Annotated in this window: 48 protein-coding genes and 5 pseudogenes (1 of these 53 running past the window's edge); 20 read left to right on the plus strand and 33 right to left on the minus strand. The window is 52.3% G+C overall.

Translation table 11 applies throughout. From position 1 onward, the window contains the following. On the plus strand, positions 1–405 hold a 405-nt coding region (locus PMI26_RS02360), incomplete at its 5' end, for a DUF2069 domain-containing protein (protein ID WP_007979978.1). 88 nt (positions 406–493) lie between these two features. Here PMI26_RS02360 and PMI26_RS02355 read toward each other — a convergent pair. The 3 genes and pseudogenes from PMI26_RS02355 to ttcA (PMI26_RS02345) all read right to left on the minus strand — a co-directional run bounded on the left by PMI26_RS02355 (position 494) and on the right by ttcA (PMI26_RS02345) (position 3,058). Continuing rightward, the gene (locus PMI26_RS02355; RefSeq protein ID WP_007979980.1) at positions 494–1,168 is read right to left on the minus strand and encodes a DNA-3-methyladenine glycosylase I; all 675 of its coding nucleotides are present in this window, start codon (positions 1,166–1,168) and stop codon (positions 494–496) included. Positions 1,169–1,297: 129 nt separating this feature from the next. Next, positions 1,298–1,999 (minus strand): annotated as a pseudogene (gene ttcA, locus PMI26_RS02350) (tRNA 2-thiocytidine(32) synthetase TtcA); the annotation flags it as partial. Between the two features lie 165 nt (positions 2,000–2,164). After that, positions 2,165–3,058 (minus strand): tRNA 2-thiocytidine(32) synthetase TtcA, encoded by an 894-nt coding sequence (ttcA, locus tag PMI26_RS02345; protein ID WP_007979984.1) that lies wholly within the window; start codon positions 3,056–3,058, stop codon positions 2,165–2,167. Between the two features lie 647 nt (positions 3,059–3,705). On the opposite strand from ttcA (PMI26_RS02345), the gene PMI26_RS31035 reads away from it, so the two are divergent. After that, positions 3,706–4,521 (plus strand): inositol monophosphatase family protein, encoded by an 816-nt coding sequence (locus PMI26_RS31035; RefSeq protein WP_007979986.1) that lies wholly within the window; start codon positions 3,706–3,708, stop codon positions 4,519–4,521. Positions 4,522–4,775: 254 nt separating this feature from the next. Here the strand turns inward: PMI26_RS31035 and PMI26_RS32435 are convergent, their stop codons facing one another. The 11 genes and pseudogenes from PMI26_RS32435 to PMI26_RS02295 all read right to left on the minus strand — a co-directional run bounded on the left by PMI26_RS32435 (position 4,776) and on the right by PMI26_RS02295 (position 15,206). Then, the gene (locus PMI26_RS32435) at positions 4,776–5,639 is read right to left on the minus strand and encodes a methyl-accepting chemotaxis protein (RefSeq protein WP_443200858.1); all 864 of its coding nucleotides are present in this window, start codon (positions 5,637–5,639) and stop codon (positions 4,776–4,778) included. Continuing rightward, positions 5,634–6,761, minus strand: a pseudogene (locus tag PMI26_RS32440) (HAMP domain-containing protein); the annotation flags it as partial. The pseudogene PMI26_RS32440 and the gene PMI26_RS32435, both read right to left, overlap by 6 nt. A 232-nt stretch (positions 6,762–6,993) precedes the next feature. Next, the gene (gene glsB / locus PMI26_RS02335) at positions 6,994–7,902 is read right to left on the minus strand and encodes a glutaminase B (RefSeq protein WP_007979990.1); all 909 of its coding nucleotides are present in this window, start codon (positions 7,900–7,902) and stop codon (positions 6,994–6,996) included. Positions 7,903–8,180: 278 nt separating this feature from the next. Further along, positions 8,181–8,543, minus strand: a complete 363-nt coding sequence (locus tag PMI26_RS02330) for a RidA family protein (RefSeq protein ID WP_007979992.1) — start codon at positions 8,541–8,543, stop codon at positions 8,181–8,183. Positions 8,544–8,618: 75 nt separating this feature from the next. Next, a complete protein-coding gene (locus PMI26_RS02325; RefSeq protein WP_007979994.1) occupies positions 8,619–10,025 on the minus strand; it encodes an NAD(P)/FAD-dependent oxidoreductase in 1,407 nt (468 codons plus the stop codon). Then, positions 10,022–10,333, minus strand: coding sequence for a (2Fe-2S)-binding protein (locus PMI26_RS02320; RefSeq protein ID WP_007979996.1), 312 nt, complete (start codon positions 10,331–10,333; stop codon positions 10,022–10,024). The genes PMI26_RS02325 and PMI26_RS02320 overlap by 4 nt, the downstream gene beginning before the upstream one ends. Beyond that, entirely contained in the window at positions 10,326–11,432 is a 1,107-nt protein-coding gene (locus PMI26_RS02315; protein ID WP_007979997.1) for an NAD(P)/FAD-dependent oxidoreductase, read from the minus strand. Before PMI26_RS02315 ends, PMI26_RS02320 begins: the two co-directional genes overlap by 8 nt. Continuing rightward, positions 11,429–12,226 (minus strand): ABC transporter permease, encoded by a 798-nt coding sequence (locus PMI26_RS02310; RefSeq protein WP_007979999.1) that lies wholly within the window; start codon positions 12,224–12,226, stop codon positions 11,429–11,431. Before PMI26_RS02310 ends, PMI26_RS02315 begins: the two co-directional genes overlap by 4 nt. After that, a complete protein-coding gene (locus tag PMI26_RS02305) occupies positions 12,223–13,083 on the minus strand; it encodes an ABC transporter permease (protein ID WP_007980001.1) in 861 nt (286 codons plus the stop codon). Before PMI26_RS02305 ends, PMI26_RS02310 begins: the two co-directional genes overlap by 4 nt. Continuing rightward, complete coding sequence (locus tag PMI26_RS02300; protein WP_007980003.1) at positions 13,080–14,126, minus strand: ABC transporter ATP-binding protein; 1,047 nt, start codon at positions 14,124–14,126, stop codon at positions 13,080–13,082. Before PMI26_RS02300 ends, PMI26_RS02305 begins: the two co-directional genes overlap by 4 nt. Positions 14,127–14,174: 48 nt before the next feature. Further along, a complete protein-coding gene (locus PMI26_RS02295) occupies positions 14,175–15,206 on the minus strand; it encodes an ABC transporter substrate-binding protein (RefSeq protein ID WP_007980006.1) in 1,032 nt (343 codons plus the stop codon). Positions 15,207–15,462: 256 nt separating this feature from the next. Here PMI26_RS02295 and PMI26_RS02290 point away from each other — a divergent pair, with 256 nt between their 5' ends. The 6 genes from PMI26_RS02290 to PMI26_RS02270 all read left to right on the plus strand — a co-directional run bounded on the left by PMI26_RS02290 (position 15,463) and on the right by PMI26_RS02270 (position 23,783). Then, positions 15,463–16,359, plus strand: coding sequence for a LysR substrate-binding domain-containing protein (locus PMI26_RS02290; RefSeq protein WP_007980007.1), 897 nt, complete (start codon positions 15,463–15,465; stop codon positions 16,357–16,359). Positions 16,360–16,693: 334 nt separating this feature from the next. Beyond that, a complete protein-coding gene (locus PMI26_RS02285; protein WP_007980009.1) occupies positions 16,694–17,884 on the plus strand; it encodes an AAA family ATPase in 1,191 nt (396 codons plus the stop codon). Between the two features lie 16 nt (positions 17,885–17,900). Beyond that, positions 17,901–20,315: a S8 family peptidase gene (locus PMI26_RS30170; protein ID WP_007980011.1), complete on the plus strand. Its 2,415-nt coding sequence runs from the start codon at positions 17,901–17,903 to the stop codon at positions 20,313–20,315. A 95-nt stretch (positions 20,316–20,410) separates the two neighbouring features. Beyond that, complete coding sequence (locus PMI26_RS02280; RefSeq protein ID WP_238540847.1) at positions 20,411–21,439, plus strand: caspase family protein; 1,029 nt, start codon at positions 20,411–20,413, stop codon at positions 21,437–21,439. Then, entirely contained in the window at positions 21,436–22,704 is a 1,269-nt protein-coding gene (locus PMI26_RS02275; RefSeq protein ID WP_007980014.1) for a hypothetical protein, read from the plus strand. Before PMI26_RS02280 ends, PMI26_RS02275 begins: the two co-directional genes overlap by 4 nt. A 23-nt stretch (positions 22,705–22,727) precedes the next feature. Then, positions 22,728–23,783: a ComEC/Rec2 family competence protein gene (locus PMI26_RS02270; RefSeq protein WP_007980015.1), complete on the plus strand. Its 1,056-nt coding sequence runs from the start codon at positions 22,728–22,730 to the stop codon at positions 23,781–23,783. A 716-nt stretch (positions 23,784–24,499) separates the two neighbouring features. Here PMI26_RS02270 and PMI26_RS02265 read toward each other — a convergent pair. After that, positions 24,500–25,450, minus strand: a complete 951-nt coding sequence (locus tag PMI26_RS02265) for a LysR substrate-binding domain-containing protein (RefSeq protein ID WP_274517842.1) — start codon at positions 25,448–25,450, stop codon at positions 24,500–24,502. 194 nt (positions 25,451–25,644) lie between these two features. Here PMI26_RS02265 and PMI26_RS02260 point away from each other — a divergent pair, with 194 nt between their 5' ends. Continuing rightward, complete coding sequence (locus PMI26_RS02260; RefSeq protein ID WP_007980020.1) at positions 25,645–26,988, plus strand: OprD family outer membrane porin; 1,344 nt, start codon at positions 25,645–25,647, stop codon at positions 26,986–26,988. Between the two features lie 368 nt (positions 26,989–27,356). On the opposite strand, the gene PMI26_RS02255 is transcribed toward PMI26_RS02260, so the two are convergent. After that, entirely contained in the window at positions 27,357–27,590 is a 234-nt protein-coding gene (locus tag PMI26_RS02255) for a hypothetical protein (protein ID WP_007980021.1), read from the minus strand. Positions 27,591–27,981: 391 nt separating this feature from the next. Between PMI26_RS02255 and PMI26_RS31040 the strand changes: the two genes are divergently transcribed. The 9 genes and pseudogenes from PMI26_RS31040 to PMI26_RS31560 all read left to right on the plus strand — a co-directional run bounded on the left by PMI26_RS31040 (position 27,982) and on the right by PMI26_RS31560 (position 36,471). After that, positions 27,982–28,806: an inositol monophosphatase family protein gene (locus tag PMI26_RS31040; RefSeq protein ID WP_007980023.1), complete on the plus strand. Its 825-nt coding sequence runs from the start codon at positions 27,982–27,984 to the stop codon at positions 28,804–28,806. Positions 28,807–28,837: 31 nt separating this feature from the next. Next, a complete protein-coding gene (locus PMI26_RS02250) occupies positions 28,838–29,179 on the plus strand; it encodes a hypothetical protein (protein WP_007980024.1) in 342 nt (113 codons plus the stop codon). 509 nt (positions 29,180–29,688) lie between these two features. Beyond that, positions 29,689–30,498 carry a VOC family protein gene (locus PMI26_RS02245; protein WP_007980026.1) on the plus strand — a complete coding sequence of 270 codons (810 nt, stop codon included), beginning with the start codon at positions 29,689–29,691 and terminating at the stop codon, positions 30,496–30,498. Positions 30,499–30,519: 21 nt separating this feature from the next. Beyond that, complete coding sequence (locus PMI26_RS31045; protein ID WP_007980027.1) at positions 30,520–31,263, plus strand: IclR family transcriptional regulator; 744 nt, start codon at positions 30,520–30,522, stop codon at positions 31,261–31,263. A gap of 17 nt (positions 31,264–31,280) precedes the next feature. Beyond that, positions 31,281–32,834 carry a bifunctional 3-(3-hydroxy-phenyl)propionate/3-hydroxycinnamic acid hydroxylase gene (locus PMI26_RS31050; protein ID WP_007980030.1) on the plus strand — a complete coding sequence of 518 codons (1,554 nt, stop codon included), beginning with the start codon at positions 31,281–31,283 and terminating at the stop codon, positions 32,832–32,834. Positions 32,835–32,893: 59 nt separating this feature from the next. Beyond that, positions 32,894–33,745: a fumarylacetoacetate hydrolase family protein gene (locus tag PMI26_RS02235; protein WP_007980033.1), complete on the plus strand. Its 852-nt coding sequence runs from the start codon at positions 32,894–32,896 to the stop codon at positions 33,743–33,745. After that, positions 33,742–34,137, plus strand: a complete 396-nt coding sequence (locus PMI26_RS32445) for a nuclear transport factor 2 family protein (RefSeq protein WP_033048418.1) — start codon at positions 33,742–33,744, stop codon at positions 34,135–34,137. Before PMI26_RS02235 ends, PMI26_RS32445 begins: the two co-directional genes overlap by 4 nt. 1,176 nt (positions 34,138–35,313) lie before the next feature. After that, positions 35,314–35,589, plus strand: a pseudogene (locus tag PMI26_RS32195) (HAMP domain-containing protein); the annotation flags it as partial. 15 nt (positions 35,590–35,604) lie between these two features. Beyond that, positions 35,605–36,471 carry a methyl-accepting chemotaxis protein gene (locus PMI26_RS31560; RefSeq protein WP_443200859.1) on the plus strand — a complete coding sequence of 289 codons (867 nt, stop codon included), beginning with the start codon at positions 35,605–35,607 and terminating at the stop codon, positions 36,469–36,471. Between the two features lie 549 nt (positions 36,472–37,020). Here the strand turns inward: PMI26_RS31560 and tnpB are convergent. The 12 genes from tnpB to PMI26_RS02185 all read right to left on the minus strand — a co-directional run bounded on the left by tnpB (position 37,021) and on the right by PMI26_RS02185 (position 51,724). After that, entirely contained in the window at positions 37,021–37,365 is a 345-nt protein-coding gene (tnpB, locus tag PMI26_RS02225; protein WP_007980038.1) for an IS66 family insertion sequence element accessory protein TnpB, read from the minus strand. Between the two features lie 88 nt (positions 37,366–37,453). Then, complete coding sequence (locus PMI26_RS02220; RefSeq protein WP_007980041.1) at positions 37,454–37,771, minus strand: hypothetical protein; 318 nt, start codon at positions 37,769–37,771, stop codon at positions 37,454–37,456. Positions 37,772–37,854: 83 nt separating this feature from the next. Then, positions 37,855–38,958, minus strand: a complete 1,104-nt coding sequence (locus tag PMI26_RS02215) for a zinc-dependent alcohol dehydrogenase (protein ID WP_007980043.1) — start codon at positions 38,956–38,958, stop codon at positions 37,855–37,857. A 63-nt stretch (positions 38,959–39,021) separates the two neighbouring features. Next, positions 39,022–39,849, minus strand: coding sequence for an enoyl-CoA hydratase/isomerase family protein (locus PMI26_RS02210; RefSeq protein ID WP_007980046.1), 828 nt, complete (start codon positions 39,847–39,849; stop codon positions 39,022–39,024). A gap of 73 nt (positions 39,850–39,922) precedes the next feature. Continuing rightward, positions 39,923–41,899, minus strand: a complete 1,977-nt coding sequence (locus tag PMI26_RS02205) for an AMP-binding protein (RefSeq protein WP_007980047.1) — start codon at positions 41,897–41,899, stop codon at positions 39,923–39,925. Between the two features lie 99 nt (positions 41,900–41,998). After that, the gene (locus PMI26_RS31055) at positions 41,999–42,925 is read right to left on the minus strand and encodes an amidohydrolase family protein (protein WP_007980049.1); all 927 of its coding nucleotides are present in this window, start codon (positions 42,923–42,925) and stop codon (positions 41,999–42,001) included. 162 nt (positions 42,926–43,087) lie between these two features. Further along, on the minus strand, positions 43,088–45,529 hold the full coding sequence (locus PMI26_RS02200; protein WP_007980052.1) for an efflux RND transporter permease subunit: 2,442 nt from the start codon (positions 45,527–45,529) through the stop codon (positions 43,088–43,090). Continuing rightward, positions 45,526–46,593, minus strand: a complete 1,068-nt coding sequence (locus PMI26_RS0129935; protein WP_202949426.1) for a WD40/YVTN/BNR-like repeat-containing protein — start codon at positions 46,591–46,593, stop codon at positions 45,526–45,528. Before PMI26_RS0129935 ends, PMI26_RS02200 begins: the two co-directional genes overlap by 4 nt. A 69-nt stretch (positions 46,594–46,662) precedes the next feature. Further along, positions 46,663–48,021: a DUF1329 domain-containing protein gene (locus PMI26_RS02195; protein ID WP_007980057.1), complete on the minus strand. Its 1,359-nt coding sequence runs from the start codon at positions 48,019–48,021 to the stop codon at positions 46,663–46,665. Positions 48,022–48,035: 14 nt separating this feature from the next. Next, on the minus strand, positions 48,036–49,643 hold the full coding sequence (locus PMI26_RS02190) for a DUF1302 domain-containing protein (protein ID WP_238540848.1): 1,608 nt from the start codon (positions 49,641–49,643) through the stop codon (positions 48,036–48,038). A 169-nt stretch (positions 49,644–49,812) separates the two neighbouring features. Continuing rightward, a complete protein-coding gene (locus tag PMI26_RS31505; protein ID WP_007980062.1) occupies positions 49,813–50,814 on the minus strand; it encodes a hypothetical protein in 1,002 nt (333 codons plus the stop codon). 154 nt (positions 50,815–50,968) lie between these two features. After that, positions 50,969–51,724 carry a hypothetical protein gene (locus tag PMI26_RS02185; protein ID WP_007980064.1) on the minus strand — a complete coding sequence of 252 codons (756 nt, stop codon included), beginning with the start codon at positions 51,722–51,724 and terminating at the stop codon, positions 50,969–50,971. Between the two features lie 522 nt (positions 51,725–52,246). Between PMI26_RS02185 and PMI26_RS31060 the strand changes: the two genes are divergently transcribed. Beyond that, positions 52,247–53,032, plus strand: a complete 786-nt coding sequence (locus PMI26_RS31060) for a class II aldolase/adducin family protein (RefSeq protein ID WP_007980066.1) — start codon at positions 52,247–52,249, stop codon at positions 53,030–53,032. A gap of 334 nt (positions 53,033–53,366) precedes the next feature. After that, the gene (locus tag PMI26_RS0129940; RefSeq protein WP_050549234.1) at positions 53,367–53,867 is read left to right on the plus strand and encodes a sigma-70 family RNA polymerase sigma factor; all 501 of its coding nucleotides are present in this window, start codon (positions 53,367–53,369) and stop codon (positions 53,865–53,867) included. A gap of 97 nt (positions 53,868–53,964) precedes the next feature. On the opposite strand, the gene PMI26_RS31065 is transcribed toward PMI26_RS0129940, so the two are convergent. The 5 genes and pseudogenes from PMI26_RS31065 to PMI26_RS0129950 form a co-directional block, all read right to left on the minus strand. Then, on the minus strand, positions 53,965–54,360 hold the full coding sequence (locus PMI26_RS31065) for a VOC family protein (protein ID WP_007980070.1): 396 nt from the start codon (positions 54,358–54,360) through the stop codon (positions 53,965–53,967). 53 nt (positions 54,361–54,413) lie between these two features. After that, positions 54,414–54,599, minus strand: a pseudogene (locus PMI26_RS31070) (transposase domain-containing protein); the annotation flags it as partial. 26 nt (positions 54,600–54,625) lie between these two features. Beyond that, positions 54,626–55,468 carry a glutamate racemase gene (gene murI, locus PMI26_RS02180; RefSeq protein WP_007980073.1) on the minus strand — a complete coding sequence of 281 codons (843 nt, stop codon included), beginning with the start codon at positions 55,466–55,468 and terminating at the stop codon, positions 54,626–54,628. A gap of 14 nt (positions 55,469–55,482) precedes the next feature. Beyond that, positions 55,483–56,145 (minus strand): annotated as a pseudogene (gene tnpC, locus PMI26_RS0129945) (IS66 family transposase); the annotation flags it as partial. Positions 56,146–56,586: 441 nt separating this feature from the next. Continuing rightward, positions 56,587–57,671, minus strand: the 3' portion of a protein-coding gene (locus PMI26_RS0129950; protein WP_033048422.1) for a DEAD/DEAH box helicase. The gene runs 316 nt beyond the window's last position; the window shows 1,085 of its 1,401 coding nt (coding positions 317–1,401); its start codon lies off the right edge, out of view; its stop codon occupies positions 56,587–56,589.

The raw sequence follows: 57,671 nt of genomic DNA on the forward strand, positions 1-57,671 counted from the left end.
CCCCCCGCCATTGACTGGCTCGAGCCGCGGGTGCGGGCGATGCGCGTCATCAGCCTGCTGTGCTTTTTGGGGCTGGTGGGCCTGCTGTGCGTCTACTACCTGCTGATCGCCGACCTGCATGGCGCCCGGCCATGGGTGATTCTGCTGATTGAACTGGTGCCACTGCTGATACTGGCGCCGGGCATGATCGTCGGCAGTCCTCGCGGGCACTCATGGATGTGCTTTGTGGTGAACCTGTATTTCATCAAGGGCGCATTGGCCGCTTATGACCCTAACCGGCAAATCTTCGGTTTGCTGGAGATGGGTGCGAGCCTGGCGGTGTTTTGCTCGGCACTGTTGTATGTGCGCTGGCGTTATCAGTTGAACCGCAAGCTGGCTGGCGAGGGCGAGATTTCCGTCGCCTGATCATTCGCCTTCGCGAGCAAGCCCGCTCCCACATTGAAATGCAATCCAATGTGGGAGCGGGCTTGCTCGCGAAGGGGGCGACGCGGTCTCAATGATTGACGGTATAAGCCAGCATCATCGAAATCTGGCTCATCGGCCGCCCGCCACTTTCCTCATGCCACTGGTTGAACACGTCCTGCACCAACGCCAGGTCGCGCAGACTGCTCGGCACCTTGTCGATGATGTCTTGCGCATTCAGCGCCGCGACCACGTCGTAGCTCGGCACAAAGGTATCCTTGCCGATCATCCGCAGGAAGCGCGGGGCTGACAGGCCTCCCAACTGATGTCCGCGTTTTTTCAGGAATGTCCAGAGCCCGACGATATCGGTCACCGGCCAGTCGGCGATCAACTCGCCGAAGCTGCCCTTTTCATGGGCCACGTCCAGTACGAACTGTGCATTGCGCGGCACACTCTTGAGCTTGCCCAGGTGCCGGATGATCCGCGTGTCCTGCATCAGCCGCTCAAGGTGCTCAGCACTCATCAGCACGACTTTTTCCGGGTCGAACCCGAAGAACACTTCTTCGAAGGCTGGCCACTTGGCGTCCACCAGACTGTGCTTGAGCCCGGCGCGAAACACCCGTAGCGCCATCATCGAGAGGTAGCGATCGTCGCTGATCTTGCGTAACTGCGCGGGAGTCTTGGGAACGGGCAGATGGGCTTCCAGTTCAGCCGCCGAACCGAAGCGGTTCAGACAGTATTCATTGAGCCACTTGTAATCGCGCATGCCCTCTCCTGAGGATTGAAACGAAAACCAAATGTGGGAGCGGGCTTGCTCGCGAAGGCGGTGCGTCATTCAACATTGATGTCGACTGACACTACGCATTCGCGAGCAAGCCCGCTCCCACAGTTTTAATCAGAGGTTGACCACGTTGACGAAGCGCGATGCGGCGCTTTCGTCGATCTTGAGACTGGTGAAGTCAAACAGGTTGCGGTCCGCCAGTTGCGACGGGATCACGTTCTGCAGGCTGCGGAAAATGCTCTCGGTACGGCCCGGGGTCTTGCGTTCCCAGTCCTGCAGCATTTCCTTGACCACCTGACGCTGCAGGTTTTCCTGGGAACCACAGAGGTTGCACGGAATGATCGGGAATTGCTTGAAGTCCGAGTAGGCCTGGATGTCTTTTTCGTTGCAGTAGGCCAGCGGGCGAATCACCACGTTACGACCATCGTCGGCGCGCAGCTTCGGCGGCATGGCCTTGAGCGAACCGTTGAAGAACATGTTCAGGAAGAACGTTTCGACGATGTCGTCGCGGTGGTGACCCAGGGCCATCTTGGTCGCGCCAATTTCATCGGCGAAGGTGTAGAGCGTGCCGCGACGCAGGCGCGAGCACAGCGAGCACGTGGTCTTGCCTTCCGGAATCAGCTCCTTGACCACCGAATACGTGTCTTTCTCGACGATGTGGTATTCGATACCCAGCTCTTTCAGGTAGGCCGGCAGCACGTGCTCCGGGAAGCCCGGCTGCTTCTGGTCCATGTTCACGGCCACGATCTCGAACTTGATCGGCGCGACCTTCTGCAAGTGCATCAGCACATCGAGCATGGTGTAGCTGTCTTTGCCTTATAGCTCAAGGCCGACCAACAAAACAGAACATTCATGAACGTAACCTTCTGATTCTATTGAATTTAAAAAATCACACATTTTACAAAAAAAGGCAAAAATGTAAGCTTCATGCATTTTTGACCTCCAAAAACCTCTTCACCCCCAAAAAACGTCATTGAATCTTTACAAAATTTGAACGACATCAATCCAATTTTCAACTCTGGATGAGGAAACCGCTGCGTCTTCAAATTTGTATGGCGGGCGGGCTTCCGATCTATCAATAGAAAGATCTACAAAGTTGAACAGACTACGATCGGCCATCTGGGAAGGGGTTATGTTTTGTAGACTATGAAAGATATTCTCCACGCACCCAGGATTTACCAAATCCCACTCCGCAATCATTGACTTTACTTTTTTCCTTTGGAGATTCTCTTGTGAACCGCAAAGGTTACACGGAATAATAGGATATGCGCTATCAGCAGCAATCTTTGCTATATCTTTTTCTCGGCAGTAGGCGAGCGGCCGAATAACGATATTCCTCTTATCATCACTAAGAAGCTTGGGCGGCATCCCTTTCAACTGCGCTTGAAAAAACATATTGAGGAACAAAGTCTCAACCATATCATCCATATGATGCCCGAGCGCCAATTTCGTAGCACCAATTTCCTCGGCAAAACTATAAAGCGTCCCCCTTCTTAGCCTGGAACAAAGAGAGCACGTTGTTTTACCTTCAGGAATCTTCTGCTTAACAACAGAGTAAGTATCTTTATCAATTATATAATAATCGATACCTTTACTCTCAAAATACTCAGGTAAGACATGCTCAGGAAAACCCGGCTGCTTCTGGTCGAGATTCACAGCTACAACACTGAATTTTATTTGCGCAACGCGTTGCAAATGTAACAATGCATCTAGCATTACAAAAGAATCTTTGCCACCACTCACGCACACCATCACTTTATCGCCGTCTTCGATCATTGCGTAATCTACAACAGCCTTCCCAACATTTCCGCGTAACTTTTTACGTCGAAGCTCCGCAGTCTTATTTGTCTGAGATGCACTTTCATCGATTATCATATAACTAATTCCGACTAAAAATTCAAACACAACCTTAAATAAAAAATTTGCCATCCCAAAACACTGCACACCCATTTGAGATAGTCAGCTACCACCAAAACCAAACACAGAAATAAACTCCTAGCAAAAACACACTTGAGACTAAGCTCTTAACATCCAACCCATACACTCAAACAACACGAAACAAAGGTATGCTTGGCGATTTCTGACCTTTTTGCATCATAACAAAATTATATCTACGTTTTATAGTGGGCCCTGACCAACGCATTGCTTTTTGCTTGACCAGGGCGCAACAGTCAATGACGGTAGCACAGGCTACCGCCCGTCACGTGGCCTGTTCAACCCTACAGACGCCTGAGGCGACAGTTAGCAGCTGACATTTGGGACGGCTACAGCCGTTGAGATCGAACCGACAGCGCATCCCGGATCACCAAGCGAAGCTTACGGTGGTGTTTAGCGCGTCTGCGAGACTGTCACTGGTCATATCCAATGCAACAGTCAAATGGAGTGCAAATGCCTGATTAAACGTCATACTGTGCCGTAGCTTATGTAGCAAGACGTCTCACCTTAGTTTGCGCACCACTGCTCAGTATGCATCGCAGCTACTTTGGAGGCACTCTTTGAACAATTAATTTTTATTGAGCATTATGACTATCCCCGATCTAACAGAACTTCTCACTCACGCTATCAAGATTATTGAACGAGCAGGCATTTTGCTCTCCGAAGAGTGGAATCGTCCGGATGGACCTCGTGGCCAGGAAGATAAGGCCGTGATTGATGTGGAAATTGAGAATCTTTTGAGACCAGAACTTCTCAGCTTGCTTAGCTGCGACTTTTGGGGTGAGGAGACTGGACACATCCTTACGGGGCATGCTTGGTGCTGGGTTGTTGACCCTAACGATGGCACGAGTGACTTTCTAAAGGGCTTAAAAGGGTCTGCCATATCGGTGGGACTACTGCATAACAATATCCCGGTACTTGGGGTGGTATATGCCCCTGTTACTCCTGAGGGGTTTCCCGACTGCATCGGATGGGCGGAGGGTATTCCCCATTTGATTCGAAACGGTCAATCAGTAAATGCGGGCCTTGCTGATCAAAAATTGTCGAGCGGCAGCACAATCATGGTCAGTGCTGCGGCGATAAATAAACCGGAACTCAATCGAGAGATGTGCGCTCCGGGGAGCTTTCATGCAATGCCATCAATCGCATACAGACTGGCTAGAGTAGCCGCAGGCGACGGTGTATGCGGTGTCTCGCTCTACGCAGTTTCAGCACATGATGTTGTAGCAGGCCACGCGCTGTTGAGAGGCGCGGGTGGTGTGCTGCTGGACGAAAATGGTTCCGCAATCTGCTATGCGACGGAGGCCAGTATGACAACCGTATCGCAGCGATGCTTTGGTGGAGCACCTTCCGTCTGTCACGAACTAACAACTCGTAAATGGGGTCGGGTTCTCCAAGCCTAGCCTCACTGATCATTCACATTTAGATGGCCGACCTGAAGGCGGCCACCCTAGGATACGTAATCGTCCAGACACTGCGGCAGCAACGTGACTTGCGTCCGAGCCTCACCTTCAATGAATCGCGTCATGATCGTCCCCGCCACGATCTCGACGATCTGAAGTTGAAACAATCGCAGGCGTTTCCATACGGCCTGGGTCGATTCACAACAGACAATATTGATTACAATTGTCTGGGTTTCACTGCGCCACCAGCTAGCTCACATCTTAAAATTGGCAATCAGCCCGTGTAAGTTCCGCGTCATCTCAGCGACCTCATTGCTGATTTTTACCGTGCTATCCGCTTGGCTCGCGGTGCTTTCACTAAGAGCTTTAATTTCAAAAGCATTTTGCTCAACCCCTTGTACAACATTGGCCTGCTGTTCTGTTGCTGAGGCAATCTGGATGTTGTGATCGATGATTTGATTCATGCCGCAGGTAATGTCGTCAAAGAACCCGGCCGCTCGAGATACTTCCTCAACCGTCGCGGATGCATTCGTATGGCAGCTACGGATGGTCGCGACAGCGCTGAATACCTGTTGCTGCAGGCGGGTAATATTGCTGTAGATCTCGCCTGTCAATTTATGCGAGTGAATGGCCAGGCTACGTACTTCATCAGCGACCACGGCAAAGCCTCGGCCTTGATCCCCGGCTCGCGCCGCCTCGATGGCCGCATTCAGAGCTAGCAGATTTGTCTGTTCAGAAACACTTTTAATCAGCCCAACCGCTTTAGAGATTGCCTGGCTTTCATTTTCCACAGCATGGATGGCATTGAGTGAGTCGTTGAGTTCTTGGAATAAGTCGTTGATTCCCGCCACTGCTCGGCCAACCTGAATGCTTCCGTCGCGACATTTCTGGCCCGCCTGGCTCGCTTTGTCGGCGGTGGTGTTGGAGTTGGTACTGACCTCCTGCACGCTGCTTACCAACTCGCTCATCGAGGTGGCGATTAACTCGAGTTTGGTCGCTTGATGTCCTACGCTTTGCTGGGATGAAAGCGCGTGCTCGCTGACATTCACAGCTTTATCTTGCGTTGAGGATGAGAAATTTTTGACCTCGGTTATTAGTTCACGCATACGTACTTGCATGAGGTTGAAGTCTTCTGCCAGATCACTCAGCTCATCACGGCCCGAGGGCTTTATGGTGGATCGGAGATCTCCATCAGCCAGAAGGCGCGTCGCTTCAGAGATTTCACGAATGGCTCGTCGCACAGACAGGTAAAAACCGATAAACAGGTAGATTATCGTGAAGACCGTCGCAAGCAGAGCGAGAGCCCAGAGCACAAGCTTGCGCTGGTGGCTTGCCAGGCGAGCATGAAGCTGATCACCGGTTTCTGACAAAACTAGTTGCGTGGCATTGTCCAGCTTTTCAACAAAAGGAACGTACTCGTTGAACCTTTCAAGCCACGTATCCATCAACTCTTGGTAGACCGAACCGGATAGCGCGTACGAGTCGATGATGCTGGATTTGTATTTGGACGCTGTTTCTTGAGCAGTATCAGCGATGAGTGCACGTGCTTCGCTATTGCCTACCCCATTATTGCGCGCCTGAACAAACTGATCAAAATTGTTTAGTTGATTCACAACCGTTGGTTTTGTAGACGAATCAACATAACCATAGGCGGTGACATAACTCGCATAACTCCGAGTCTGCCCGAGGACTTGATATAGGGGCAGAATCTCATCGGTTAGCAACGCCATGTTGCGGTAGACAAGAGAGTCTGCGTCCTGGCTCAGTCGAGCGGATGCGGCAATTTCCTTAATGGCACTCAAACGCATTTGCAGCGCTCGGACTTGCTCATTATATTGCATGCTCAAAAGCTTCGAACCTTTAGCCTTCGGCACCTGAGAATCCGTATTGACGAGGTGATCGAAGAACGGGCTGTTCCCCAACCACTCATTTAGCTCCAATGTTTGTAGTTTGAGTGCATCACCTTGGCGGGTTATGACACCTTCGACGTCAGGCTTGTTTCGTGCGTACGCTACCACCTGAAGACCGGCGAGTTCCGTAGCACTCCTGTACTCAGACAAGCTTTTACCAACTGCTTCAAGGCCTAGTAGTTCGAGATGGGTCGCTTGGCGTTCCTTATAAAGACTTTCCAATTTATCGAATGATAGCCAGCAGAATGGAAGCATAAATACCGAGAATATCAGCGTAAATTTCTGCAGGTATCGCGCCCGATTCATTAGAGTTAGAACTGGTCTGAACATCACTACTCCTAAGCATGGACTTTATTGTTTTCAGGAGAGAGCCGTAGGCAGCTAAAAGGCGCCGCTTTGTTACTACTGAATATTGTATTCATGGCTTTGCCAATATCGGCAGCTGAGCCATTCTTGAAGTCGAAACCTTTGACGTAGCAGGTCATGAAGCTCAAACCTGTAACGCCGCAAGGCGCCATAGTAAAAACCCTACTCACTCTCTGTTAGTGAGCCAGCCCGCTAATCAGAACACGGACCACCCAATCCGCGAACTCAACAACTCCAGCGCCGCCATCCCGGCGAGGGAGTTGCCAGCAGCATTTAACTCCGGCGACCACACGCATACGGTAAATTGACCCGGCACGATGGCCACAATCCCGCCACCCACGCCACTCTTGCCTGGCAACCCCACGCGGTAGGCGAAATTTCCTGCTTCGTCATACAACCCGCTAGTAGCCATGATTGAGTTCACCTGCTGGGTCTGGCGCCGGGTCAGAATTTGCTCACCGCTGTGCTTGCAGAAGCCATCGTTGGCCAGAAAACAGAACGCTCGGGCCAAGTCGAGGCAATTCATTTGCAACGCGCAGTAACTGAAATAACTGCGCAGAACAGTCTCGACCTCGTTATGGAAGTTACCAAATGACTGCATCAGGTAAGCCATGGCAGCGTTGCGCGCGCGGAATTGATACTCTGAATCAGCCACACGGGTATCGATCGACACTTGGGGATTGCCAGATAGCCGTCGTGCGAAATCACGTATCGACAACGTGGGTGCTGCGAAGCGCGACTGGTTGATATCGCAGATCACCAACGCACCCGCATTGATAAAGGGATTACGTGGGCGCCCGCGCTCGAACTCCAGCTGCACCAGCGAATTGAACGGCTGGCCTGAGGGCTCATGACCAAGTCGCTCCCAAATGGCTTCACCGGAGTGGCCAATCGCCTGAACCAGGCTGAACACTTTGGAAATACTTTGTACCGAAAACGGCACCAGCGCGTCGCCTGCGCAGTGATAGCTGCCATCGTTGCCATATACCGCGATGCCCAACTGCTGCGCCGGCACGTCGGCCAGCGCGGGAATGTAGTCAGCCACTTTGCCCTTGCCGATCAAGGGACGTACTTCGTCGAGAATCTCGTTCAACAGCGTTTTCATGGAAGGCCCTGTTATCAGTTCTCCGATGACACAACGCGGTACCATCCTTAACGAAGACTGAGTGGGAGATCACACATTCGGAGTGAAATGGCGGCAGTGATCCCGTATGTAACAATGCTCTGAGAGTCGCCAGTATCTCCATCGGGAAGCTTTGAGGGAGGGTTTGGTTAGATGCAAACAGCTCTATCACACGGGGGCTGTATTACTAGCCAAAAAAATTAACCCCTCCGCCCACGCTGTCATCCCAAGCGAGGGATAACGTACTTTCTAAGACACAATCAGTCGCATGCGGCGACTACAGACATTTCCACACGTAAGTCAGGGCTAGCCATCAGTGCTTGCACCGTGGCACGGGCTGGCGTGTGCTCGGGGTTGATCCAAGATTCCCATGCCACGTTCATAGTGGCGAAATCCTCCATAGTCTTCAGATAGATTGTTGTGGAGAGAATTCGGGTCTTATCGCTGCCGGCTTCAGCCAGCAGGTTGTCGATTTTCGCCAGGACGGCCTGAGTCTGTTCGGTGATGTTGCCGCTTGCAAACTCTCCTCCGGAGGCGGTTTGTCCGCTCAAATAAACTACCCCGGAGTGGATTACGATTTTGCTCATTCTTGGGCCAGTTTGGATGCGTTGGATCGTAGACATTCAGTACTCCTTGGTAAGGAAAGCCACTAAAACAGTGGCTCGATAAAGGCTTAGGTAATTAGAGATGGGGCGAAGTCAATGCGGCGGCTCGACCGGCCCTGGCTGAGCCAGCATCGCCAGCGACCCCAATGGAACCGGTTTGAGCGGTGAACGTATATGGTATGCGCCGACCTCTACTGGGGTAGTTCCAGAACTGCTGGCCAGCAGTTGAGTTACGGTCAGCCCGCACATCCGCCCCTGGCAAGGTCCCATACCGCAGCGGCTGAAGAACTTGGTTTGGTTCGGACCTTTGCATCCCAAACGAGCCATCTCGCGGATCTGCCCAGCGGTCACCTCTTCGCAGCGGCATACCACAGTGTCGTCACTCGGTTCGGTCAGCCACTTGGGTGGACGGTAAAGCGCATCCAGGAAAGGCCTGATCCGCAGTTGTCGTGCCAATTGGGCGCGTAACGGAGCCGCCTGGGCTTCAGCATTCCTTACGTCGAGCTTGCCCAGCGCGAGCGCTGCGCCTATCGCGGCCAACTCACCAGCTGGCTCTGCCGCCAGTGCACCGCCGATAGCAGCTCCGTCACCGGCAATGCGCAAGCCTGCCAGCGATGTTTGACCCCAGGCATCCAGGCGAGGCCGCCAAGCAAGTTGTTCAACGTCCCAGTCGTGTTCGACTCGCATTAGGCGACTGAGCTGGGTATTGGGCACTACCCCGTGGTGCAGCAGGATGGTCTCGGCTTCGTATTGCCATTCGCGGCCCTCGGCGCGGAACACCAGCGCCTCGGCCTGCTGCTGGCCTTCCACACGTAAATCGTGGGCGGCACTGTGCACCGGCACACCGGCCTTCCGGAGTTTCATCAACATGCGCAAGCCTTTAACCAAGTAAGCCGGTGCCCCCAACGCAGCAGGCAAGTGGCGCAAGGCACGGACCAAGTTGCCATGCGGCGAGGTCTGTACGATAGCGCGCACATCCACCCCGGCGTCGAGCAATTGGCATGCAACCAACAGCAGCAATGGTCCTGCACCTGCCAACACCACCCGTCCAGCCGGTACGCTGGAACCGCTTTTTAGCGCAATCTGAGCTGCACCGGCTGTAAGTACCCCTGGCAGGGTCCATCCGGGAATTGGCGAAGGGCGCTCCAAAGCCCCCGTGGCAGCGATCAACTGCGGCGCACGTACTTGGAACGACTTGCCAAACTGCTGAACTGTCAACGTCAGGTCGCGCGCCACATCCCACACCAGTGCGCCATGTTTGATGTCTATCGATGCCCGCTCTGCACGTGCGGCCAAGCCTTCGCCATGGCGATAGTCTTTGCCCAATAGCTCAGCCACCGCTGGCGGTATCGCGGAGATGTTGCGGTAGATTTGACCGCCAGGCCCTACCTGCTCATCTAACAGCAAGGTGCGAAGCCCCTGTGCTTTAGCAGTCATGGCGGCTGACAGCCCCGCTGGACCCGCGCCGATCACGATCACATCATGGGTAAAGTCGCTCATGCTCGGGCCTCCGCTTGGCGTGCACCATGCATCCGCCTCACCTGCATACCAGCGCGGACCTGTACCATACAGGCCTGCACGTTGGGCTGACCGTCCACTTCCACCAGACATTCAAAGCAGGCGCCCATTAGGCAAAACGGCATGCGCGGCGAACCCGATACCGCTGAGTGACGAAAAGGTTCGTCGGCATGGGTCAGTAGAGCAGTGGCCAAGGTTTCACCAGCACGGGCCGCCAGCGGTTGCCCGTCGACCCAGATCTGCACCTGGGCCGGTTGTTGCGCCACGGGGAGCGTGATCGGCTTAAACATGGAAGCGGTCCGTCTTAAAGGTTTTGATCGATGCCGGTTCGTCTCCACCACGCAGCCAGCGCACCAGCGCTGTCGTATGGGCCGAAGCCAGAGTAATGCCGCTATGGCAGGTCACTAGGAACGCACCAGGATATTGGGTGGACTGTTGATAAATTGGCAGGCCATCAGGTGTCATCACTCGCAATGCGCCCCAGGTGCGTACCACGTTGGCGTTTTCCAGCAGGGGATAAATCTGCCGCGCACGATCGGCGATACGTGCCAATTGCTCCAGGGAAGTACTGTCGTCTAGCCCTACGTCTTCCTTGGAGTCTCCGATCTGCACCACACCTTCGCCAGTTTGGCGGATCACACCGGAAGGAAACTTGAGGAACGGTTTCATCCGTTCGGTCACCAGGATCTGCCCCCGGTTCGGCTCGATAGGAGCATCGATACCGACCATCGGCGCTAGATGACGGTTGCCAAGGCCCGCAGTCAGCACTATGCGGCCGGCCACATGCTCCACCCCCGCTGCCCATACATGAAAGCCATCGGAGAGCTTCTGGATGCGCTCGCAGCGAGCGGGATTGATTAGCTCCCCACCCAGCGCACGAAAGGCGGCGAACAGAGCCCGCAGCAAACGAAGCGGGCTAACATGACCATCCAGGTTGCTAAACGTAGCCCCCACCACTTTTGGGCCGATGTGCGGCTCCAGAGCCCGAAGCGCAGCGTGGTCTAGCACCTCGTAGGGATAGGGTTCTCCCAACGCCAACCGTAGTGACTCCATGCTTGCGACTCGCTGCTCCAACTCCTGCTCGCTTAAGCAAAAGTGCAGTCCACCGTTTTGTTCCAGCTCCAGTGAAATGCCAGTGCGGTCCGTCAGATCCTGCGCGAATGCCTGCCAGCCCTTCGCTGAATGCATTGTCCAGCGCGCATAGTTCGGGCTGCTTACACCCTTCCCCTGTACCCACACCAAGCCGAAATTCCCGCGGGCAGCACGGAAGGCATCGTCTCCCTCATCCAACACCCGAACGCGCTCCCCTGCCAATGCCAGGCCGTAAGCGATAGACATCCCTACCACGCCGCCGCCAATAACCAGGGTATCGATGCTCGTTTTGTTCATGAGGTCTTACCTGCCAATACCCGATCCAGCCCATAGAAGCGGTCTAGCAGGATCATCAACACCAGGGTCAGCACGATCAGCACCGTCGACACTGATGCCAGCAGTGGGTCGATGGTGTTGGCGATGTAGTTGTACATCTTCACCGGCAGGGTTTCGGTGCTAGCAGAAGCTACGAAAATTGACATCGTCAGCTCGTCAAAGCTGTTGATAAATGCAATCAGCCAACCGCCCGCCACACCTGGGATAATCAGCGGCAGCTCAATGCGCCAGAATACCGTCCAGGCCGAAGCACCCAGCGACTGAGCCGCTTGCGAAGTGCTGCGATCAAAGCCCGTAGCCGCAGCCACTACCAAGCGCAGCACATAAGGCAGCACCACGACCGTGTGGGCAGCAGTAAGCCCCCAGAAGGTGCTGGAGCCGCCGATCGCCGTCAGAAAGCGCAATAGGGCGATACCCAGCACGACATGGGGCACCATCAGCGGTGACATCAGCGCGCCAAGCACCACTTCACGCCCTGGGAAGCGATGCCAAGCGATGGCCATACCGGCTGGTACTGCTAGTAAAGTGGCTAAGGTAGCGGCTATCGCTCCCAGCCCTAGGCTGCGATAAAACGGCGTGATGAAACTGTCATCGCTGAGCATGGCCGTGTACCAGCGCCACGACGCTCCGTCAAAGGGCATGGCGATGTAACCCTTGTCGGTGAACGACACCAGCACCACTACCACCAGGGGAGCGAGCATGAAGGTGATGAACAGGCCATGGAACACCAGTAGCCATCGAGAGGTTCTGTTCATTGGAATACCTGCTTGTAACGACGCTCGACCAGACGGTTGATACCCATCGACACACCCATTACCAGCACCAACAGCACCACTGCCAAAGTGGCACCCAGCGGCCAGTTGAGGTTGCCAAGGAACTCGTCATATATAGTGGTGGGTACGACCTTGAGTCGACGGCCACCGATGATGGCGGGCGTAGCGAAGGCACTGGTGGCCAATGCGAAAACGATCAACCCTCCGGATAGAACACCCGGAACCACTTGGGGAAAGACGATACGACGCATAATAGTAAGCAGACCCGCTCCAAGCGACTCGGCTGCCTGTTCGGTGGCCGGATCAAGCTTCTGTATCGAAGCCCATACTGCCAGTACCATGAACGGCACCAGTACATGCACCATGGCGACTACTACCCCGCCAAAGGTAAACATCATCTTGATTGGCGAATCGATGAGGCCCAGTTCCATCAGGGTCTTGTTGATCACACCTTCGTTACCGAGCAGGATCGCCCAACCCAATGTGCGCACCACTACCGAAACCAGCAACGGACCCAACACGATCACAATAGAGATCGCCCGCCAGCGCGGTGACAACCGGCTCAACACGTAGGCCTCCGGCACCCCGATAACAATGCATAAGGCTGTTACCAGTATTGCCATACCGAAAGTACGGGCGAAGATGGAGTAGTAGTAGCTGTCGCTGAGCACGTCGGTGTAGTTGCCCAGAGTTATCTGGGCACTCACCGCGCCGCCGGGTAGGTAGCTATAGAAGCTCAATGACAGCATGATCATCAGAGGCAAGGCCACGAAGGCCAGCGCCATCAGCATGCCAGGACTTGCCAGCCAATAAGGCAAGGCGCTGCGGGAGCAGCTCATACCTTGCCTCCTGCCCGCGGTGCCAGCCGGGCATGTTCGGCCTGCCAGCTCAGGCCGACATCGTCGCCCTCAGCCACTTGCGGGAGACCGTTGTTAGGCAGAGTAACCTGCATCATGCCCAGCGTCGTTTGCACTTGGTACAACCAGTGGTTGCCAAGGAACACCCTTGCGCTAACTTTACCCCGCAGCAGAGCGCTCTGATCGGTAAATTTAATTTTCTCCGGACGCACGATATAGGACAGCTCACCAACACCTTGGTCGTTTGAGGGCAGCTTATGACCCCGTGTTTCAAACATCGCGCCAGCCTGTGTGCGCGTGCCGTCGAATACGTTGGCTTTGCCCAGGAAGGTCGAAGAAAAGCGGCCGCTGGGGCGTTCGTACATGTCCAGCGGGCGGTCAACCTGTTCGATCTCACCTTTGTTCATCAGCACTACGCGGTCAGACAGGGTCATTGCCTCTGCCTGATCGTGTGTAACCATGATCGTGGTCACTCCAACCCTGTGTTGCAGGGCACGTAGCTCGATCTGCATCTCTTCGCGCAGCTTTGCATCCAGTGCGCCCATCGGCTCATCGAGTAGCAGCACAGGTGGTTGGATGGCCAAGGCGCGAGCTAAGGCGACGCGCTGACGTTGGCCACCAGACAGCTCGCGCGGGTAACGCTCGGCTAGGGCCTCAAGGTGTACCAGATTTAAGGTGGCTTTAACCCGCTGGCGACGCTCGGCGGCAGGTAGGCCCTGCATCTCAAGGCCGAAAGAGACATTGTCTGCCACAGTCATATGCGGGAATAGCGCGTAGCTCTGGAAAACGATGCCCAGCCCGCGTTGGCTGGGTTTGACCTGGGTGATATCTCGCCCGTCAAGGATGATCCGCCCACGGGTTGGCTGCGCGAACCCCGCCACCATCTGCAAGGTGGTGGTTTTGCCGCAGCCGGAAGGGCCGAGCAAGCTGACGAATTCTCCCTTTTCAATGTGCAGGGTGGTATCTACGACTGCGGCAAAATCACCGTAGTGCTTGGAAATGCCTTCTAACTTTAAGAAGCTCATGAGTCTTGCCTCACTACAGCGGTAGTTCTAGTTATTTTGGAGTACATCTCACTGCTCAACCGCGCGAGTCCAGCGGGTGGTCCACTCGCTGCGCTTAGCGTTGATCACGTTGTAGTCTGGAGCGATGAGTGCGTTGACTTTTTCAGGGCCATACACCACACGAGCGGCTACCTCAGGGGAAAGCTTCGAATTTTGGTTGACAGGTCCCCAGCTGTTGTCTTCGGCGAGGATTTTTTGCGATTCCGCCGAGGTCACATGGCGCAAGAATTGTTGCGCGAGGTCTGGCTCTGGCGCCCCTGCGACCGGGCACCCAGCGGTGAGCATCGCAACAGCGCCTTCCTTTGGATATACGAACTCCACCGGTGCGCCTTGGGCGATCACCGTTTGCACACGGCCGTTGCCCCACACCGCCAGCGCCGCTTCGCCGGTTTGCAGCATCTGAGCCATCTTGCCGGGAGATGGCTCCCACGCGAGTACGTTGGGCCCGACCTTTTTGGTCATTACCGAGAAACCGGGCTCGATGTTGGTTTCGCCGCCGCCATTAAGCTTGGCCATCATCAGCAGGGTCAGAAGCCCGTAGCCGTTAGTGACAGGAGGGATAACCACTTTCTGTTCGTATTTAGGATTTTCTAGATCGTGCCAGGAGGTAGGAGCGGCCCAGCCATTTTTTGCGAACACGGCTTTGTTATATGCCAAGCCCACAGCGATGTAGCCGACACCTAACGACTTGCCACCTGGCATTCGTGCCCCCGGGTACAAGTTCTCCAGCTCGGGATTGGCTTCGATGTCAACACATAGGCCCTGGTTTACGGCTTGGTACATGGGGCCGTCATCAATCATTGCCACGGATAGTTCCTGCTGGCCTTTCTGCGCTTGAAGTTTGGCCAGAATGTCCGTCGAGTTGCCGGGCACATACACCACTTTCGCGCCGGTTTTCGCTTCGAACGGCGGAATGATCTTTTCCTTGAAAATGTTTTCCGTCGAGCCGCCAGTCCCCCCGACATAGAGCGTCGTTGCGGCATGGGCATTGACTGAAACGGTGAAAACCAAAGAGCTCATTAAGGCAATTTTCTTATTCATTTAGGGTTCCTACATCGTTGGCACGGTCGAATATCTGGACGGCTAGGAATGCGCGGCGCCAGGCATGTGGTCATCTTAGGCACTGATCAGAGGCGCTGAAAATGCACATTTTGACGCGTGCTTATGCATGAATGTTATGTATGATGATCTAGGCGCTCTAGCGCGGCCCCCGGGTTTGTTTGAAACCGATCAATGGGGCAGCATCGGTCTCCGGACAGGCGATGCCCTTTTGAACAGCCCAACATGAGTCATCCACATGAAGCCCGCTGTAAACCTACGCCAGATAGAAGCTTTCTACTCCGTGGTGCGCTCCGGCACCGTGGTTGGAGCGGCACAGATGATGAGTGTGACGCAGCCCGCCATCAGCCGCTCAATCGCCTTGCTGGAACTCAGAATTGGCTACAAGCTATTTGAACGGCGTGGACGTAGATTGCTACCGACGCCTGAAGGTGAAGCATTTTTTCGCGAAATCGAACCTATCTACGGTAGCCTTGATCGCATTGCTCAGACAGCGCAAGACATCGGTCAGCTTCGCGCGGGAGAGTTGCGCATAGCCACATTGCCGTCATTGTCATTAGGCGTAGTGCCGCGCGCTGTTGCGGAATTCTTGAAAGACCGTCCAAAGGTCAAGGTTTTCATTCAAGTCTTACCCAGCCGCCAAATTGCCGATCAAATCGCCACTCGCCAGTTCGATGTAGCACTGGTTGAACTTCCTCTATCCAAAGCCTCTATCTCCATCGAGCCTTTAGACCCGGTTCCGATCTGTGCTGTAATTCCGAAAGACCATGCACTGGCTGAAAAAAATCGTATCTCATTAGCTGATCTGGATGGAGAGCGGATGATTCTTCTTTCTCAGCACAGTTATATTCGATATCAAATCGAGGAAGCTTTTACGAAACTGCACATCTCGCCCAACGTGGTGCTAGAAACACCTAATTCGCTGGTAGCCTGCGCACTTGTAGCAGCCGGAGCAGGGATTAGTCTCATCTCCAAGGTTACGGCACTGCCGTTCCAGTCGAGTGAAGTAGTGGTAATCCCAATACGAGAGCAACTTGCGTCTCGATGTGCGGTGATATTTCCTTATCCGGGGGATCGAATGAAGCTGGCTGAAGCATTCGCCGCTCAGTTGCGAGCCACGATGCAGAATTTCTGAACTTTATACTCGTGACAATTACATATTAGCCATCCCACATACACCAGCCTGGCAGCTAGCGTATTCCTACGATGGCATCCTGTATCGCTCGAAGTCACCCATAGAGCAATTCCGGTCGATATGCGCGCGCGTTAGCATCGGATGCGTGGAAGGGCTTTCCAGATGCCTCCCTCAGAAAGTAGAAGGCCCCGAAGCGCAAATTACCATTTCTAGAATATGCATATAGGTGCATATCAAAGCCTTTTTTTGCATTTTTTTTCGAGAAAAACGCATCAAAAACGTTGCTTTGTGTATATAGTAGTGCTTTCCGTATGTAAAAAATGAGTATCTGTGGATGGAGCATTTTCCTATTGTCCTGGCATTGTTGCGGGCCTCCGTTCGAGACAAGAGTGCTGCCGTGATCCAGCACGCCGAGCGTCTCCGCGAGGCTTTGCACAAGGTAGGTGCCGAAGATGAAGCGCTGGCGATCGCGCAAGTTCTAAGCAGCGCTAAGCAGTCGAATTCCGGCACGCTGGTACCTTCGCGCGTCGTTAAGTCTCGTGCGATCTCCAGCGGTGAGGTGATCACTGCCAATACCCAGCCCCCCGTGGACAAAGAGACAAGTACCCCCCTCGCCGAAATTTTTCTCGGGAATCGTTTGTCCGAGCTTGCACCTCCTATTCTGAGCGATCGATTGGAGCGTGCGGTTCATCACCTGATGGGGCAGTGGATCGGTGCTGATGAACTGCAAGCAGCCGGCCTGAAGCTCCCTCGTACAGCACTCTTTTTTGGTGCGCCCGGCACAGGAAAGACTCGCCTGGCGCTTTGGGCTGCTGAAAAGCTTGGGATCCCCGTTGTTCTTGCTAGGTTGGATGGACTGACCAGCTCATACCTTGGAACGACCGCGCGCAACATTCGTGCGCTTTTCGATTTTGCGAACAGATATAAATGCCTGTTGTTGTTGGACGAGTTCGACGGCATTGCCAAGCTTCGTGATGACCCTCAAGAGCTTGGCGAGGTTAAGCGTGTTGTGAACGCCGTTCTACAAGCTATCGATGCACGTGCGCCTTTGGGGCTGACTATTGCCATTACCAACCACGAGGGGTTGTTGGACCCCGCGGTTTGGCGACGCTTCGACGCTCGGATTGAGGTTGGTATGCCGGATGCTGCAGCCCGCCTAAAAATCGTCGAGCGCTACACCGAAGGCTTCCCGGTCAAGCCAGGGGCAATTAAAGTTTTGGCGTGGTTAAGCGAAGGTTATAGCGGCTCCGAGATTGAAACGATGTGTGATTTTATAAAAAGGCACATGACGTTGTTCGCCGAGGAGAAACCTTCAGTCATCGAAGCAGTACAGCTCTTCATCGACTTGTCGGCGACGAGTCATTCTTCGCCGGCTCGTGAATCGCTTGCGCGCGAGGATTTTCACTGGATTTCGCAGGTGCTGTCCTACCAGGACATCAAGATCGTACAAGCGGATATTGCGGAGGCCATTGATGCCACGCAGTCCAAGGTGAGTCGACTGCTTAAGTCCACCGAACGAGTTTAATTAACAGGGCAACAACATGGCGAACAACCCCGTTCAAGTCGTCCTCAAGACCGATCAATACATGAAGCTTCCGGAAGGCGGAGGTGGTGGCGGAGCAAAGGACTTCTTCGAAGATCGCGACGACGAGTTCAAACGCCATAAGACGCGCTTACTCAAACAGGTCGAGTCGATTCGATCCACCCTCTTGCAGTCAGGGACCGGCCAGGTCGGATACGTCAAGGTGCGGTTGCAGTCGACAGCATTGGCTAAATCTCATCGTCCGGTGGACGCGCTGTTCAAGCCAAAGAGCTTGCCTCTGGTGGGATCCGGTGCCTTGGGTGAGTTGTACTTCGAGGTCACCTCAAGCACGCTGGCGGCGGTTGCTGGAGCTATCGATAAGGCCGAAGACAGTGTCACCAAGCGCGACAGCAAAGATAATCTCAAGGTCAGCTCGGCGCGATCTGAGGTCGGCGCTATTGAAGAAATTATTCTTCCGTCCGTCCAGGATAAGCGCTCGTTTAGCATTGTGAATGCGGCTTGGCACTTCGAAAATGTTCCAGGTGCTCGCTACTTCACGGTGGAGTTGTTCGTTGATGAGGCGATGCTGGCCGCAGATGATCTTGGGCGTACCGAGGCGCGGAATGCACTGAAGGCCTTTCGTAAGGAGCTGCGAGGCCTGTCTGCAAAGATAAAGATCTGGTCGTCTGTAGATGACTGGGAGGATCTGCACATCACGATCGTGCGCATCCCCGCTGTGGTTGTGAAGGGCGAGCAATTTGGCCCTCTGTTAACCAAAATCACTGAATTCTTAGATAATTCTCCGCTTGTGCGCCGGTACTCACTAGGCGCAGCAGTGAGCCGTGGCCAACAATCGACGCGAGCTAGCACTCAGCCTAAATCTCAAGCCGTCACTGCACTGTCTCCGCCATTGAAGGGCCAGTCCTATCCAGTCGTAGGCATAGTTGACACCGGTATCAGCCGTCATTCTTCTATCTCAGCTTGGTCTGCAGGCATCCTGGATTTTATGCGTGAGCCGGATAGCGAGCGCGACCATGGGACATTCATCGCCGGTCTTTTCATCGACGGTGCAACGTTTAATCCGACCCAGCCCATCGAGACAGATGCCTGCAAGTTCTTCGACTATGACCTGTTCACCGATGATACGGCCAAGTACGAAGATAACTTCGAGCTGGGGTTCATCGACATGATGCTTCAGCTGGATCTGGAGCTGAGCGAGTCGATTCCCGAGCATATGCGGGTGATCAACTTGAGCTTGAATCCGGACGTCATGACCAACCAGAACGGATACAGCATCTATGCGGCGATCCTGGATCATATTGCGGATAAGCACGATGTGATTTTCGTATTGTCGGCGGGCAATCTGGATGGGGGCGCGGTGCGTGACCGTTGGCCAGACGCCGCTACACCTGCGCTGCAGCAACTGGCTTCCTATCGACAACTAGGTAACGATCGTATTTTCGTTCCCGGTGAAACCGCGAGAAACATTACTGTGGGTGCGCTCGAACCAATAGACGCCTCCGGTCGCACTCGGCCGGCGCGTTACTCGCGTCGAGGTCCTGCAACATCGGCAGGTATCAAGCCAGACTTTGCACACATCGGTGGTTGCCTCACGTCCAGTTCACCTCTGCACTCCCTCGACCATCGCAGCACATTGGTGCCTTGGGAAGGTACGAGCTTTTCGGCTCCATTGGTGGCTAAAACCCTTGCGCTGCTAGATCACAGAATCGAGGGGCGTCAACCACGTGAGCTTCTGATGGCACTCATGTACCACTTCGCTGAGATGCCAAAGCTTCTGGATGACAAATTGCTGAAGGACGTGTGCAAGGACTTCGCGGGTTTTGGCATTCCTGCGCCGGTCGACGACATGCTGGCCACTGATGACAGTGCCATTACACTGGTGTTTAAGGGTGAACTCCCACCCAGTATGGAACTGTCATTCGACTTCGCATGGCCGGATGTCCTGATTGAAGATGGCAGCACCCGTGGCTCTGTGCAGCTCACGATTGTCTATTCCCCGCCGCTGGATCGTCAGCATGATTCGGAGTTTGCGCGCGTCAACCTCGATGCCTATTTGCGTCAAGAGGTGGTGGATAAGAACGGCAAGAGCAAGTACAGCGGACGGCTCAAGCCTGATCACCCAGGCAGACTCGAGAAGCACCTCATCGCCCATGGTGCCAAGTGGTGGCCGGTCAAGCACTACAACCGGACCTTTAAACGACTGGAAGGCACGAGTAACTGGCGTCTGGTGGTTGATTCTCTTACGCGTGCAGGAGCGTCCTATCCGCAAGCCGGTGTGAAGTTTGCTGTCGTGTTGACAATCTCCGACCCTGATAAGACCGCACCGGTTTTTGCCAGTACTCGGCAAGCGCTCATTCGCCGCGGTGTGAATTTGATCGACGTCAGAACATCGACAAGAGTGAGAGCTCGATGACGGCCTTCAGGTTAGACGAAACTCCCGGACCTGGTACGCACGTATTGCTGATTGGAGTGGGTGCTTATCCACATCTGAAAGGTGGATCAGGCAGATTGAATGCCCGGCACCGTGATCTAGGTCAGCTGAAGTCTTCACCCGTCTCGGCAATGGCGATGCTGGAGTGGGTGGACAGGTCACTTAACAACCCGGAAGCGCCGCTGAAGTCGATCGAGGTTTTGATCTCGCAACCTGACGCGCCTACCTACACCGATGCAGAGGGGGTGACGCAGCAGATTGACCCAGCGACGTGGGACAACTTCGAAGCTGCTGCGCAGGCCTGGTTTGACCGCGCTGACACCGATCCAGATAACGTAGCGATTTTTTATTTCTGTGGGCATGGCATCGGTGACGGAATCAATACGTACTTGCTCATGCAAGATTCTGGAGCCTCGCAGGACTTCCTGAGACAGGCATTGCATGTGAGTGCTTTTCGGGTCGCTATGGGCGCTTGCAAGGCTCAGAAACAGTTGTTCTTGGTGGATGCCTGTCGCACCCTTGACTTGGCGACTGTGCTTAATCCCCATAGTTCTGCACAAACCGGACTGGCCCCCGGCGATGTGATGCAAGTATTTGATGGTTCGAACCCAGTACTGCATTCAGCGCGCCAGGGTGAACTCGCGTTTGGGATGCCCGGAGAAGTAAGTTACTTCACCAAGGCATTGCTCCTAGGCGTAACTCGTTGCGCGGTGTTTAAGCCTTACGGCAACCATTGGGCTGTTTCACCTCAGGAGCTTCAAAAGGCAATAGCGGCGCTTATGGACGACTTTAGCGGAAAACCTCAATGCCCTGCGGATGGCATTGTTGGAGTCGGGTTTCAGTTGCATGTTCTGGCTGGTCCACCAGAAGTCGTGGTGCACGTGACGCTCGACAACGATGAGGCTAATCCATTCGCGGAGATTAGTTACACGGTGCTTGGTGAGACGGTGATCAGACCCGATAAAGCTCACCCATGGCGGACGTTTGTGCCCTGCGGACAATGCTCGGTACAAGCCTCCTTTGAGCCAGCGGGAGGATTCACGGCGGCTCCGGTCGATACCTACTTAGTCCCTCCGTTCCAGAACATTTTGCTGGAGGTGCAATGAAACCTACGATCAGCTTTGAAACGACTTCTGACTCGTTTGGGCCCGCGCGTGAATTTCTTTGCTCTGTTTGGCCATTGACGAAAAATGGCGAACAGTTAGTGATAGGTAACCCGTTATTTTCTAATCGCATGGTGCTGGTTGGCTCGCATCGCTATGGCAGTGAAGTGTCAGTGTTGGAGCTGCCTGAAGCCGGTGCTTACCTTATCGATCTGGGATACCCAAACGGTACGTCCCTGCGTAGAACCGTTTCTCTGACTGACGGCGAACAGTATCGATTTATCGTCCAAAACACGAAGCCGGGTTTGCGTTTGCCTCCGGAAATTGCACCGTCCTACAGTCCCATTCCTCGCGTTAATCTCGCGGCTTTCAATATTGGCGATTTCAAAGGGCCGGATCTGGAAGTCAGGTCGGTGACACAGCCCAATTCCGTCTCACTCAAGCAGTTACGTGATTTCGCGTCGGACCTTAACGAACAGTCAATAAACGTTGAGGTTCTCCAGCGAATTCAGAACGCTAGTCTCACGTGCGAAGTGCAACTGCCCAGTGTTGTTGTGCCCTCGTTCAGAGCCAACAGTTACCAACGTAGATGGTTGGTTGTTTCCGGGAAAGGGAAGCCCCAGACGATGGTCGCGTACCCGCTTGGATGGACCAATCAGGGCGGAGACGTGTTTACCCTGTCGCTGCATCGAAAAGGTAAGACCGGTGGTGATAGCGCTAAGTGGTCAGTCGGCTTGAAGTTGACCGATCCCGTCTATGGCTCGTTAGTCGAGTATCTAACTCGGCGCGACGTATCATCCAGCAGCTCAATCACGGAGAGCATGCGCGGGCAAGCAACGACTGGCCTGTATGAGAAGGAAGATAATCCCTTCGCTGCAGCAGCGGCTGCCTATCTGTTTGCTCTCGGCCGTACTCAACTCGAGCATCGTCGTGAGTGGATGGTCAATCTCAACGATCGCTTTAACTGGCTGCCAGATGGGCCTATCGCACTTGGATGGAAGTTGCTCCGGGAGGGACGTCGGGGGTCTAGCGCCTGGCATGAGGCGCGCAAAATGTTTGTATTGGCACATTCACGCGGATTGCCTTACTACACAGTGGGCCTGCACATCTTTGTAGAGGCGCTCACCATTCTGTCGATGGCAGATAAAGAAGATCAGACCGTTCAAGAAATGCTGGCTGCTGCAAGAGCCGCGGATGTTGCCTGCGTGCGTACCGAGCCCTTCACGACGTTGCAGGTATCAAAATTTCTGGGGTTACCCATTCACTAAACGATTGAAGAGGAGGCCAAACTTTGTTTCATATCACTGCGCTGCCGGCCAGCTTTGGCGATTGCTTGTGGGTGGAGTACGGTCCCGACGCCGCTCCAAACGTGATTCTTATCGACGCAGGCCCATCTGTTCCACTCACGCTCAAAGATCGATTGCAGCAATTGGCCGCACGCGGTGGCGTACTTGAGTTAGTGGTGGTGACTCATGTCGATCGCGACCACATTTTAGGAATGCTCACGTTGCTTGATCACGACTTTTACGGCGTCCCGGTCCGAGACTTTTGGTTCAACGGTTTCCGCCATCTCCCTGGCCCCGAAACATTTGGCGCGAAACAAGGTGAGCGTCTGACCAAGCTGCTTCTGGATAAGGGCATCGCATGGAATGTCGCACTCAAAAATGCTGGGGTCATGGTCAATGATGAAAGCTGTCCGGTCATCGATTTACCAGGGGGAGTGAAGATCACTTTACTGTCCCCTGATGCGGGTCAACTCGCACGCTTGAAGATCAAGTGGATTGATGTTTGCGGTGAGGCAGATCTGTATGAAGGTATTCCGGCCATGCCGACGTACTTTGGTGAAGACGGGCGTGAGGCGTTTGGTACAGAAGCGGTGCCAAACATCGACCGGTTAGCTGACGAGGTCTTCAGGGAGGACACCGCCGAAGCCAATGGCAGCAGCATTGCGTTTTCGATCGAGTTCGAGGGTAAGCGCGTGTTGTGTGGGGCTGATGCTTTTCCATCGCGCTTACTCTCGTCGCTAGAAAAGCATCTTGGAGCTCCTCCTTACCTATTTGATCTGGTGAAGCTTCCCCACCACGGCAGCGAAAATAATGTGTCACAGGAGTTCATCAAATCGCTCGATTGCTCCCAATACCTGTTCAGTACCAGTGGTACTCCCTACAAACATCCATCGAAAGCTGCAGTAGCCAGAGTCATCCAGAATGCCAAAACACCGAAATTGATCTTCAATTACCAAAGCAAACACACCGAAATTTGGGAGAACAAGGTGATTCAAATGGCACGGGGATATACCGTGGAGTACGGTGATGCAGCGGGAGCCCTTGTGAAGCTCAGTCAGTGATCGAATTCAACCCAAAAAACAACCCATCCATGCTTTTTGCTCTGAAGCATCCTTGATTATCGCGCTGATGTGCTCAACTCACTTCCTCTCAGTGCGCTAAGAATCATTGTTGGTTGAAACGGGAATCCCCCCATTTCCCTTAAGCCACTTCAGCCACTTCAGCGCGTCTTGTTGGGCCTACTCGTCGACTCAAACCTCATAGCAAAGCCGCTATCACTATCCCACTGCGTACTCTTAGTCGACGAAGGCGGATGCCTCTTGGGGTTGCAGCGCTTCGATGGAGCCGCACCGATCAAGATTTGAAAGCGGCGCCTCCTCGATTTCTTCCGCTTTGCGGTCATCCACCGTTAGGTGGAGAGTTTGAGCTGAATGGAGGTGACCAACATGATTGGGGGTATCCAACCGCCGAAGGTGTCAATTTTCATTCCGATATCTCAAAAAACGACGGTAGTACCCGTCGACCCCTCTGCTTACAGGCCGCTGCGGCTCAACCCTTATCCACTATCCTTGCCGAGCGGAATCTCTAGAAACGCCATTAGCTCCCATTGAGCGGGGTCAGCAAGGGCGCTGCAATAGTGCCATCCCGCAAAAGATACCGCATGAGCATCCAGCTGGGCTTGTGTGCGAGCACCATCAGGCTCTCCCAGGTTGACGGCCTGTTGATAAACAATCTGCAGCGTTGTGGCCAAGCGAGTGCTCATCTGCTTGCACTAGCCCTAACTTCGGACAATCAGATTGGCGGGAACCATTTTCCGTATCTCTCTCCGAGCATGGTCAATAAATGGCTTGAGAATTAGTGTTGAGGAATTGCGCTGCGAAATGACAATGGAAAAATCATTGATGATGGCCGGTTCAAAGGGAATGAACTTGAGCATGGTTCCCGTGTAGCCACTAGCCGTCAATGGATCGATGATGGATACGCCCGAGCCTGCTTCAGCCATTTTAAGGATGACGGACGCAACCTGGGTCTCGGCATTGATACGTCGTTTGACGCCATACGACAGCATCACTGAGTCGATCTTCATTCGTTCCTCCATTAACGGCATCAATGAAATAAAACTCTCGCCTTCAAAATCTTCTGGGTGCAAGACGTCACGGTTCGCCAAGCGGTGATTGATCGGTACGACTCCCACCATTTTGGCCGATACCAATGTCTCGCTGTTGCCGTGGCGAGTCGCGCGCATGGGAAACATAGCGAACCCTAAATCGCAGCGGTCGCGTTGAACCATATCGAGCACTGTCGACGAGCTATGCATGTGCATTGAAACCACTGCATCGGGGTGCTCGCGCGTAAAGCTCGCTATCGCCCGAGGCAGAAAGGACAGTGACATGCTGGGGGCTGCTGCAATTTCCAGATAGCCCATCTTCAAGGCCTTGATGTTTGAAGCAGCATTCGCGATGCGCTCGATGCTGATCAATGACTGCTCTACATCTTTGAACAGTAAGGCTGCTTCGGCCGTGGGCAGAAGCCGACCTTTGGTGCGCGTGAAGAGAGGAATCGCAATCCTCTCTTCAAGATCGGAGATAAGTCGTGTTACCACGGGCTGAGTGATCTCGAGCATTTCAGCGGCGCCAGTAACGGTCTTGCGCACCATGATGGCTCGAAATGCTTCGAGGTGGCGCAAAGTGATTCGATTCTCCACAGCCCTTCTCCAAATCAATAGCATTACAGCATAGGACAATATTATAACACTATCAATAATCGTTTATTTGAATTAAATAACCATTAAAAACAACATCTTAAGTATCACTGGCATTCCTATTGCTAAATAGCATTGCATTGGTGAGATTCTGGATTGCGCATCAATCCACTTTCACCATGCGATGCAACTCAACACCACAAAAACATAGGAGCATTTCAGTGATCAAGTCTACGCTGGCACTCGCAGTTGCCTTAGCCGTTACAGTTCAACAGGCTAATGCCGCCGGATTGATTGAAGACAGCAAGGCGTCCATTAGCTCTCGTACGCTGTACTATGAAAATGATCAGCGCGGTCCCAACGGTGTTGATCAGCGCCAAACCGCAACGGGTCTGAGGTTCGACTATCTGTCGGGCTATACGCAAGGTGTCGTCGGTTTTGGATTGGATGTTCAGGGGTTGCTGGGTCTAAATCTGGGTGGCGGTATCTCTCCGCACAGCGCTACTACGAGCAATACGATTTCCCCGACGACAACCGATGGATCGCCGGTAGATGAATGGAGTCGTCTGGGGGCAAACGGTAAGATCATGTTCTCTAAAACCGAACTGAAAGCGGGTAACGCTTTAGCGCCGAACCTGCCCATTCTGGTGTCAAATGACAGTCGAGTGCTCCCTGCGAGCTACCAGGGCGCCATTTTGACTTCGAAGGAGGTAGATGATTTTACTTTCACTGCCGGCAACCTGAATCGTGAGATAGGTCGCGCCTCCAGCAACTGGGCAGGTATCGCCGCAGGCGGTCGCAAGGGTTCCGATGGTTTTCGGTTCGGCGGTGTGGACTGGAAAGTCAATAAAGACCTGACTCTTCAGTATTACTATGCCAACCTTGAAGATTACTACCGTCAGAATTTCCTAGGGTTGGTGCATGTCTACCAGATTGCGCCTGACCAGTCGTTCAAGACAGACCTGCGATATTTCAATAGCAAGTCTGATGGCAAAAATGGAAGTGACTCAAATTTCGCTTACAGGAATGGATTTAACGAAGGCAATACTGGTGAAGTCGACAACAATACCTGGTCTGCTGCATTCACTTATACCCTCGGTGGGCATGCGCTGACCATGGGTCATCAACGTGTCAGCGACAGCGGTGGGATGGTCTTTATTAACAACGCTAATGTTGTCGATGGGAGGGGGCGCGCTGAAGGTGAAGGCGGCGCGAGCGTTTATCTCAATACCGATATCATGATCAACAGTTTCACTCGCGCGGGTGAAAATTCGACGTTTGGTATGTACAACTACGATTTTGCCGCGCTGGGCGTGCCGGGTCTTAAGGCGGGGTTGACCTACATTAGCGGTCGCGACATACGTGGATCTGGCGGCGTTACGACTCAAAGGTATAGCGAGTGGGAGCGCGATGTTCGTCTGGACTACGTCCTTCAGTCCGGTGCTCTTAAAGGATTAGGTTTCTCTCTGCGCCGAGCGAACTTTCGCACTGAATTGCCTACTGCAACTCTTCAGGATCAGGATCAGACCCGATTTTACGTCAACTACACTTATGCCCTATGGTAGGAGCAGAGTTGCTCGGCATCGTTTAGCAAATGTATTTTAATCAAATTCAAGCATTTTAAAGCTTTAACCTTAGAGCAATCCCTTTGGTTGTAGGTAAGTCTGTGGCTTCCCCTTTTTAATGCGCGAGGTTGGCCGCGCTGTGCACAAGTAGTGTGCAGCGCGGCGCGGCGCGCCCTGCAAAGTTTCCCGACTACCGTCAACTCTGTGCAACTACCCTGGAAAGGCTCCAAATGCTCGATAGTGGAGGTAAATACGGTCGTAAAGACTGTCAAACCTAAGCTGCTGCATGCTAAGTCGTGTCGTAGCCTCATCCGGCAAGCCAGTAAAATCGGCACAGATGTCGGCGCGGAGAGCCAGAGAGACGTAGATCAAGCGGGCGGAGCGTTTTCCTGCTGAAAAGCTTGGTACGCCTTGATATCGAACAGGTTGATGGTCTTGATTTCGCTTAAAGGAAACGCCACCTCAAACAACTCAGGGTTCAAGAGGCTAAGTGACTCATCCTTCTTGAATCGCTGATACACATTTATGTACCAGGTGGTGAAACAAAGCTTCATTTCCTCTCCCGCGCGGTAGCCACTCACCACGGGCAGGATCCGGAGCATGTCGCGTTGTCACCCGGATCAATCGCCCCGGTCACATAGCCTATGTATAAGTGATTGACGATACCACGGTGTCTGCTGGTGACCAGGGCTGATTGGGCTCAAAGATACTCATGGCGACAGGTCATCCTCCACCATTTGGGACGGCAGCCGCCATCGGCACAGTCGGGATCATCAATCGCACATAACGTCGTTGATGGTTGCAGCGTGTTCGGGACTATGACCAGCACACTGCAGAGGAATAGTCGGATCGAGTGAATACGCCTAGTCAAATGCCATACGTTGCCCTAATTTATGTGGTGAGCTGTCTCGTCTAAGGTTGCGCGCCGCTACTTACAATAGGTCGCTGCTAGCTTGGAGGCTTTCCTTAAACGATCATTTTTTATAGAGCGTCATGACTAGTCCAGATCTAATAGCGCTTCTTACCAGAGCATCCGAAATTGTACAACGAGCAGGCGTTTTGCTATCCGAAGAGTGGAGTCGTCCGGATGGACCTCGAGGCCAGGGAGATAAGGCTGCGATTGACGTTGAAATTGAAAATATTCTGAGGCCTGAACTCCTCAGCCTGCTTTGTTGCGATTTTTGGGGTGAAGAGACGGGACACATCCTGACGGGGAATGCTTGGTGTTGGGTTGTTGACCCTAACGACGGAACGAGTGACTTTCTGAACGGCTTGAAGGGATCTGCAATATCAGTGGGGCTACTGCATAAGACCATCCCAGTACTCGGGATTGTATTTGCCCCCGTGACTGCTGAGGGGCCACCAGACTGCATCGAGTGGGCGGAAGGCATGCCCTATCTGATTCGCAATGGTCAACCAGTAGCCTCCTACCTTTCTGATAAAAAGCTGTCGAGCGACAGCACTATAATGGTCAGCGCTGCAGCTCTAAATAAACCAGACCTCAATCGAGAGATGTGTGCTCCAGGGAGTTTTCTTGCAATGCCATCCATCGCATACAGACTGGCTAGAGTAGCGGCTGGAGACGGTGTGTGCGGCATCTCGCTTTACGCCGTTTCAGCACATGATGTTGTTGCTGGACATGCACTGTTGAGAGGCGCCGGTGGTGTGCTGCTAAACGAAAATGGAATTGCTATCAGCTACGCCACGGAGGTCCATATGGAGACCGTATCGCAGCGCTGCTTCGGTGGATCACCAACCGTGTGCCACGAACTGACAACTCGTAAATGGGATCGACTCCTCCGAGCTAAAACGGGCTGAGACCACTATTGAGATAGCATCGAGACAACGAATGCCTACAGAACTAACTGAAGAAGAAATGCGCCGAGCGTTGTTTGGCGGAGCCCAGGCCTCTGCACCTGTGGAAGTACACGCACAAACTGTCAGCTACGGTATTCCAAACCTGGCGAAAGTGGTGCCTATTCAGGAACACCCAAAAAGGAAGGTACCGAGAGCATTGCCCCCCAAACTACGAGTGACGCTGACCGTGGGCAACGAGTTCGAGGGTGAACGCAAGACGTTCACGCATGACGTCGATACGTTGAGCACGCTCCTAGCGGAGCAGGAGGCGATAAAGGCTGCAAAAAAGAAGTTTAGGTATGTGGAAACAATATCCGTCGAGCCACTGACATAGTGTGAAAATTGAACATTTTCATTGGACAGACTGTGGATAGCCATGCCTCCGCCATCCCCTCTTGGCGGAAGCCTTGAATTAGGAAACTCTGTTATGGGTTCTCCTGCACCCGGATCATGACCAGCCACGCTTTGTAACCTGATCTTAAGCTATCGGCCAAGAGTCTGTAAAAACGCTCATTGCCCAATCGTTTGAATCGTGGGCGTTTGTTTGCTGCGTGATCGGACGGTCAATTCTGCGGGTCGCATCGGTCGTGACCTGAAACACGTCAACGCTATTTTTACAGAGGCGTTTTTACACACTCTAGTCGAAAAGCAGTCGCTGACCATCGTTAATTCCAGCTCAAGACCTACCCAACCTAGACCAACTTGATGCTCCGATTCGAGGAGACTTGCAGCCCTGCGCAAATAATTTCCTCGATTCTCAAGCTATGAGAGAGCTCGTTGACCGACCTTAGCTCCTAGCAGTTGAATGAAATTGTTCATCCCCCTCTAATGAGAACAATAGCCATGGAAATCGGAGCAACGCTTGCCAAGCTTGAGTTGTCTACCAGCGACCCCCAGAAGCTCGCGGACTTCTATTCGTCTGCATTTAAGCTTGAACAATCTGCACATCATGACTCCATCGTTTGCTCCGCGCCCGGACGTGAACTTGTGTTTGTGCCAGGTGAAGGTGGTCAACTAAAACGCGCCTCATTCAGCTTCAAAGATGTTGATTCATTGAGCTCCTACCGGAGTGTGCTCCTGTCTCGCGGAGCTGAGCTTATAGAAGACAAGCCTCACGTTATTACCCTCGCTGATCCACATGGGCATCTCGTGAGCTTTTTCACCACCGCCTCATTGGATAATGCCCCCCTGCCTGATGACGCTCGTCTTCAACATTTCGCGCTGCGCACACCAGAACCGACGAAGCTCGCCGAGTTTTATACTGAGAAACTTGGTTTTGTCGTTTCAGATCGTGTGCTGAACGATGTAGGCGAGCTCACTGCCATTTTTATGCGAACGGACGCTGAACATCATGCGATGGCCATTTTCCGTGCTCCCATGATTCGTTTCGATCACCTTTCATGTGAGGTTGCTGACTGGGTGCAATTGCGAGACTGGGCTGATCATATGGCAAGCGTCGGTATTGATTTAGCTTGGGGTGTTGGGCGTCATGGTCCCGGTAATGACACATTCTTCATGGTGCGCGATATTGACGGCAACATGGGAGAGATTTCGTCTGAACTCGAAATCTGTGAACAGAACCGACCGGCGGGCGTATGGCCCCACCGCCCACAGACACTCAACCAGTGGGGCGTAGCGATCATGCGAAGCTAAAAAAACACTGAGGCTCGATTGATGTCTACCACCGCAAAAGCTCTCCAAGTATTGGTGCTATTTCGAGACGGACGTACGCATCTGCGTGCAATCGATGTCATGGAGGCGCTCGATGTATCCAGCGCCACAGCTTATCGGTACATGGCTGACCTTGAAGGCATAGGGTTAATCGAGCGCTCATCCATCAACGAGTACGTGCTCGGGCCAACCATTGTTGAATTGGATCGACGAATCCGAGAAAGCGATCCTCTGATTGCAGCGGCCAAAGATGTCATGAAAAGCCTAACTGAGCGTACAGGTGGAACCGCTCTTCTGTGTCGTTTGCATGGGCGAAAGGTCGTATGTGTGCATCAGGTACGCGGACGCTCAGGACCGGTGGTCAGCTACGAAAGAGGTAAAGCAATGCCACTGTTTCTAGGGGCCACCTCGAAAATAATTCTTGCGCACATGGGAGTTGACGTCTTGCGAGAGATTGCAACCTCACAGGCTGAAGAGTTACGAAAAGCACGACTGCCAGTCGTATTTGATGAGTTGTCTGATGCCATGACTCTGCTAAGAGCCGAAAAAGTATGTATCACCCACAGTGAAATCGATTCAGGTGTTAGAGGTTTTGCTGCGGCGATTCATCAAGGTAGAAATTTACTTGGCAGCCTCAGCATCGTTCTATCCGATCAGATTGTACTTCCCAACCGGAAACAAGTAGCTGATCAAGTTCTACGCGCCGCATTGCGAATCGAAGGACGCCTAAAACCACCAGGCAACTAGTTATACGGGAGTTACCCTTGAACAATTTTAATGCCGCCGATGTCATCATCATCGGAGCCGGCCCGGTAGGACTCACCCTCGCAAACCTACTCGGGCTATATGGTGTTCGCACGGTGGTCATAGAGCGCAACGCTACGTTGGAGCCTGAGCCCCGTGCGGTCACACTTGATGACGAGAGTTTACGCACATTCCAGAACGCAGGTCTTATAAATAGCGTTTTGAAAGACGTAGTGATGGGCTATGGAGTGCAGTATTTCGATTGGAATGGCAAACCCTTTGCGTCAATTCAACCGACACGCCAGGAATATGGCTACCCCAAGCGTAACGCGTTCCGTCAACCTGCACTTGTCAGTACGTTAGCAGAAGGTCTGAAGCGCTTCGTGAATGTCGAAGTGCTTTTTGGTCATGAATGCATTTCCATTGATCAGAGTGCAGAGGCCACACACTGTACGGTGATAACTCCGACGGGCGAAACTCATGTTCTTAATGGGAAGTGGTTGGTGGCCTGTGATGGCGGCCGCAGCAAAGTACGCGACTTATGCAACATCCCAATGAAGGGTGAATCCTACTCTGAGAGATGGTTGATCGTTGACTTGTGCGAACGCACCGTACCACTCAGACACACTCGAACTTATTGCGATCCACGACGACCAGCAATTCGGTTACCGGGCCCAAGCGGCATCGTACGATATGAGTTCATGTTGCGCTCGAATGACCAAGATGAAGAAACGCTCAAGGAAGGCACATTTCGCAGTTGGATAGCCAAGCGCATGCCAGAGGATGCTGATCTGCCCCTTGTACGTAAGGCTATCTATGGCTTTCATGCGCTTGTAGCTAATCGCTGGAAGGACGGCCGAGTACTGTTGGCGGGCGACGCAGCGCATTTGACGCCTCCGTTTGCCGGCCAAGGTCTCAACAGCGGCATTCGAGACGCTGCGAATCTGGCATGGAAACTTGCTGCAGCTACGCGCTGGGGTGCCTCACCGACGCTCCTTGACACATACGAACAGGAACGACGTCCTCATGCCAGTGCACTCATCCGCATGGCATTGCGGATTGGCACCTTCATGCAGCCCAAGAGTATTGCAGGTGCTATCGCGGCTCAGTGGGCACTGCGTGCTGCCTGCCTTATACCAGCATGTCGTGACTACATCCTGCAATTACGCTTCAAGCCCAAACCTCACCTGCAATCTGGATTCTTCAAGCCGACACTGAAACTTCCACATGCCGAGTTACTTCCCCAGCCATTAGTTCAGCATCCTAAATACGGTCTGGTACCTCTGGATACGCAATTGGGTGAGGGCTTCAGCATCGTCGGGTGGGATACACCTGACTTCCGCGCTAACGCGGCTAATTTATTGCCCAATGGAATGCCTGGACGTGTCGTCGCCTTAATCCACCGCGATGAAGATTTTGTCGGTGATAACCGCAGCCCTGAGCACATCTGCGTGCGAGACGTCACGGGTGAGCTGGGTAGCCTGCTTGATCGCTGTGGCGCCGCTGCCATGGTGATAAGACCTGATCGATATAGCTACGAAGCGATTGATCAACAGCAGCTCTCCCAAAAATAGTTCAGGCCCTACCATCGGGCGCAGCCAAATTTTTCAGACAACTACAAAGAGGAAACAACATGAGATTCGTGAGTTTTCAAGTCGACGACTACAGTTCCTATGGAATTCTACGAGGCGAAGAGATCGTTGACCTTGGAGGGCACTTCAATAGAGAAATACCTACTCTCAAAGACCTTCTCGCCCAGGACAAGTGGTTGGAGCTTGCACGCCAACACGAGACTGCCACTGCAGATTACCGCGTGTCTGATGTGTTTCTATTGCCGGTTATCACCCAGCCACAACTAATCGCATGCGTGGGCCATAACTACGAGGAACATCGTGTTGAGACGCAACGAGATCCGACAGAACACCCGTCGATTTTCTTCCGTCATCCAGAATCTCTGCAGGCAGCCGGTAAGGCATTGCTTCGCCCCATCGAGTCCACTCAACTCGACTATGAGGGTGAATTGGCCATTGTTATTGGTAAACCTGGTCGCCGTATCTCCGAAGCTGATGCCTGGAGCCACGTAGCTGGAGTTTCGTGCTTTAACGACAGCAGCGTTCGCGACTGGCAGCACCACACTCGCCAGTTCGGACCTGGAAAAAACTTCGCCAAGACCGGTGGCTTTGGCCCCGCCCTCGTCACGCTGGACGAACTGCCGGAGGACCTGGTTCTGGAACTTTGGACACGTGTGAACGGACAAGTAGTGCAGAATGCAACTACCGACTATATGATCTTCCCGATTCCCCGTCTGATCGCCTACATATCCACATTTATCACTTTGCAACCTGGAGATGTCATTGTCACAGGCACACCTGGTGGTGTCGGCGTAAAACGTAATCCACCTCTGTGGTTGAAACCGGGTGACGAAGTCTCTGTCGAGATTTCCTGGGTAGGCTCGCTTAACAATAGAGTTGAGCAGGAACAGTGACGATCAGTGATCTTGTCCTCGATCTCGAACACAAACGTTGCCGAGCACTAGAAGCCGGCAACATCACTCAAATCGAAAGTCTGTTAGCCGACGACTTACTCTACATCCATGCGCCTGGCACCGTTCATGTAAAGGCACAACTACTGGAATACTTGGACAACTCCGTTCGATTTCATTCCGTACAACGGAAAGCGTTGATGGTCAATGCAACGGCTGAATTGGCATGCATGACAGGTCTGATGCGCTTGCGTGGGGTGAGGTGTGCAACAGACGAAACGATAGACTCGGTTAGCTTCGTTACACAGATTTGGAGCCGGCGTGAGGACACTTGGAAGCTATCTGTGTATCAAGCCACAAAGCTCTTCGAAAGTATGTGGTCGTCAACAGACTAATGAGGTAGGCCTGCGTAGAGGTAAAACGTATCGAAACAACATCTCATCATCACAGCATGAAACGATTTGTTTAATGAAAGCGGAGACCTCTACGAGGCCGACTCATTCGGCCCGCATATGAGACGGCGCCCCAAGCGTGCCGATAAATCTTTAGTACGTCGCATACCTGCGTTGGTAATGAAGTACAAAACTGTTGATCGCACGCTGCCACAAAAGCCGATCGTTCTGCCACGCACCATAAATGGCCAGGTCGCGGCGCTGGAAGATCGATGCGCTTACCGGTCTCTCGCGTTGTCCGATAGTCCTCCGGATGCCACCAATCTGGTATTGGCTTCGCAATGGCTTCGGATCAATAACTTGGAAATTTCATTTTGAACAAAGGGTGACGACATTGTGATTCGGTCGCTACGTGATTTATCTGTGGGCGGAAAATTGATTCTCGGCTTTGGCCTCGTACTCATCCTCACATTTAGTGTGGCATCCACTGCGTTCTATGCACTTGGAGTACTTCAGTCAAGTAATGACGAAATCAAGAAAAGTGCGGAACTCGAAAGACTAATTCTTCAAGCCAGAATTAAGGAGAGGGAGTTCGCCCTCAATTTGGATCCACTGACTGCTGAGATGGTTCGACAGTACATCGCTCAACTTGAGGTTGCGAGATCTGGTGAGACCTTTCGCGATACGGTAGGTGGCGCTGAAACGGCCTATCTGGAACAGTTCCTACATTTCGTTAATGCAAAGAAAGACGCTCGGGACGCACGCATTCGCATGCAGCATCTGGCTGCGCAGGCTAGTGACAGTTTCTCTTCAATGTTCCTCGACCAGATTGACACACTGGCTTCAGTTCAGTCCGAAGGTAGTGTTGAAGGGAAAGATCAATTGGCACAAGTAGAGGCCGCTGCTTCCCTGGCCGACAAGTTGGCTAAGGTTAGGGACAGCGAGCTTTCTTACACTCTTGAAACAGACGATCGATATCGCAGTGATTGGCTGATACGGATGAGCGATGTACTCGCCTCAATGGAAGCTCTAGGGGCGCGAGTGGGTGCTGAGCAGCGCGCATCAATTGATAAGGCCAATTCAGCTCTCGCAGACTATCAGGCGGCGTTTGAACAATACTCCAGTAGCCAGGCCAGCGCCGATCGTAGAGCGATTGAGATGGCCAGAGAGGCTGAGCGAATGATTTTAAGCTTGGCGGAGTCCCGATCTGAGCAGGAGCAGGAGTGGGTAGCTGCGGACAAAAGGGTCAGGTCCCTACTGGGTACTATTGTAGGGTGCGCTTTTTTACTGGGGCTGGGCGCTAGCCTTGTGATCCGTCATCTGATTCTCCAACCACTTAAACAATCAGTTGAGTTAGTCAGACGCGTAGCTGAAGGGGATCTCAGTGGGTCCTCCCTTTCGCCACCACGCCATGACGAGCTTGGCGAACTGCTCGATACCGTGGGAGGCATGCTGGCGGGCTTACGCATTATGGTCGGAAGAATAGGTACTGGTGTCGGTCAGCTAAATGGAACTGCGATTGATCTAGTCGAAGTCATCGAACGAACCCGACGAGGCGTTGACCGACAACGTGAGGAGACAACCCAAGTTGCGGCTTCCATGCAGCAGATGACGGCAAGTGCCTTGGACGTGGTGCGCAATACGGGTCTTGCCAATCAGACTGTCTTCCAAGCCGAAGACCAGGCTCGCCAAGGGGATGACCTGGTACGGCTGGCGCGCGACAAAATCGACGCACTAGCAGTAGAAATGGCTGGTTGCTCTTTCTCAATGCAACATCTACAGCAGGAAAGTGCTTCGATTGGTAGCATCCTTGATGTCATTAAGTCTATCGCTCAGCAAACCAATCTGCTCGCCCTCAACGCTGCCATCGAAGCTGCTCGAGCTGGTGACCAAGGACGTGGATTTGCTGTCGTTGCTGATGAAGTAAGAGGACTAGCACAGCGTACTCAAGCCTCGACTGGAGAGATTGAGATGCTTATCAAGCGCTTGCAAGAGACGGCCGAAAAAACTTCTAAACGCCTTAAAGACAGTCATTCCATGACTCAAGAGAGTGTCTCCTTGACGACGCAGGCATCTTCAGCGCTATCAAGAATTACTCACGCAATTGCCGTCATCAAGGAGACAAATCTACAGATGGCTGCTACGGCCGAGGAACAGTGCGCGGTGGCCGAACAGATTAACCAGGGGATGTTGAGCGTTCGTGAAGTTGCTGAAGACAGTGCGCGATCGAGTTCCCATCTGCGCAACTCCACATCTGCACTAGAGCTTGTAAGTGGAGAACTCACCTCAGCAGTAGCTCACTTCAGGACGTGTGCCCAACACTTGCCCCACGATTGATACTCCTCTTAGACATTCCTTCCAGAAGTTGCGGCACACTTCCCAGTTGCAGTTTTTAGGAGATTTACATGCTTGTGCTCACAAAGATGCAGCGCGCGTACCTCCGGAAAATACGTGCACTTAGTAGAGACCTTTCTGGCAAAGAAATTTTTCTGGCCTGACGCTTGAAGAATCAATACGGTTCAACTTCTTGACTGAGTCGCTCTTGGGGCAGCAGCATCGCGCGCAGGAAGACGTAGACAAGCATCTCTCCCTCGTCCAAAAGCACGAACATTCTAGGCTCCTGGTGTTAGACGCAGAGATAGAGGCGCAGCAGACCAGCTCGGCATGTCATTAAATCATCTGGCTCCTTTTGACTTGGGCGTTCATTTCGTCTGCGCACGTCTCCAAGCGAAAACCCCACAGAGGATGTGGAGCAAGCCGGCATGTAATCGAGTTTCTTGCTGACATCCTCGCCAATGCGCTGGAGGGTATACCTGCACAGGCAATGCTGTTGTCGGGTTCGTGTGGATCAGCGTGCGTGGAAACTGTGGCAGCAAGGCGACGCGCTTAGATTTTTGTCGATCCTCGCTCGACACGGGAGCAGGTTGCAGCATTGCAAGGTAAGCCCAGCACCAAAGCGTGCAATTGCTTTGCGCCCAATTTCAGCAGACTACCGTTTCGAGAACCCGGCCAGAAAAACTTGTCTGGGTGCAGACGGCGGACCGCTAGCCAGATGCCCAAAACGTAATGCACCAACATCTTGATGCGCGTGGCGCTGCGATTGGCAAACAGATAAGTACAGTGGGGCTGCCCCGCACTGAGCACTGCAACCACCCGCGCCAGCGCGGTTTCAGTGCCGGCGCGTATGTCCATCAGCGCGGTGGCGAGCCAGATGGTGTCGATGCGGATCATCGCTACAGGTCTCGCAGAAAAGTAGCGCAGGCAGCTGCCGCAAATAACGTTTCAATTGCACAGGCTCGGTACTGCCCCATGCGCAGCCTTAAGAATTTAAAGTGCATTCGCTATGTGGCCGAATCCGGCCTATGGCACCCGTCTTGCTAGTGGCATAGACCACAGCGTTAACAAGACCGAGCAACGCGTCGCCCAATGCGAAATTACGATTCGTCCACTGCGCAATGCGCATGTGGCGGTAGGTCGTTTGATAACAATGAAAAGTGCCGTTCATGCCTACTTCGACAACACGGTTTTCAGGCACGATTAAATTCTCAAAAAGAGTGAACAGAAATATCGCGGCCGCGTGAACGATGATATCAATATTTCCAAAGACGCCGTGGATACGCTCGACCCATTTGCCCACCGCAGCCGCCTACTTTATTCACGAGGATGCCCACGCAGCCCTAGGGATCGGGGACGCGGCCAATGACCTTCTCGCACTGACTTTTATGGTGCTACAACGCCCATCCACATCGGGAGCTCTCGACTCCTGTATTTGATTGCGACCTCTTTTAGATCTGCTAATGCAAAACGATGGGTAATGAGTTCATCGACATTCAAAAGCCTCTGTTCCAGCAATTTCATCACCGCATCGGTGTCTGACCGAGAGGTGTTCCTGGTACCAACAATTTTCCAACAGTTACCCATTATCTTGGCCAAAGGTACGGGAAGTACGGCCATATTGCTGCCGACATGAACAAAGGTCCCCCCGACCACCAACGAATTTATCACCTGTAAAAAACCGACTCCCGTGGTGGTCGAGGAGTAATCAAGTATAACATCGATCCCGCCGGGAATGAGTTCCGCAACTGCGCCAGTAAGACCTTCCGTATCAGCCCAGTCGGCGTTAAGTGACTCCAACGCAACAAAATCTGTAGGAATTGTCGACAGGCTTTTCATTGCAGAGAGGCGCACTGCTGAACGGCCTATAAGGACAAGACGTCCAACACCGAAGAAACTCGCGAGCTTTATCGTCGCGGCTGCCATTGCTCCCGTAGCGGCAGTGATTGCGACTGTTCCCCCAGGAGGTATCGCCGCACTTGCCAGTGCGCGCCAGGCAACACCCAAGTCTTGCATTTTTGCGCCAACTTCAAAGCTGATAGCGTCCGGAAGCTTGTCTAACAACCAATCGGGCGCACAGACAAATTCCGCCAAGCATCCATCGTGATAGCGCGCAAATAGAGGCGTGGGATCCTTACCCAAGGGAATGAACCCGATCATCGCTGCATGGGGACACATATGCTCCTGCCCGGAGCGGCAAAAATTGCAATTTGTGCAGCTTAAAGTTGGGTTGAGTCTCACGCGATCACCAACCTTAAACGACGTTACTTCCTGTCCGACTGCCGTCACCGTGCCGGCCGCTTCATGCCCAATTGTAGTGGGCTGGAGCAAGAAACCACCGCGCTCAAGCAACGCGAAGGTTCCCGGCGCCAGGCCCGCAGAAGCGATTTTGAGCAAAACGTCACGAGGTCCCGGTTCGGGGACATCTACGAGCTCAAGAGATAAATCGGTCGAACCTTTGTTCGCCCTTGCAGCAAGCATTTTGTTCATACAGTTCCTACCACATCACGTTATTGGCCATTGCCATATTCTTGTGTGCTGAAGCCTGCTGTATCAAATCGGACAATCCTCAGGAAACGAAGGACGACGCTTCTCTAGATGTGCATTAAGGCCCTCTTGCACCTCCGGCCCCGCGAAACCCAGTACTTCCAATGCCAGCGAAGCGTCGAAAGCAGGGCCGGCCTGACGCAACCAATTGTTCAAAGCGTACTTTGTCCAGCGAATGGCGGTCTGAGCGCCTTCTGCAAGCTGCACCGCCACCTTGAGTGCACGAGCCTCGACCTCGGCGTCCTCTACAGCAAATGAGACTAAACCGATTCGCTCCGCCTCTTCACCAGACAAGTGCTCACAGGTCATCAGATAATACTTAGCTTTGGCAATCCCACAGAGCAGGGGCCACAGCATGACTGCGTGATCGCCTGCAGCGACACCCAGGCGTGTATGACCATCGGTAAGCACAGCAGTTTTTGATGCAATCGAAACATCCGCCAGTAACCCACAGACCAACCCCGCACCCGCGGCAGGTCCCCTCATGGCACTGATAACAGGTTTCGAGAAGTTAATGAAGTTATAGACCAGATCTTTCGCTTCTTTCCAACTCTTGAGCCTGGTGGCGTGACTATCGATGTTAGCCTGAACGAGCGAAAAATCGCCGCCAGCTGAAAACACACCGTCCTTGCCGGTTATGATGACTGCCGACACTTTAGGATCAGCATCAATATCACGCCAAATCTCAACTAGTTCGGTATGAGCGTGCTCAGGAATTGAATTTAGCTTCCCTGGATTATTAAACATTATTCGCAGAACACGGGGATGGGGCATATCCAGCAGAAGATGTTCGTATTTGGAATACCGATTATCGAGAACGTTTGTATTAGTCATTTTTTGTATCTCCAAAGAAAAAAAAGGTGCGAGGCGATGCATCAACTTACCCTCAACACCCTCGGACTAACAGTTACTGAGCGACTAAGCTCGCTATCGCATCAAGGGACTCGGGATTAACAAGTGCCGATGTGTCACCGATAGCGGAACCCGTCAATGCTGATCTAACAGCCCGACGCATGATTTTCATGTTTCGCGTCTTGGGTAAATCTAAAGAGAAATAGATACGATTGGGTTTGTACGCTTTGCCAAGCTTGCTGACGATAAGATCAGACAACAATCGGCGAAGCTCGTCATCTGGCGCCTCACCGGGCATGGGAGTGCAGACGACAATCAAGCTTTCGCCCTTGATCTCATCAGGCACACCTACTGCGGCAGCCTCTGAAATGCGGCCGCTGGCGAGGAATACACTCTCAATTTCCGCAGGCCCAGTTCGCTTTCCCGCAAATTTGAGCGTGTCGTCCGAACGACCATGGACATACCAAAGCCCATCCTCGTCCCGAGAGCAAAGATCGCCATGGACCCAGACGTTCGGAAACCTTGACCAATACGAATCGATATAACGATCTGGGTCATTCCACAGCCCAACAGTCAAGCTCATAGAGGGATTGCGCATGATTAGCTCACCGATCTGGCCCGGGCCTACCGAATTACCGTCATCGTCGACAATATCAACGCCTAGACCAGGTACGGCGACAGGAATGGAGCATGGCTTGGAGGCATGGCTCAACGTAGCGAAAACAATGCATCCACCCAGTTCAGTGCCTCCAGAGCCATTGCAGATAGCTACCCGGTTGTGGCAAACATGTTCCAGTAACCACATCCAAGGGCGCTCTGCCCAAGGTTCTCCACCTGTGTAGATGACGCGCAGCTTGGAGAAATCCCGGCCTGCAACAAAATCGGTGCCCGAGCGCATAGCCTGTCGAACCATTGTCGGTACTAGCCCGAGGTAGGTGACATCGTAGTCTTGAACCAGCGCCCAAAACCGATCGGGTTTGGGATAGTCGGGTGCCCCCTCCGCCACCAAAAGACTCCCGCCCAGCATGGTTGGCACGACAACAGCATAGGCACCTGCGAGCCAACCCATATCGGCCATCCAAAAATAACGATCGGACGCCTTGAAATCTGTCATCAAGGCACCGTCAACCATCATTTTTGCGACGAAGCCCACATGAGTGTAAACACATCCCTTTGGCTTGCCGGTTGTGCCCGAGGTGAACATCAACATCGCTGGGTCTTCAGCCTGCATCTCCTCCGTCGGCGCTTCGTCTGGCTGGTCGCGGACCACATCGTCCCACCAGATGTCTCTTTTAGAGTCCCACGCCGTCGGATGATTTGCGCGACGCACTACAATGGTATTACGTACATTAGGAGCCAATGCCACTGCTGCGTCAGCTGTATCTTTCATTGGGGACAATTGACCCCTTCGATAAGTGGCATCAGCGGTAATTAGTGCTTTTGCCCCGCCCAGGTTAAGGCGGTCGGCCATCGCTTGTGAGGCATAACCGGAGAAGAGAGGCATAACAACTCCGCCTATCTTCATGATTGCAAGGTACGCCACGTAGGTTTCAACCAAATTTGGCATGTAAAGACCAATTACATCCCCACGCCCATATCCAAGCTTGCGTAGCCCTCCTGCAAATCGCGATACCTCACGATCGAATTCGGCATACGTCACACTTCGCGTCTCTCCGTTCTCACCATCCCAGAGAATAAATGTTTGATCGAAGACTGGAGTTCCACGATGGCGATCCAGACAGTTAAGTACTATATTGGTTGTACCGTCAACACACCACTTTGTCCATGGCAAGCCCTTCGAAGAATCCATAATTTTTTCATAGGGTTTGTAGAATCTGATATCGAAAAAATTGAGTACCGCCTCCCAAAACCAAGCCGGGTCACCGTCACCACGCTTTAGCAATTCAGAGTAGTCTTGCACACCGACGTAATTCATAAATGCCGTCAGGTTACTAGCCTCAACAACTTTTGGATCCGGGTGCCAGACAAATTCCGCAGGTGCTGGCTCTGCGTTCTGAAACATAATTTTCATATTCTATACTCTTCTTGTTACGAGTGGTTTAAGAGACCGTAATCAAAACCAATGCGATCACTCTCAGCTACTCTGTTATTGACTTCGGCGAACACCACATCAAAGACTAGGGATTAGCTTTTTTATATTTTGATACATGAATTTTTCAATAACTTCATCAGGTAACGCCAAGCAACGGGCGTCTTCAACTGTTTTTTTCAGATTCAGAAACGGATGGTCCGTCCCAAAAATCACTTTATCTGCGCCTTTTTGACCATGCCACTTTCCGGCCATGAACTTGATTAACTCTTCCGGATAACGCTTAGGCGCCCAACCTGACGTCGCTATATAGAGATTGGCGTGTTTTCCAGAAAGATGCGTCATCATTTCGACCCAGGGATCACCGATATGATGTGCCACCACCACCAGATCGGGGAAAGCCAAGCACACATCATCAAGATGCAAAGGGTAATTTGGATAAGTCGGCCAAAGAGGCCCAGGAATTCCAACGTAAATAAACACAACAAGCCCTAGCTCTACGCACTTACTGAATAGTGGGTAGTACCACTTATCATTTGGAGGTGTCCCCCAAGGAGCCGGAAGCAAATGAACTCCTTTGATACTATAACGCTCATGATACTCTTCAAGGATTCTGGGATTTTCCATCAAATCCCAATAACTCGCCGGCCCCTGCCTCGGAGGGAGAACCGTCGCACAATGAGCAAAGCGTGCAGGATATTTCTCAATCAACTCGACATGTTCGAGGACGCAATTATCTAATGCTTCACGAGTGGATGGATAATAGAGTGACGCTTGCAAAAGTGCCTTTTCGACACGACTCTCATCCATATCCCTCAACATACGCTCTTCAGCTGAACCTTGTAGATCTGAAGCGCCCACATGCTCAGGCAAGCTTTTTTTAAATGTTTGCATTGCTCGAGCGCGCATTGGATCTTCTAGCCAAGCTGAGGTATTAGCAAACTTAGAACCCGGTGTGTCGGTCCATGCCGGATGAAAAAAAGCATCTACAACAGGTCCCATATACATAAAATCGTCTCCGCCTCTTCATTAAACAATTAAAGACCACGAACATCACCCATAACGCAATTAACACAATGGTCTATCGCGAATCGTACGACGTCAAAGATCAGTCTCAGCATATGAGAATTCAGGAAATTTTTTCAGCGATTCTATTCGAGCAAAATCAATTCACACGTTCGAATGTGAAGACAATTGCACCCGCTGTTTGCTGTTCGGAAATAAGCCCTTCGCCTCATTTGACGAGATAACACTCGGCTTCAACAGAAAATTGGCGAGTGCGGGTAATAGAATCAACGCACCCAGCATGTTCCACAAAAACATGAATGCAAGTAACAATCCCATGTCCCCCTGAAATTTAATCGGGCTGGCGATCCAGGTAATGACTCCGACTGCAAGTGTAATACCGGTGAGCATCACAACTTTTCCAGTAAACAGCAGTGCTCTGTAATAGGCTTGCGAAAGGCTCGCGCCAGTACGGAGTTGGGCTAGCGTCACACTCAAAATGTAAAGGGCATAATCGACACCGATACCCACGCCCAACGCAATTACCGGAAGTGTCGCTACTTTTACACCTATACCAAGTGCAACCATTAGCGCTTCGGCGAGTATGGATGTGAGTACCAGGGGAAGAACCGCCACAAGAACTGCGCGCCACGATCGAAATGTGATGAAGCACAGCAGCACAACAGCGCCGTAAACAAGGAATAACATCTTCCACCACGCCGCCTTTACTACAATATTCGTCGCTGCCTCAATGCCCGCATTCCCCGCAGCGAGCTGAAACTTCACCTCAGGAGTGTCATTGTCCTTGGCGAACGCTATGACGTGGTCAACCACACGTGTCAGAGTTTCTGCTTTGTGGTCTCGCAGGTAGATATAGATTGTGAGCAAACCGCAGCTATCATTGTAGAGCCCTCGCGGTGCGCCCGCGGTTACCGTATTGAGCATGTTTTGATTGTGCAGAAAATCATACCACTTTGGATTGCCTTCATTTAGACCCACCAAAACTTTACGATTCAGTAAGGCCAACGTATTTGTCGACTCCACCCCCTCGATTTGGCGTAATTGCCACTCTAACGCGTCGACTTTGTTCAACGTTTCGTAGTTTGAACACAGAGTCTCTGGCGTCCTGACCATCACTGCAAGCACGTCACTGCCCGCACCGTAAGCATCATTTATGAATGCCACGTCGCGGTTATAGCGACTGTCAGCACGCAGCTCTGGCGCACCAGCATCGAGATCCCCGATCTTCAGCGCCGTACTTACGTATATTCCCATACCACCGAGACACAACGATGCCACCACAGCCAATGTTGCCCAGCGTCGCTGCGTGAACCTATCAAGCCATGTCCATGTCGAGGAACGAATTGACCCCTCTGTTTCTCCACGCAAGCTACGTTCAGCCGCACGCATACTCACGCCGGTGTATGAGAGAAGGATGGGCATCAGAATCAGGTTGGTAAAAATTAGCGCGGCCACTCCAATGCTTGCTGCAAGCGCCAACTCACGAATGGATTGGATATCTATTGCCAATAGAACAGCGAAGCCCACAGCATCCGCAATCAGAGCGGTCAAGCCTGCAAGGAACAACCTTCGGAACGTGAATCGAGCAGCCACCAGTTTGTGCGTTCCACGACCCACGTCCTGCATAATCCCGTTCATTTTCTGGGCGCCATGACTCATGCCTATAGCGAATACCAGAAACGGTACCAAAATGGAGTAAGGGTCTAACTGCAATCCAAGTACTGGTAGGAGGCCAAGCTGCCACACTACCGCCACCATAGAAGCAGCGACGACCAGGATGGTTGATCGCAAACACCGGGTGTACCAAAATACCGTCACCGCAGCGATGACTACCGCAAGTGCAAAAAAACTGAGCACAGCTCGAGCACCATCAATCAAATCACCGACAATTTTTGCATAACCAGTGATATGAACGTCGACCCCTTGCGCTCCGTATTTTTCGCGCATGGTTTCGAGTTTCTGCGAGAGCTTGCGATAGTCGGGCACCCGACCTTCTGCATCCCGAGCAAGAAGCGGGATATAAATCATACTAGATCGACTATCGAGAGCGACGATTTGGCCAATCTCTCCAGAGCGCGCAATGTTAGCTTCCAGTCTCTGCAGACTGTTTTTAGAACCATCGAAGCCGTCTGGAATCACTGCCCCACCTTCTAGGCCTTCCTCCGTCACACCGATCCACCTCGTGTTCGGTGTCCAAAGCGATTTCATATGCGAGCGATCGACACCTGGTATCAAGAAAACTTCGTCGCTGAAATTACGTAAAGTTTCAAGATAAGCCGAATCGTAGATTGAACCTCTAGGATTGGCGACAACTATACGGAGTGAGTTTCCCAAGCCACTAAGCTCGTTCTGGACTTTGAGAAAATTCTGCACATAGGGATGGTGCTCAGGGATGGATTTTTCAAAACTTGCGTGGAGCTCCAGTCGGGTAGCTTGCCAACCAAGGAACAATGTAACTAACACGCAAGCAAGCACTACCCAAAGGCGGTTGTTGAACAGTAATCTTTCGATCAACGAACCAGACAGACGATCAAAATTTTCCAGCTGGGTGCCTGCAGCAAAGCACGGCGCTTGGTTATTGTTCACTTTATACCTTCCAAAACAGCGGACACAGGAATGGCTCCACGCATAGTCAGAGCGAGCAATCGCCCGTCGTTGAGCGACAGAAGACCGGCCGGGGCTGGCAGCGGCGAAGCTGGAAGTTGTTGAAGTTTGTTGTCACGTAGAAAAAAGAGTTGACCAGCCTGGTTGGCGAGTACGATCTCTTGATCACCAAGCACGGCCGAAGCTGTAAACGAGACTGAAGCTGGTGACTTCAGTTGTGCCCAGTTCGCGCCGTCGTCACTAGAGCGCCATACGTTTCCGCGAAGTCCGGCAACGAGCATCTCACCACTGGAAAGTAACTCACAGGTGAAAAATGATCCTTTATAGGGGGTCATAAATCTTCGAAATGTATGACCCGCGTCATCGGATTTAAAGACAACCCCCTCTTCACCGGCAATTAGAAGTACATCTCCCTTCACGCTTAATGAGTAGAGATGAAGCGCCCTCGGATTTTCGATTCTGTTGCTTATTGGGTTCCACGTGTGACCTCCGTCGGATGTAGCGAAGGCAAGGTTACTAGCGCCTACAACGATGCCTCGTTCCGCATCGAAAAAATGAAGGTCAAGAAACGGTTTGTCAGCACCGTCGCTGACAAGCCGCTCCGCCTCTTTCAGTGCAACAGCATCTTTGCGGGATTCGGCATCTTCGAGCATCAATCGCGCAGCTACGTGGCCGTCAAGCTGCTTTTCCCAGGTCTGCCCACCGTCCTGGCTGGCCAATACGACTCCGGCATGACCAGCCGCCCAGCCACGCTGGGAGTCGACAAAGTGGACGCTCGTAAGTGTAACGCTCACAGGTACTTGGGCTTGGTGCCAATCAGCGCCACTGGTGTCGGACCAAATAACGATGCCTCGCTCCCCCACCGCGACCAAGCGATTACCCGCAGTGGCAGCGGCCATAAGCACCACTTGCTGCGGATGAGCACTGATAAGTGCCGGACGCTCTAGCGCATCTGCGATCGGTGCAGCATGCACGACGCCGAAGGCCGAGAGACAGACTATGGCCAGTGCCAGCCTAAGTCGCATAATTACCCTTAAGAAAGCCATTCAGACACCTTTACCTTTAGCCCTAAAACACAGTGACGCTCAGTGCGACCTCTATTACCGTAGTGGTGTTTAGCGTATTCCCTCACCCGCGATGGCCTCAGGTGTAAAGAAAGAGTCGGGTCTGCGGGGCATGACTTTGTATTGCTGCTCCCGCTCGTTAACCACTCCACTGACGTACCAACCACCAGAGATCAGATCGTTAAAGCCAAACTCCTGTTGGGGTGAGGTTGCAGGGATATCGGGCATCACGACTGGATGCGACCAGAGGGTTTTCCAAAGTTGGTTATTGGCATCCCATCGATCGGCAAGTACGGCGGTCCAGGTATCTTCATCGATGTAGTAAATCCCCTTCGGAGCCTGATGCCGCTGGCCTGATTTGAGGTTTGCTTCGACTACCCACACACGATGTAACTCCCAGCGAATATGGTCGGGATTGAGGTGATGAGCCATCAACAAATCGCTGTCTTTGGTTGGCGTATTCATGCGATTACTGTTGTAAGGAATCAGCATTTCTCGCTTACCAAGGATCTTCCAGTCAAAGCGATCGGTGCGCTCGGAAAGCACATCCACTTCGTCGAAGCTCATGAGCCCACTGGTTGCCGGCGTAGGCGTATCGCAGCAGCCGTTCGGGAGCTTACGTACACGCCGCTGACCGGTGAGGTAAACCCACACATTGGTTTTGTCTTGATTCAAATTGTGATTGCTCACAATAGCTTCGCCCGCCCGCACGGGGGGACCGGAGTTGACAAGTCGGAATAGCCTGTAAATTCCGTTAAGTTTGTCTGCACCTCCATCTTTGTAGTAGTAAGGCATCTGGAAGTCGCCAATACCCTGTACCGACAGCACATGTTTACCATCTGCTGTTCCTAGATAACCACGAAAATCGGTTTGCCAAGATTCACCCTTCCAACGCAATTCGTTGTTGGCAACAACCTCCGCACCTGACTTAGGAATTGGGAACGGAATTCCACCGAACGCGCCTTTTACAACATCGTTTTCGAGTGTTGCTTTAACAGCATTTTCATAGGTATTGTCATAGACCCATTGAGGAGCGGCCGCAGTGCGATGAGTTTTGTAAACGTCAACACGAAAGGAGTCGGGGTATTTCTTCAATAGTGCCTGGGTACCGTCCGTAAGCTTGTCCGCGTATTTGCTCATATTGGTCGCAGTAATCGAGTACAGCGGCTTTTCATTTGCAAACGGATCGCCACGGCGGCCACCATTCTTGAAATTCGCAATTGGCGTCGTATAACCACCGGTCCATTCCGGAATGCTTCCGTCCTTGTTTCCGGATTTTTCAGCACCAAACGGTGTTAGTTCGCCCTTAAGCTTTGCAGCCTCCTGAGGGGAAACAGCCGCTTGAAGAGTTGGAACAGCTAATATCGCTGCGAGTAGAATGATCGCGCGCGCAGGGAGTTGAGGATACATAGACACCTCCAGAATCAGAATGTGGTGCGCAACGAGAAGGACAAGAAATCCCGATCCTTCAGAGCCTGTTTAAATTGCGCATCATTGTTGTTATCCACAGTCGAGCCCTCGGAACCGAGGTAATGTACGTAGTTAACCGAAGCTCTCCATGTATCGAGGTAAACGGCAGATACCCCGAAATTGACGTCTCCACCCCGGTTTACGGCGAAGCCCGGACCAACCGCCGAAGAGCGCCCCCACCCATAACCTAGGCCGATGCTGGGGGTCATATCCCAGCCGGGCAGAATCTGGCGATAGCTCGGGGAATAAACCATACGTAATGCCGTTGCTGATTTATCCGCGTTCGGGTTTAGCATCTGTGGATTTTCGGTGACCTTGGTTCGAGTGTTCCAAGCAACTTCTCCAAGAAAACTAGCTTCATTCGCGATGAAACTTGGCCCCAGACTCGCGATCCAGGAAAGCTGCAAATGTGCACTTTCGCCAACTGCATAGCCTGGGTTGTGTCGGTTATCAAAACCGCTACCCACGCCGATTGAAGGAATTACAACCTGACCTGAACTAGCCAAAGGTGTGTTCTGCCGATAAGACGCCTCACCGGCAAAGCTCCATTCATCAATAGTTTTGGCAAAACTTGCACCGTACGCCCGAATGCCCTCGTGATAGACCCAGCGATAACTGCCGGCAGTTAGAGCAGAAGGCGGGCCATTCAGCGTCGTCCAAATGTTACTCGGAGTGGTGGCGTGGTAGCGGATAGCATAGAGACCAAAGTCCGTATCGATTCCATTCGCACGCCAGCGAACCTGAACACCCCCTTGACCACTATTGCGTGGTTCAAGGTCGGAGGAACCAGAGAAAACACCCAGCGGGCCAGCTTTGATCGTCTCATTCCCAGGTCCGAGTGAATCGCTCGTTGACAGAAATGATCCAACCGGAATCAGCTGAGTCTTATCCCACTCATAACCTATGTATGCACCGACAGCGACGTCGTTACTTAATTGGATCTGTGCCGACAGCTTGCCCGTCGGCAACGCAACTTCTTTAAATTGGGAGTTTGGAACCGAGAGCAGTTTCACAAGATCCAGCGGTGCCTGTCCTCCGGCAATGCCATTATTACCAAAGAAAAGACTCTCGCCCCACAACAACGTATGACGCCCCAGGCGTGCCGTAACCGGCTTTTCAAAAACTTCCGACTTGCCGAACACAAAAGCATCAAGGAGCTCGACTTTACGACCCATTACCTTTCGCGTTTCAGAGGGAAAGTGAGAGGCAGGTGTATGGTTTGAAGTTAACCCAGGATTATCGGTATCTTCGTTGTAAACAGTGTCATACCAGCCAGCCGCACTAATGCGCGCACCAAAATTTTGCACGCTTAGATCAAGCTCGCTCAACACGTCGACGCGATTGGAAACAATTCCTTTGCCGAAATTATTATCGCCGTCATCTTGGTTCAGGTTGTTTGGACCGACAATGCCTTGTGGACCAATGTCAGTTTTTGAAAGCGCCGACGAACGATCTTTAAGCCGTGAAATAACACTATATTTTAAAGTGTTATCCCAACGAAGTTTAAAATCGGGGTTACCCGTATCGAACTCAAAAGCTTGAGCACTACTAGAGATAACCATTACAGCGAACACAAGTGGACGAGGCCCCGCTAGGGAACGAGGCCGACAGAGTGGCATGTTCAATTTTCTATACCTCTTGCACCGACTATATCGGGACTTATTTTTATTGATAGGTACAGCATAGAAACATTTTTATATGCGGGTTGTTACACCCACATATTATTTGACACTAAAAATTAAGCGTTCGTCGCTTGGCTTCCAGAAACTCAACTGAACTAGGCTCCGCCTGCCTAGAATGTTTCGCAGTTGTTGGCGTGGGCAGCGCAGAAAGAACACTAATATGTTTACTTTCCTCACCAGCAATGCTTGTAAAGGCGCAACCTTGAGGAATCTCGATGAAATCACCTGGCAGTAGCGTTACGGTTCCCCTTTGAGTTACTAAAGTCCGCTGTCCACTTACCTGATACTGAATCTCGGTTGCACAAAGGTGTCTGCGGTAGGTGCGGCCATCCTCTGATTTGAGAGTAGTAGACCCGATCCAAACCAGATCTGAACGATACAACCATATTGTCTCGCACGTCGTATCGTCAGCGCGAAGCACTTGAATAGACCTTTCGTCATGAGGATCACCCTGGAGCAGCAGTTCCTCATCGACTAAATACGCAGCAACATCGGTACCCACGGCGCCAAGTTCTTGGGTGATGACTTCCCCATAAGCTCCAGAGGCACAAGCCGGCCAACCTGTATAGGGTGGAATGATTTTTTCAGAAGCACGTACTGGATCTTCACATTCTGTAACAGGAGCAGTCACATAAAACAACACATGTGTCTCTTCACGCCCAAAATTATCGTGAGATATCCCGACAGGGATTCGAGAAAAATCACCTGGCGCTAGTTCAACCGTACCCAGTTCTGTGAAGAGTGTACGCTCACCATAAATCTGAAAAGACAACTCATCGCAATCCACATTCCGATGATAGACCATTCCTCTACCACTGAGTTTCTGCCACTCCACTCGAAGATGGGAACCTTCGAACACACACCGCGGAGGAGAAAACGCCTCCGGAGAAAACACCGGCGGAAAATGGATTACTTTAAGGAGTTCGTGATCAGTCCACAATTTCATAGTTTGGATTTCTGGCCCTTGGAACAACAAAGCCTCTTTCCGCGCCACAAACTGAGTATCTTCACGCAGTGGAAATGAATCAATAATCTCTCTTACAACTGACATGATATCTCCTTATTCTTGTTTACAAGATACCCATGTTGATTAGCATCGACCGGCGACATCAGCGATATGCCGCCAGACGATTACGTAACCCACCTTTATCTACACAGATGTCAAACCCAACATCCGGATCAAAATGCTCAAGCAGGAATAAGAATCACACCGTCGCTTTGCCTGGCTTCCGCGCCCAGAACATTTCAATGCCATGCCACTCCATAATTCGAGCATCAACAACTTGATCCCCGAATGCCTCGAGCAAGTCTTCGCCGCTGTAGTACGGAATTTCTTCCCGGGTCAGGGGCAGGAAACCCATTGCCTTTTCGTACCATTCACGCAAATGAACGTCGCTATCGATACGGTGACGTTGAATCGAGCCAGCTACTACGGCTTCAGCCGAAACGATACGTCGGCCAGGCTTCATCACTCGAAGCAATTCAGCACTCGTCTCGACCCAATTGTCACAATGCTGCGTTGACTGCATTACTGCCACACAGTCGTAGTATTCATTGGGTTTATCGTATGTGTAAGCCCACTCCCATGTTCCAATCACACCGTTGCGACCACGCTCCCGCCGAAGGGACTTCGCGCGACCATCGAGAATAATCTCAACCGTATCCACCACCCCTTCAGGACCAACCAAGGCACGCATATCGCGATCCCAACCTGCCGGCTCTACGCCCTCCCCCAGAATCAGAACCTTGTCACCCGGCTTGAGCTCCAGCAGTGCATACATAATGTCCGAAATAGGGCGGGCCAACTCATTCCAAATGTATGGCAGACCACCAGCGATACAGAAAGCGGCCGACCATCGTTGCCGGGTCTCCTCATCAAGAATGTCTTCACCAAGACGCTCAACGTCCCAAGGCTGAATGTAGTCCCAAGGACCCTTCTTTCCGTACGTATGCATGCTCATAATCGACTCTCCATCCGTTCATTGTGGGAACTGCGTTGTAACCGATCCTGACCTCAGCGCGGGGGGGGGGTAATGCTTAGGTAGAACCTGGATCGATCATCTGAGCTGATCAAAAGCCGGTCAACACTTCTTCTCGCATTATGAGAAAGCGGAAGAAAATATACTGCTGATAAAGGGTTCAGCCCAAGGAATGCGCCCTGAAATAGCATGAGATAAAGCATTCTCAACCATCCCCCCTCGCTAGAAGTGCATCGACAGAAGCCCTCCCCTTTTTGTGCCATACCCTATGGGATCCGCCTACCCAATATTTGCTCGGCCCTACACAGGGTGCAGCGAGAGAATTCATCCTGCTTTATCACAATGCGAGAATGGTTATTGACCGTATTAATACAGAGTTTTAAAAATGACCTCATGAATTTGATCGACGCCTTAGAAACTAACTTAGGGTTTAGCGGCTAGTGAAACCCTTCAACAATTATAGAGCGTGGATTCTTTCCCAACGACAGCTCCGGAGAAAGTTAGATGAATACCTCACAACGTGGATACGCCCCTGGGCAAATCGTCCAGACTTATACTTCAGAAGAGTGGGCTCTACGCCAAGACCTCGCAGCTGCTTATCGGCTTGCTCACCATTTTGGTTGGGATGAGTTAATTTATAATCATATAACTGTTGAAATCCCTGGCTCTGGAGGGCACTTCCTTATAAATCCAATGGGCCTCCGGTATGATGAAGTTTCAGCATCAAACTTGATAAAAATTGATCTACAAGGGAATATTCTAAGCCCTACAGCATTTCGAATTAACAGGGCCGGATTTATTATTCACTCAGCTATTCATGCTGCACGCAGCGATGCATTTTGTGTAGTACATACTCATAGTAGATCTGGATTGGCTGTAGCTTCTCTTAAGACAGGCTTACAAACATTTACGCAGTCAGGTATGCAGTTCCATAATCGAGTTGCTTATCATGATTATGAAGGTTTCAACGTCCATTTTGATGAACAGGAGCGATTGGTCTCCAGTCTCGGTAACCATCAAGCACTCATCTTGAGGAATCACGGACTCCTGACGATTGGAAACACAATAGGAAAAGCATTTCAACGAATGTTTTTCCTTGAGCAAGCGTGTCAGACCATGCTGGATATCCTATCGACAGGATGTGCCTTTAACTTTGTTCCAGAGTCCGTGCTAGAAAACACTGCATCGCGCTGGGCAGACGGAAGCTCAGATGCAAGTGCAAATGATGATCTTGAATGGGCCGCACTGAGAAGGCTAGCTGATAAACTTTATCCTGATTATCGCTTGTAGCTCGCAAAATTCCGTGGGTTTACGGCCATTGCAAAATAGTGCATCCGAGGGCAATCATTGAGATTTGGATTACACCGAATCTTTAGAGATTTATTAATCTAATGCCTCACAGGGCTTATTTCAACACAACCTGAAATCTTTGCTCTGAAGACCGACTATCAGTGGCGACATTCATATAATTTTTAGTCGTTTTTTTCAAGCAAGTCTAGCTTCTCAAATAAAAAGCAAGACACCTGAAATCATTTCGACTTTTAGTTAATGCAATAGCTTTCCCCCATGAATGACATTTATTGCTCGACCCTCCACTGAGATCCAGCGTGATGCGAATTGTGCCATGAGCAATAAACTTCAGAGCCTAAGTCCGATTTACACCGAGTTTTATAGGTCGTTAAATTGCAAAAGTGGCAATGGCCATGAGGCTGCAGATATTGCTCAAGCCAGTGTCGAGCGTTTTTTGATGCTGCCAGAAGAGCAAGAGGTCCGATCACCCGCGGGGTTGCTAAGACAGATTGCGCGGAACATGAAGATCGATATGGCGCGGCACCGTCAGCGTCTGCCAATGGAGTCTTTGGAGTCTCGGGCCGATGCCGATTTTTTGCCGGGCCTGTCGCACGATTTTGATCCCGAGCGCATCTTCCTGGGGCAGGAGCGTGTTGCTCTGTTGTCTCAGGCAGTAGACAGTATGCCGGCGCGATGCCGTGAGGCATTCATCCTTTCACGCATCGATGGGTTAGCTCATCATGAGGTCGCTACCGGCATGGGAATTTCCCCCAGCATGGTGGAGAAGCATGTCGCACTTGGACTGAAAATTTGCAGGCAGTTTTTGGATCAGTAAGAATGATGAAGGTGCGTAAGCGTCTGCCCAAGTCACCTTGCGTACTGAGGTAAGAACCCGCTCGGTTGGCGAACTCATCGATCGCAGAAATAGAACGTCAGTCAGCGCTGTGGCATACACAACATATTTTGTTGCCGTCGGGATCTCTGATGTAAGCACCGTAATAATTCGGTGAATACTGAGGACGCGACCCTGTCGCGCCTTCGTCTGTTGCCCCGGAGGCCATAGCGACCGCGTAGAAGTCATCAACCTGAGCCCGCGTCCGAGCTTCGAACCCAACCATTGACCCGTTACCTGGTGTCGCTGGTTCGCCATTCAACGGGCTGTAGACGCAGAACGGCGTACCTGAGGTAGTCGTACTTTGAGTGAATAGAGCGCGGTCTGGATTGTGCTTGAGCGCAAGCAGGTTGATGCCTAGCGGTGCAAGCAGGCGATTATAGAAGTCTGTGGCGCTGGCGAAATTGTTAGTGCCTATAATGACATAGCTGAACATCAGGCGCTCCGATTGGTTAGGGCATCCGTCGCCTCAACTTTACCTTGTGAAGGTCATGCCGGCACCCACTTATGTGGCAGAAGATTACCGATTTCACTTGCTCGCTGTGTCGGCAACCGCGTCAGCACATCTCTCAAATAGGCATACGGATCATGCCCATTCATGCGAGCTGACTCGATCAAACTCATGATCGCAGCCGCACGTTTTCCGCTGCATAGCGAGCCCGCGAAAATCCAGTTCTAGCATCGAGTGCCCACGACTGGATTCAAGGCAACGCATTAAACTGCATGCTGGTGTCGCCCAAAAATCGCCACGCGAGCTTTGTTATAGTTTCTGGATTGGTCGATGTACAAAATGTGGCGCCTGGCTCGTGACCACATGCGAATTCTGGATGACGTGCTAGGTAACCAGCAAGACTGCTTGCCGTCACTTTTGGTTGAGAGAAAATCTCGACATCGTTTGGGATGGCCTCTGCAAACAGATCTTCGATCAACGGATAATGGGTGCAGCCGAGCAATACCCCGTCTAAGCGTTCCTCGCCCAATCGCCGCATTAACAGTGTCACGTAACGTCGGACGGCGCGTCTGAGATCCTGTACCGGGGCATTTGCCTCAATGAGTCGAACGAGACTAGGGCAGGCTTGCTGCACGATATTAACATTCGGCGCTCGCTTCGCGGTTTCCTCGACAAATACTCGACTTTCCACGGTATAGCGTGTTGCAAAGACGGCCACGGTCTTCTTCCCGTGGTTTTGCAAGCCACTATCGGATTCGGCTGACCAGGGAACACCAGTCATCGCCTCCACCATTGGGACGATAACGCCGATCACTCGTTTGTCCGGGTAGCGAGTTGGAAGCCATGTTTGCTGAAGACGGCGGAGGCCGGTTGCAGCTGCCGTGTTACAGGCGACGACGATCAGCGAGCACCCCAACTCAAAGAGTCGCTCCAACGAAGATACTGTGAACTCATAGATCGTGTCGGCGTCTCGATTGCCATAAGGCGCGTTGCCGTGGTCGCCGTAATAGATGAAACGCTGATCAGGAAAGGTATCCCGAAGCGCTCTGAAGACCGTCAGTCCGCCGCTACCAGAATCAAATATTCCGATCATTTGTCCTCGCTCCCTCAATTCGATATTTTATCACCCACGGGAGTCCAGCTATGCGGCAGCAGTTGCGTAATCTCACTCGCTCGCTGCGTCGGCAGGCGCGTAAGGACGTCCTTCAAATAAGCATACGGTTCATGCCCGTTGAGCCACGCAGACTGGATTAAGCTCATGATCGCCGCCGCCCGTTGTCCGTTGCGTAGCGACCCTGCGAAGAGCTAGTTCTTGCGTCCAAGAGCCCACGGCCGGATCTGGTTCTCTGCCCAATTATTGTCAATGGGTACGGCCCCGTCATCAAGGTAGCGCGACAGCGCTGCCCAGCGTTTCAGGCTGTAATCCAATGCTCTACTGATGGCAGAGCCTTCAGGCACGAGATCACGCTGGGCAATCATCCAGGCATGCAGCATATCCATCACTGGTACCGCTTTTTCTTGCCGTTTTCGGCGCCGTAAATCCGGCTCTAGGTCGTGGACTTCACGTTCGATTTCGTAAAGCAACTGGATATAACGCAGGGCCTGTTCGGCGAGCTGGCTCTTGTTGGTGGCGTGCAGCTCGAAAAACTTGCGCCGCGCATGGGCCATGCAGCCGATCTCGGTGACACCGAGTTCAAAACTGGCTTTGTAGCCGCCAAAATCGTCACACACTAGCTTTCCCTTCCAGTCTTGCAGGAAGTTGCGTGCATGGACGCTAAAAATCACGGCGCCAAAGCGGGCGGCCTCCTTTAAAATGGATGATGACTATCGACGATAGTTAGCCTCCGTACTCTCGTCCACGGTTGAACAGTCACGCATGTATTTTCCCTGTGCCTCGCAGCCATCGGACTCTGAGTTATCTCCGACGATCGATATCCCATCCAGAAATCGACTCGCGCGAGCTGAACGCCCTTCAAGCAATTGACGTGCTTCTCGAGTGATTTTGATGGCCATCAACGCCTTGATGAATCGCGCTTTCTTACGTCTGTTTTTCTGTTTCCGCACAAGAGGTTTCTCGCATTGGCACCAACGCAGTGCTGCCACTACCAAAATTAACTTTGGGGAGCCGGCATTTTGTGTCCGCTGGGTCGGTGAACTGTGAAGCCGAAGCTGAACCTTTCCAACCACAGCCACGCTAATGAGCTCATGCTCTCAATACACGCTCAGAAGCTGAGTTCGGTAGTGCTGAGAAAAATTGAGTTCATACAATGCGGGCTCGGATGAGCCGATAATCGAAATAGCGTGGTCGCTACCCATTCGGGAATAGGCTCCGCCCATTGAACCTCCCAAGATAGCGATCTCAATGCCACTGGGATCTTCTGGATGGTCGTCAATCTGGTCGTCGCACTCAAACTGCGAAGCTCGTACGACACTCAATACGGCATGATCATCGGGCAAATCATCGGCCAAACGCTCCGAGTACTGCTGGAGCGCAGGTTCCGCGAGAACATACAGCCAAGCTTTTTCATCCGCATCATTTGAGCGCCTGAGGATTCTGCCCAAGACCTGGCGATAGTGCAGTTCGGTACGTATACGACTTAGATGACAGCAAACCTGAAGCCTAGGTATGTCCGTCCCCTCGCTGATCATGCCAACCGCAATAATCCAGGTGCAGCCACCATGTCGAAAATCATTGATGACCTGCTGCGCGTTTGGCGTCTTATTGGTCACGACCTGACACACCTCCCCCTGTGCACGCATAAGGTCAGCTATGCGGTGAGCGTGCTCAATGTTTGTCGCAACTACCAGGCCGCCGGCTTCCGGATGGTGCTCACGGATTTCGCGAAGCTTTGTACACCCTAACAACAGAATCTGCCGCAAAATATCGTCATGGAACAGCAGATCTTCATAAGACACGGGTGACTCAGAAAGTAACCTGGCAATACTCGGATACGTTGTGACGGTGCCTTCTGTGGATAGCGTTTCAGTTAACCTCACCATGTTGTTATCCAAAACGACGATGCGCGGCGACCGACATACGCCGTCAGCGATTGCCTCCTGCAGGCCATATCGGTAATCACAGATCAACACCCCGTCTGGCTGAGAATATCGAGCAAGCGCTATTGCCTTCTGGTCAGACCTCCAAGGTGTCCCCGAGAGAGCAAGAGTGAAGGTGGCGCGGTCTTGAATCCTTTGCACAATCTGCTGACCCCATGCATTGCTTAACAGCAAGTCATGGCCAGCGCAGTGATGGATTTCATCGAAAACCGCGAACACCCTATAGTCGTCGAACAGTT

It is taken from the genome of Pseudomonas sp. GM33 (genome assembly GCF_000282295.1).
Lineage (GTDB): Bacteria > Pseudomonadota > Gammaproteobacteria > Pseudomonadales > Pseudomonadaceae > Aquipseudomonas > Aquipseudomonas laurylsulfatiphila.

Coding starts and splice junctions, on each gene's coding strand:
- PMI26_RS31055 (WP_007980049.1), bottom strand. CDS start 42,925: ATGTATATGGGACCTGTTGTAGATGCTTTTTTTCATCCGGCATGGACC.
- PMI26_RS02295 (WP_007980006.1), bottom strand. CDS start 15,206: ATGAATAAGAAAATTGCCTTAATGAGCTCTTTGGTTTTCACCGTTTCA.
- PMI26_RS02330 (WP_007979992.1), bottom strand. CDS start 8,543: ATGTCTACGATCCAACGCATCCAAACTGGCCCAAGAATGAGCAAAATC.
- PMI26_RS30170 (WP_007980011.1), top strand. CDS start 17,901: ATGGCGAACAACCCCGTTCAAGTCGTCCTCAAGACCGATCAATACATG.
- PMI26_RS02205 (WP_007980047.1), bottom strand. CDS start 41,899: ATGAAAATTATGTTTCAGAACGCAGAGCCAGCACCTGCGGAATTTGTC.
- PMI26_RS02235 (WP_007980033.1), top strand. CDS start 32,894: ATGAGATTCGTGAGTTTTCAAGTCGACGACTACAGTTCCTATGGAATT.
- PMI26_RS31045 (WP_007980027.1), top strand. CDS start 30,520: ATGTCTACCACCGCAAAAGCTCTCCAAGTATTGGTGCTATTTCGAGAC.
- PMI26_RS02315 (WP_007979997.1), bottom strand. CDS start 11,432: ATGAACAAAACGAGCATCGATACCCTGGTTATTGGCGGCGGCGTGGTA.
- PMI26_RS02325 (WP_007979994.1), bottom strand. CDS start 10,025: ATGAGCGACTTTACCCATGATGTGATCGTGATCGGCGCGGGTCCAGCG.
- PMI26_RS32435 (WP_443200858.1), bottom strand. CDS start 5,639: ATGCAAGTACGTATGCGTGAACTAATAACCGAGGTCAAAAATTTCTCA.
- PMI26_RS02265 (WP_274517842.1), bottom strand. CDS start 25,450: ATGCTATTGATTTGGAGAAGGGCTGTGGAGAATCGAATCACTTTGCGC.
- PMI26_RS31065 (WP_007980070.1), bottom strand. CDS start 54,360: ATGTTCAGCTATGTCATTATAGGCACTAACAATTTCGCCAGCGCCACA.
- PMI26_RS02285 (WP_007980009.1), top strand. CDS start 16,694: ATGGAGCATTTTCCTATTGTCCTGGCATTGTTGCGGGCCTCCGTTCGA.
- glsB (WP_007979990.1), bottom strand. CDS start 7,902: ATGAAAACGCTGTTGAACGAGATTCTCGACGAAGTACGTCCCTTGATC.
- PMI26_RS02355 (WP_007979980.1), bottom strand. CDS start 1,168: ATGCGCGATTACAAGTGGCTCAATGAATACTGTCTGAACCGCTTCGGT.
- PMI26_RS02300 (WP_007980003.1), bottom strand. CDS start 14,126: ATGAGCTTCTTAAAGTTAGAAGGCATTTCCAAGCACTACGGTGATTTT.
- PMI26_RS31040 (WP_007980023.1), top strand. CDS start 27,982: ATGACTAGTCCAGATCTAATAGCGCTTCTTACCAGAGCATCCGAAATT.
- PMI26_RS02245 (WP_007980026.1), top strand. CDS start 29,689: ATGGAAATCGGAGCAACGCTTGCCAAGCTTGAGTTGTCTACCAGCGAC.
- PMI26_RS02310 (WP_007979999.1), bottom strand. CDS start 12,226: ATGAACAGAACCTCTCGATGGCTACTGGTGTTCCATGGCCTGTTCATC.
- PMI26_RS02305 (WP_007980001.1), bottom strand. CDS start 13,083: ATGAGCTGCTCCCGCAGCGCCTTGCCTTATTGGCTGGCAAGTCCTGGC.
- ttcA (WP_007979984.1), bottom strand. CDS start 3,058: ATGATAATCGATGAAAGTGCATCTCAGACAAATAAGACTGCGGAGCTT.
- PMI26_RS02190 (WP_238540848.1), bottom strand. CDS start 49,643: ATGGTTATCTCTAGTAGTGCTCAAGCTTTTGAGTTCGATACGGGTAAC.
- PMI26_RS31560 (WP_443200859.1), top strand. CDS start 35,605: ATGGTCGGAAGAATAGGTACTGGTGTCGGTCAGCTAAATGGAACTGCG.
- PMI26_RS02210 (WP_007980046.1), bottom strand. CDS start 39,849: ATGACTAATACAAACGTTCTCGATAATCGGTATTCCAAATACGAACAT.
- PMI26_RS31060 (WP_007980066.1), top strand. CDS start 52,247: ATGAATACCTCACAACGTGGATACGCCCCTGGGCAAATCGTCCAGACT.
- PMI26_RS02215 (WP_007980043.1), bottom strand. CDS start 38,958: ATGAACAAAATGCTTGCTGCAAGGGCGAACAAAGGTTCGACCGATTTA.
- PMI26_RS31505 (WP_007980062.1), bottom strand. CDS start 50,814: ATGTCAGTTGTAAGAGAGATTATTGATTCATTTCCACTGCGTGAAGAT.
- PMI26_RS31035 (WP_007979986.1), top strand. CDS start 3,706: ATGACTATCCCCGATCTAACAGAACTTCTCACTCACGCTATCAAGATT.
- tnpB (WP_007980038.1), bottom strand. CDS start 37,365: ATGATCCGCATCGACACCATCTGGCTCGCCACCGCGCTGATGGACATA.
- PMI26_RS0129935 (WP_202949426.1), bottom strand. CDS start 46,593: ATGGCTTTCTTAAGGGTAATTATGCGACTTAGGCTGGCACTGGCCATA.
- PMI26_RS0129940 (WP_050549234.1), top strand. CDS start 53,367: ATGAGCAATAAACTTCAGAGCCTAAGTCCGATTTACACCGAGTTTTAT.
- PMI26_RS02255 (WP_007980021.1), bottom strand. CDS start 27,590: ATGCTCCGGATCCTGCCCGTGGTGAGTGGCTACCGCGCGGGAGAGGAA.
- PMI26_RS02290 (WP_007980007.1), top strand. CDS start 15,463: ATGAAGCCCGCTGTAAACCTACGCCAGATAGAAGCTTTCTACTCCGTG.
- PMI26_RS02195 (WP_007980057.1), bottom strand. CDS start 48,021: ATGTATCCTCAACTCCCTGCGCGCGCGATCATTCTACTCGCAGCGATA.
- murI (WP_007980073.1), bottom strand. CDS start 55,468: ATGATCGGAATATTTGATTCTGGTAGCGGCGGACTGACGGTCTTCAGA.
- PMI26_RS02320 (WP_007979996.1), bottom strand. CDS start 10,333: ATGTTTAAGCCGATCACGCTCCCCGTGGCGCAACAACCGGCCCAGGTG.
- PMI26_RS02250 (WP_007980024.1), top strand. CDS start 28,838: ATGCCTACAGAACTAACTGAAGAAGAAATGCGCCGAGCGTTGTTTGGC.
- PMI26_RS02275 (WP_007980014.1), top strand. CDS start 21,436: ATGAAACCTACGATCAGCTTTGAAACGACTTCTGACTCGTTTGGGCCC.
- PMI26_RS02185 (WP_007980064.1), bottom strand. CDS start 51,724: ATGAGCATGCATACGTACGGAAAGAAGGGTCCTTGGGACTACATTCAG.